The sequence below is a fragment of the Rhizobium sp. UGM030330-04 genome, assembly GCF_003208455.1.
Classification (GTDB): Bacteria; Pseudomonadota; Alphaproteobacteria; order Rhizobiales; family Rhizobiaceae; genus Agrobacterium; species Agrobacterium rhizogenes_A.
The window spans coordinates 1-47,182 of sequence record NZ_QKML01000022.1; the positions used below are offsets into that span (position 1 = coordinate 1).

The 47,182-nt window shown below is 59.6% G+C and carries 46 protein-coding genes; 19 read left to right on the top strand and 27 right to left on the bottom strand.

Translation table 11 applies throughout. The annotated features are described in order from the left end of the window. On the top strand, positions 1–168 hold a 168-nt coding region (locus tag N434_RS23950), incomplete at its 5' end, for an AGE family epimerase/isomerase (RefSeq protein WP_181424062.1). A 52-nt stretch (positions 169–220) separates the two neighbouring features. Here the strand turns inward: N434_RS23950 and N434_RS23955 are convergent. The 5 genes from N434_RS23955 to N434_RS23975 are packed head-to-tail and all read right to left on the bottom strand — an operon-like array spanning position 221 to position 5,648. Beyond that, positions 221–1,183 (bottom strand): glycoside hydrolase family 26 protein, encoded by a 963-nt coding sequence (locus tag N434_RS23955; RefSeq protein WP_110760602.1) that lies wholly within the window; start codon positions 1,181–1,183, stop codon positions 221–223. A 13-nt stretch (positions 1,184–1,196) separates the two neighbouring features. Then, on the bottom strand, positions 1,197–1,700 hold the full coding sequence (locus N434_RS23960; RefSeq protein WP_065117606.1) for a DUF995 domain-containing protein: 504 nt from the start codon (positions 1,698–1,700) through the stop codon (positions 1,197–1,199). A 15-nt stretch (positions 1,701–1,715) separates the two neighbouring features. Further along, positions 1,716–3,644, bottom strand: a complete 1,929-nt coding sequence (locus N434_RS23965; protein ID WP_110760603.1) for a glycosyltransferase family 2 protein — start codon at positions 3,642–3,644, stop codon at positions 1,716–1,718. After that, on the bottom strand, positions 3,641–4,624 hold the full coding sequence (gene galE, locus N434_RS23970) for a UDP-glucose 4-epimerase GalE (protein WP_110760604.1): 984 nt from the start codon (positions 4,622–4,624) through the stop codon (positions 3,641–3,643). Before galE ends, N434_RS23965 begins: the two co-directional genes overlap by 4 nt. Before the next feature lies 1 nt (position 4,625). Continuing rightward, on the bottom strand, positions 4,626–5,648 hold the full coding sequence (locus tag N434_RS23975; protein WP_110760605.1) for a UDP-glucuronic acid decarboxylase family protein: 1,023 nt from the start codon (positions 5,646–5,648) through the stop codon (positions 4,626–4,628). A gap of 393 nt (positions 5,649–6,041) precedes the next feature. Between N434_RS23975 and N434_RS23980 the strand changes: the two genes are divergently transcribed. Continuing rightward, positions 6,042–6,395: a hypothetical protein gene (locus tag N434_RS23980; RefSeq protein WP_110760606.1), complete on the top strand. Its 354-nt coding sequence runs from the start codon at positions 6,042–6,044 to the stop codon at positions 6,393–6,395. Between the two features lie 60 nt (positions 6,396–6,455). Here the strand turns inward: N434_RS23980 and N434_RS23985 are convergent, their stop codons facing one another. Continuing rightward, positions 6,456–7,226, bottom strand: coding sequence for a response regulator transcription factor (locus tag N434_RS23985; RefSeq protein ID WP_110760607.1), 771 nt, complete (start codon positions 7,224–7,226; stop codon positions 6,456–6,458). Positions 7,227–8,134: 908 nt separating this feature from the next. On the opposite strand from N434_RS23985, the gene N434_RS23990 reads away from it, so the two are divergent. From N434_RS23990 to N434_RS24010, 5 genes are all read left to right on the top strand, one after another. After that, positions 8,135–9,100 (top strand): fibrinogen-binding protein, encoded by a 966-nt coding sequence (locus N434_RS23990; protein ID WP_065117600.1) that lies wholly within the window; start codon positions 8,135–8,137, stop codon positions 9,098–9,100. Positions 9,101–9,253: 153 nt separating this feature from the next. Then, positions 9,254–11,275, top strand: coding sequence for a hypothetical protein (locus N434_RS23995; protein WP_110760608.1), 2,022 nt, complete (start codon positions 9,254–9,256; stop codon positions 11,273–11,275). An 80-nt stretch (positions 11,276–11,355) separates the two neighbouring features. Further along, complete coding sequence (locus tag N434_RS24000; protein ID WP_110760609.1) at positions 11,356–13,557, top strand: type I secretion system permease/ATPase; 2,202 nt, start codon at positions 11,356–11,358, stop codon at positions 13,555–13,557. 8 nt (positions 13,558–13,565) lie between these two features. Then, positions 13,566–14,924: an HlyD family type I secretion periplasmic adaptor subunit gene (locus N434_RS24005; RefSeq protein WP_065117597.1), complete on the top strand. Its 1,359-nt coding sequence runs from the start codon at positions 13,566–13,568 to the stop codon at positions 14,922–14,924. Positions 14,925–15,044: 120 nt separating this feature from the next. Then, complete coding sequence (locus N434_RS24010) at positions 15,045–15,539, top strand: hypothetical protein (RefSeq protein WP_065117596.1); 495 nt, start codon at positions 15,045–15,047, stop codon at positions 15,537–15,539. A 100-nt stretch (positions 15,540–15,639) separates the two neighbouring features. Here N434_RS24010 and N434_RS24015 read toward each other — a convergent pair whose 3' ends face one another. The 4 genes from N434_RS24015 to N434_RS24035 all read right to left on the bottom strand — a co-directional run bounded on the left by N434_RS24015 (position 15,640) and on the right by N434_RS24035 (position 20,215). Then, positions 15,640–16,908, bottom strand: a complete 1,269-nt coding sequence (locus N434_RS24015) for an O-antigen ligase family protein (RefSeq protein WP_110760610.1) — start codon at positions 16,906–16,908, stop codon at positions 15,640–15,642. 7 nt (positions 16,909–16,915) lie between these two features. Beyond that, complete coding sequence (locus tag N434_RS24020; RefSeq protein WP_110760611.1) at positions 16,916–18,175, bottom strand: polysaccharide biosynthesis/export family protein; 1,260 nt, start codon at positions 18,173–18,175, stop codon at positions 16,916–16,918. A gap of 192 nt (positions 18,176–18,367) precedes the next feature. After that, positions 18,368–19,048, bottom strand: coding sequence for a sugar transferase (locus N434_RS24025; protein ID WP_065117592.1), 681 nt, complete (start codon positions 19,046–19,048; stop codon positions 18,368–18,370). Between the two features lie 618 nt (positions 19,049–19,666). Further along, positions 19,667–20,215: a cupin domain-containing protein gene (locus N434_RS24035; protein ID WP_065117591.1), complete on the bottom strand. Its 549-nt coding sequence runs from the start codon at positions 20,213–20,215 to the stop codon at positions 19,667–19,669. A 146-nt stretch (positions 20,216–20,361) separates the two neighbouring features. On the opposite strand from N434_RS24035, the gene aptA reads away from it, so the two are divergent. Beyond that, positions 20,362–21,696: an omega-aminotransferase AptA gene (gene aptA / locus N434_RS24040; protein ID WP_110760623.1), complete on the top strand. Its 1,335-nt coding sequence runs from the start codon at positions 20,362–20,364 to the stop codon at positions 21,694–21,696. Positions 21,697–21,839: 143 nt separating this feature from the next. After that, positions 21,840–23,660, top strand: a complete 1,821-nt coding sequence (locus N434_RS24045; protein ID WP_110760612.1) for a methyl-accepting chemotaxis protein — start codon at positions 21,840–21,842, stop codon at positions 23,658–23,660. A 78-nt stretch (positions 23,661–23,738) separates the two neighbouring features. Here N434_RS24045 and N434_RS24050 read toward each other — a convergent pair whose 3' ends face one another. The 4 genes from N434_RS24050 to N434_RS25865 form a co-directional block, all read right to left on the bottom strand. After that, the gene (locus tag N434_RS24050) at positions 23,739–24,524 is read right to left on the bottom strand and encodes a L,D-transpeptidase (protein WP_065117588.1); all 786 of its coding nucleotides are present in this window, start codon (positions 24,522–24,524) and stop codon (positions 23,739–23,741) included. 19 nt (positions 24,525–24,543) lie between these two features. Beyond that, positions 24,544–25,599, bottom strand: coding sequence for a L,D-transpeptidase family protein (locus N434_RS24055; protein WP_065117587.1), 1,056 nt, complete (start codon positions 25,597–25,599; stop codon positions 24,544–24,546). A 181-nt stretch (positions 25,600–25,780) separates the two neighbouring features. Next, entirely contained in the window at positions 25,781–26,560 is a 780-nt protein-coding gene (locus N434_RS24060) for an SDR family oxidoreductase (protein ID WP_110760613.1), read from the bottom strand. A 3-nt stretch (positions 26,561–26,563) separates the two neighbouring features. Further along, entirely contained in the window at positions 26,564–26,947 is a 384-nt protein-coding gene (locus N434_RS25865) for a hypothetical protein (RefSeq protein WP_065117585.1), read from the bottom strand. 97 nt (positions 26,948–27,044) lie between these two features. Between N434_RS25865 and N434_RS24070 the strand changes: the two genes are divergently transcribed. Beyond that, a complete protein-coding gene (locus N434_RS24070) occupies positions 27,045–27,635 on the top strand; it encodes a DNA-3-methyladenine glycosylase (protein WP_110760614.1) in 591 nt (196 codons plus the stop codon). On the opposite strand, the gene N434_RS24075 is transcribed toward N434_RS24070, so the two are convergent. The 3 genes from N434_RS24075 to N434_RS24085 all read right to left on the bottom strand — a co-directional run bounded on the left by N434_RS24075 (position 27,623) and on the right by N434_RS24085 (position 29,407). Continuing rightward, positions 27,623–27,790, bottom strand: a complete 168-nt coding sequence (locus N434_RS24075) for a hypothetical protein (protein WP_110760624.1) — start codon at positions 27,788–27,790, stop codon at positions 27,623–27,625. The two genes, N434_RS24070 and N434_RS24075, sit on opposite strands and share 13 nt — an antisense overlap. Before the next feature lie 231 nt (positions 27,791–28,021). Next, a complete protein-coding gene (locus N434_RS24080) occupies positions 28,022–28,219 on the bottom strand; it encodes a hypothetical protein (RefSeq protein ID WP_065117582.1) in 198 nt (65 codons plus the stop codon). Positions 28,220–28,393: 174 nt separating this feature from the next. Further along, positions 28,394–29,407: a substrate-binding domain-containing protein gene (locus tag N434_RS24085; protein WP_065117581.1), complete on the bottom strand. Its 1,014-nt coding sequence runs from the start codon at positions 29,405–29,407 to the stop codon at positions 28,394–28,396. 269 nt (positions 29,408–29,676) lie between these two features. Between N434_RS24085 and N434_RS24090 the strand changes: the two genes are divergently transcribed. The 6 genes from N434_RS24090 to N434_RS24115 all read left to right on the top strand — a co-directional run bounded on the left by N434_RS24090 (position 29,677) and on the right by N434_RS24115 (position 35,749). After that, the gene (locus N434_RS24090) at positions 29,677–30,942 is read left to right on the top strand and encodes an ABC transporter substrate-binding protein (RefSeq protein WP_110760615.1); all 1,266 of its coding nucleotides are present in this window, start codon (positions 29,677–29,679) and stop codon (positions 30,940–30,942) included. A gap of 64 nt (positions 30,943–31,006) precedes the next feature. Beyond that, entirely contained in the window at positions 31,007–31,981 is a 975-nt protein-coding gene (locus tag N434_RS24095) for a carbohydrate ABC transporter permease (protein WP_110760616.1), read from the top strand. After that, on the top strand, positions 31,978–32,811 hold the full coding sequence (locus N434_RS24100; protein ID WP_003523786.1) for a carbohydrate ABC transporter permease: 834 nt from the start codon (positions 31,978–31,980) through the stop codon (positions 32,809–32,811). The genes N434_RS24095 and N434_RS24100 overlap by 4 nt, the downstream gene beginning before the upstream one ends. Before the next feature lie 10 nt (positions 32,812–32,821). Beyond that, a complete protein-coding gene (locus N434_RS24105) occupies positions 32,822–33,850 on the top strand; it encodes an ABC transporter ATP-binding protein (RefSeq protein WP_110760617.1) in 1,029 nt (342 codons plus the stop codon). Between the two features lie 57 nt (positions 33,851–33,907). After that, entirely contained in the window at positions 33,908–34,693 is a 786-nt protein-coding gene (locus tag N434_RS24110; protein ID WP_110760625.1) for a ThuA domain-containing protein, read from the top strand. A 6-nt stretch (positions 34,694–34,699) separates the two neighbouring features. Beyond that, on the top strand, positions 34,700–35,749 hold the full coding sequence (locus N434_RS24115; RefSeq protein WP_080819153.1) for a Gfo/Idh/MocA family protein: 1,050 nt from the start codon (positions 34,700–34,702) through the stop codon (positions 35,747–35,749). A gap of 213 nt (positions 35,750–35,962) precedes the next feature. On the opposite strand, the gene queE is transcribed toward N434_RS24115, so the two are convergent. The 3 genes from queE to queC are packed head-to-tail and all read right to left on the bottom strand — an operon-like array spanning position 35,963 to position 37,781. Beyond that, entirely contained in the window at positions 35,963–36,718 is a 756-nt protein-coding gene (queE, locus tag N434_RS24120; RefSeq protein ID WP_110760618.1) for a 7-carboxy-7-deazaguanine synthase QueE, read from the bottom strand. Then, entirely contained in the window at positions 36,715–37,071 is a 357-nt protein-coding gene (queD, locus tag N434_RS24125) for a 6-carboxytetrahydropterin synthase QueD (protein ID WP_110760619.1), read from the bottom strand. Before queD ends, queE begins: the two co-directional genes overlap by 4 nt. After that, positions 37,071–37,781 (bottom strand): 7-cyano-7-deazaguanine synthase QueC, encoded by a 711-nt coding sequence (gene queC / locus N434_RS24130; protein ID WP_065117573.1) that lies wholly within the window; start codon positions 37,779–37,781, stop codon positions 37,071–37,073. Before queC ends, queD begins: the two co-directional genes overlap by 1 nt. Before the next feature lie 224 nt (positions 37,782–38,005). Here queC and N434_RS25870 point away from each other — a divergent pair, with 224 nt between their 5' ends. Together N434_RS25870 and N434_RS25875 are read left to right on the top strand one after the other, a co-directional pair. After that, entirely contained in the window at positions 38,006–38,143 is a 138-nt protein-coding gene (locus N434_RS25870) for a hypothetical protein (RefSeq protein WP_181424063.1), read from the top strand. Further along, positions 38,136–38,306 carry a hypothetical protein gene (locus N434_RS25875; protein WP_162854468.1) on the top strand — a complete coding sequence of 57 codons (171 nt, stop codon included), beginning with the start codon at positions 38,136–38,138 and terminating at the stop codon, positions 38,304–38,306. The genes N434_RS25870 and N434_RS25875 overlap by 8 nt, the downstream gene beginning before the upstream one ends. 101 nt (positions 38,307–38,407) lie before the next feature. Here N434_RS25875 and N434_RS24135 read toward each other — a convergent pair whose 3' ends face one another. From N434_RS24135 to N434_RS24160, 6 genes are all read right to left on the bottom strand, one after another. Continuing rightward, positions 38,408–39,541, bottom strand: a complete 1,134-nt coding sequence (locus tag N434_RS24135; RefSeq protein WP_110760620.1) for a Gfo/Idh/MocA family protein — start codon at positions 39,539–39,541, stop codon at positions 38,408–38,410. A 23-nt stretch (positions 39,542–39,564) separates the two neighbouring features. Beyond that, on the bottom strand, positions 39,565–40,329 hold the full coding sequence (locus N434_RS24140) for a sugar phosphate isomerase/epimerase family protein (protein WP_110760626.1): 765 nt from the start codon (positions 40,327–40,329) through the stop codon (positions 39,565–39,567). Between the two features lie 57 nt (positions 40,330–40,386). After that, the gene (locus N434_RS24145) at positions 40,387–41,475 is read right to left on the bottom strand and encodes an ABC transporter ATP-binding protein (protein ID WP_065117699.1); all 1,089 of its coding nucleotides are present in this window, start codon (positions 41,473–41,475) and stop codon (positions 40,387–40,389) included. Between the two features lie 5 nt (positions 41,476–41,480). Then, positions 41,481–42,422, bottom strand: coding sequence for a carbohydrate ABC transporter permease (locus N434_RS24150; protein ID WP_065117570.1), 942 nt, complete (start codon positions 42,420–42,422; stop codon positions 41,481–41,483). After that, the gene (locus tag N434_RS24155) at positions 42,415–43,317 is read right to left on the bottom strand and encodes a carbohydrate ABC transporter permease (protein ID WP_003525111.1); all 903 of its coding nucleotides are present in this window, start codon (positions 43,315–43,317) and stop codon (positions 42,415–42,417) included. Before N434_RS24155 ends, N434_RS24150 begins: the two co-directional genes overlap by 8 nt. A 143-nt stretch (positions 43,318–43,460) precedes the next feature. Further along, positions 43,461–44,693: an ABC transporter substrate-binding protein gene (locus tag N434_RS24160; protein WP_110760621.1), complete on the bottom strand. Its 1,233-nt coding sequence runs from the start codon at positions 44,691–44,693 to the stop codon at positions 43,461–43,463. A 271-nt stretch (positions 44,694–44,964) separates the two neighbouring features. Between N434_RS24160 and N434_RS24165 the strand changes: the two genes are divergently transcribed. Beyond that, on the top strand, positions 44,965–45,666 hold the full coding sequence (locus N434_RS24165; RefSeq protein ID WP_286172393.1) for a CPBP family intramembrane glutamic endopeptidase: 702 nt from the start codon (positions 44,965–44,967) through the stop codon (positions 45,664–45,666). 69 nt (positions 45,667–45,735) lie between these two features. On the opposite strand, the gene N434_RS24170 is transcribed toward N434_RS24165, so the two are convergent. After that, the gene (locus N434_RS24170; RefSeq protein WP_110760622.1) at positions 45,736–47,166 is read right to left on the bottom strand and encodes a mannose-1-phosphate guanylyltransferase/mannose-6-phosphate isomerase; all 1,431 of its coding nucleotides are present in this window, start codon (positions 47,164–47,166) and stop codon (positions 45,736–45,738) included. Positions 47,167–47,182 lie beyond the last annotated feature (16 nt).

Consider the following 47,182-nt stretch of genomic DNA (forward strand, 5'->3'; position numbering starts at 1 on the left):
GCCATCGGCGCGCTGCAGCCGTTCCTCGATACGCCGGTTAAGGGTCTGTGGTTCGACAAATGGCCGGCCGACAGGCCGATGATCGACGAGCCGGCACCGGCCAGCACCTTTTATCACATCGTCTGCGCCATCTATGAGGCACAGGCCGTGCTGGCGGTCGGCAGATAATGTCCGGGCGGGCGAGCGGGCCGGGCGTCCGCTCGGCCCGCTCCGGCCTCAGTCAGGCCTTGGCCGGACGCACCACGCGCCAGTCGGGCCTGCCGAGATTGTGTGGCCAGGGATGAACATCCTTGTCATTGAAATAGACGACCTCTTCCAGCTTCGGAAAATCCGCCTGTTTCAGCGTCACGTCGTTCATCCACGGGCGAACATAGGAATCGCCACCCTCATAACCGAGTTCAGCAACCCAGACCGGCCGGTTGAAGTTTTCGACGAGGCCGTATCCCTTGCGCAGCAGATCGGAGAAGGTCTTCGGTCCGCCATATTCGATCTTGTCGTAGTCTTCGAGACCGAAGACCGACAGGCCGACAAGATCGGCATAGTTATCGCCGGGATAATACGCCCGCAGCCCATCGAGGCCTTTGGGAGACCACATCACCTTGACACCTGGAACCGCCCTGCGGGTCATGTCCACCACGCGTTTATAGGCCGTGATGTAATCCTGCGGGTTCCAGCCCGACCACGAAAAGCGACCGGACATGTCTTCCATTTCCTGTCCCCAACGCAGGATCAGCGGACTTTTCATCGCCGACATGCGGGCGGCAATCGCCTGCATGTTCTTGTCGTAGTCGCCGCCCAGCACCTTGCGACGCAACTCGTCGGACGAAAGCCGCCAGTTGACGTCCCACGACCAGGGCTCGACGGTGATCAGCACATTGCGCTTGCGCTCCAGAGCGTAGGCGTCGGCAAGCGCAAGGCTGTCGAGATCCACGTCTTCCCAGGGCAGGAACAGATGCTCCGTCGCCACCCCGGCCTGTCCGGTGAAATCGCCGTGCGGATCGTAGGCGCCGAAGCGGATGCCGTCCGCATGCAATGTCGGGCGTTTGTCGGCAAGCGTCTTCATGCCCGTGGAGCCCATGGGCGCGACACCCTGCGCGTCCAGTTTGAACATGGGGTACATGCTGCCTGAAAAAGCGACAGCAGCTCCACTTGCGAAGAGCAATCTTCTTCTGGTTATCTGCATGACACTTTCCTCCCTACCGCGTCGCCGTCATCGCCTTGTCATAGGCGGCGATCTGCGGGGTGACGTCGTCCTTGCGGACAAGTTTCAGGAATTCATCGCCAGGCCTCGGCGGGTTGTGCCGGAACACATACCATTGACCGCCCTGCTTGCGCTGGTAGAGCACCTTGCCGATGCGGCCGTGGTCGAAGCAGGTATCGGCCTTGCCGCTTCCCGCCCCGCTTTTCCATGTGGCGCGCATGCACAGCGTTCCGTTGGCATCGACAGTCCAGCGGCCTTCGCCGACGGACTTCCTGCCTTTTTCTTCCGTCGCGGCGATGAATTTGCGGCCGTCGGCAATGAAGCGGCCGCCGCCCGTATCCCATTTCCAGGTCTTGTCGAAGTACATGTCCACGACTTCGCTGGTTCTGAGCGGTTTCGGCGTCTTCGTGCCGCCTGCGGCGTGGACGGCACTGGGCGCGATCACCGCAAGACTGAGTACGAAAGCGGAGAATCCGCATTTGCTTATTGTTGTTCTCATCACAGCCTCCTCCTTCTATTGCCCGACCCTATTGTCGGCCAGCATGATTTCTCCGGTTGCCACCGCGGGCGATGGCACGACCGCCGGTTCCGCCTGCATCTCCTGATATCCGGGCAGACCCGGCAAGGTGATGCGCAGCTTCAGGCGCACCGATCTCGCGCCCTCCGCGCCTGCACCGGCAACCGTGAAGCGCGTTTCGGTGAAGGTGACGTAGGGCTGCCCGTGCGACAGGGCCTCCAGCCCGCCAATCGCATGGGAACTGAGTTCTACGGCACTGCCCGTGACAAGCAACAGTGAACAGGCAGCGGCAGTCGCGCCGCCGCGCAGGGCCGGCAGCCGTGGCAAACCGTTTTCGATCGTGTGGCGAACAAGCAGGAACACGGAGAGCCCCGCATAGATCGCCACATTGACCGCCCCGAAAATGAAGAAGCCCTCCGCCCCGCTGTCGCGCGGCGCCAGCACCATGGCAAGAAGGCTCACCGCCGCCAGCACCATATAGGGCGCGATGACCCGCAGCGGCAGCGGCGGTTTGGCCTGCGTGCCCTTGGGCGTGATACGAAAATCCACGAAATCGCCACGGATCGTGTCGCGTATCGCCGCCAGCACACCCATCAGCGACCATGGCCAGCGCAGAAACAGGAATACCATCGCTTCCCAGCTGAAGAGTTTCGCATCATGCGGGCGAAAAGCGCCCGTCGCCCGCCAGAAGAAGGCGAATACGATCATGATCAGCGAAATCGGCAGGAAATGCGCCAGAAACGCCGGATAGGAGGCGTTGACCAGCACATGGCCTCGCATCAGGGCGACGGCGGGAAGCACGAACATCAGCGCCATGAAGCCGGAAAACAGCGGATACCATAGCTGTGAAAACAGAAACTGGAATTTCAGGCGCGGTGTCAGCTTCGGCACGTAACGCCCGGAATATTGCAGCAGGATCGTCATCAGGCTGCGCGACCACTGGAATTCCTGCACGATGAGATCGGCAAAGGTCACGGGCCCGTCGCCATGGGCGATGGCGTTGACGGCATGAACGCCGCGCCAGCCACCGGCATTCATCAAAAGCGTGGTGGAGTGGTCCTCGGCAAGCTCCGGCCCCAGACCGCCCACTTCCCGCAGCGCTTGCGTGCGAACGGCGTAGTGCGAGCCGATGCAGAGCGGCGCCCAGCCATTGTTATAACCGAGCTGCAGCGCGCCGTGCAGGCTTGCCTCGGCATAAAGCCTGCCGCGCGCGGCCCAGCTTTCAGCGGCATTGGCATCGCAGAGGCTTGGCGCGGAAACATATCCAACCGAGGGATCGGCAAAAGGGCGGATGATTTCACGCAGATAATCCGGTTGCGGCACGTGATCCGCGTCGAACTGCGCGACGAAATCATAACGGTCATAGCCGTAATGATCGTAGAAATAGGCGAGATTGCCTTCCTTGCAACGCGTGCGGCGCGGCCAGGTCTTGCGGTGATAATCGGCGACACCCTTGCGGGTCGAGACGAAAACGCCATGTGCTCCGCACCAGGCCAGCGTTTGCGCATCCGGATCTTCATCCGCGAGCCAGACGTCGAATTCCAGCCCCTTCTGCTCCAGCATGGCCAGCAGCGTCTTGCGCACGACGGCGAAAGGTTCCGACGGCGCCTTGGTGACGACCATCGCCACCCGGCCCGCAGGCAAAGGAGACCGCCGGTCAACGACCCTGGCGTTCAGGAAGATGAAGATGAAATAGGATGGCAGAAGGGTGATCCAGGCCAGCGTCATCGTGACGATGACATAATAGGGCCAGTCGATTACCCGGTCGCGGTCGAGCCACCAGAGCCAGAAATAGGCAAGTGTCACCAGCCAGCCGCCGATGCCGAGACGATAGGCCATGCGGTTCCAGCCGGTAAAGACAGGTAGCATCCGCAGCGCGCCTGCGGCGCTTGGCGATGCGACCGAAGGGGTGGAGCGAGCCCTCATGACCGCACCTCCAGTCCGAAACCGGGACCGGCCGTGCGGATGATGGTGTCGATATCCGACCGCTTGGGTGCGAAGCCGAGCGCCTGCCTCGCCCTTTCAATATCGGCAAAGAGCGCCGGCGGATCGCCCGCGCGCCTTGCGCCGAAATGCACCGGCACATCCTGCCCCGTGATGCGGTGGATCGCCCGGATGATTTCACCGACAGAGGTGCCGTGGCCGGAGCCCAGATTGACACGCAGGGTCTCACCGCCGTCAATCAGATAGTTGACGGCAGCCACATGGGCATCGGCCAGGTCGCTGACATGGATGTAGTCGCGAACGCAGGTACCGTCACTGGTCGCGTAATCCGCACCGAAGACGTCGAGTTGCGGCAACCTTGCGGCAGCGGCCATCAGTGCCCGCGGGATGAGATGTGTCTCCGGTTCATGGCGTTCGCAAAGCTCGCCATCCGGGTCGGCACCGGCCGCATTGAAATAACGCAGCGCCACGAAACGCAGGCCATAGGCAGCGGCATAATCTTCCAGCGCCATTTCGAAGATCAGCTTGGTGCGTCCGTAAGGATTGACCGGCATCTGCGCCGTTTCCTCACGGATCGGCAATTGCGGCGGCACGCCATAGGTGGCGCAGCTGGAAGAAAACACCAGCCCGCCAATATTCCGGTCGAGACACGCATCGAGCAGTGAAAGACTGCCGCCGACATTGTTGCGGTAATATTTGCGCGGATCCTCCACGGATTCGCCCACATAGGCGTTGGCCGCGCAATGGATGACGAAGGCCGGCGAGAATTCCCGAAGCGTGGCTCTCAGTAGGGCGCCATCGAGAATGTCACCTTCGATGAAGGGCCCCCAGCGAACCGCATCCGCATGGCCGGTCGTAAGATTGTCGTAAGCGATGGGCTTGAAGCCGGATTGCGCCAGCGCCTTGCAGATGTGGCTGCCTATGAATCCGGCCCCGCCCGTGACGAGGATTGTGCGGGCCATCTCATACGGCCTCCGCCACTTTCCTGCCAGCGAGCAGCGCATCGAAATAGACGATGGTTTTTTCCAGCCCGATTTCGAGCGATACACGTGGTTGCCATCTGAGCTGCTCCTTCGCCCGTGAAATATCCGGACGGCGCTGTTGCGGGTCGTCGATGGCAGCCGGCAGATGCACGATGCGCGAGCGGGAACCCGTCATGCCGATGACGATATCGGCCAGCTGCCGCACCGGAATTTCGCTCGGATTACCGAGATTGATCGGCCCGGTGCAATCCTTCGGCTTGGCCGAAAAACGCAGGAAGCCGTCGATCAGGTCGTCGACATAGCAGAAGGAACGCGTCTGGCTGCCATCGCCATAAATGGTGATATCGGCACCCTTCAGCGCCTGCACGATGAAGTTGGAAACCACCCGCCCATCATCCGGGCGCATACGCGGCCCATAGGTGTTGAAGATGCGTCCCACCTTGATATCGACGCCATGACAGCGGTGATAATCAAAAAACAGCGTTTCGGCGCTGCGTTTGCCCTCATCGTAACAAGCTCGCGGCCCGATTGTATTTACATTGCCGAAATAGCTTTCCGGCTGCGGATTGACGAGCGGATCGCCATAGACTTCCGAAGTGGAGGATTGCACGACGGTTGCGCCGCATCTGCGCGCGACCTCAAGCACATTGACGGCACCGAGCACATTGGTGAGCAATGTGCCGACCGGATCGCGCTGGTAATCCGGCGGCGATGCCGGCGAGGCGAAGTTGAAGATCAGCGAGACGTCGATGTCATAGGGTTTGCGCACGTCGTGCTCGACCAGCAGAAACCGCTTATTGTCCCGTAAATGCTCCACATTCGCCGTTCGTCCCGTCGAAAGATCGTCGAGACAGATCACCTCGTGCCCGCAGGCCAGCAGGCGTTCGCAAAGATGGGAGCCAAGAAAACCAGCGCCGCCATTGACGAGAACGCGCTGACCAGGACGCCATTCCGAGTAGATCGTGACGCCATTGTCATGTTCGTTGGGAACGAAATTACGCATTACACACTCCTCCCCATGAGGAATCAGCCCGGCTGATTCACCTTGAACTGGATCAAACTCCCGATTGTACGGTATCTTTAATATCATCCTCCGGTTTTTATTTCTTCTGGAGGTTTTAATATTTCGATTCGATAGATTTCAACTTTTATGATAGGCGCAGCGAAAAACAGGTCAACTTGATTTTATCGAAATATTACAATTGATTACCCTTAACTACTCAAAATAGCTCCCGATTTAATACTTTTTAACTATGCCTCCATTATGCCTTTCTTATTGAGCATTAGCGCAAGCTTCGCTCAACCAGTCGGGACTATCCTGGTTTTTTAAGGCTCGGTCCACCGGGACAAAACCGCCCGGCGAGATACGACAGACAGTCGATTTCAGGGGACACACATGATGAATGAAATGCCTTATTCCCATAGCGGCAGAGCAACCAGACGCAATCATTTCGCGCTCGTTGCAGCAGCCCTTGCAGCACTTACTTTCGCGACGGCCTCCTGCGCCGTGGTCGAAGACGCCGTTCTCATCAAGACCGCATCTGCCGATGCAACGACGATGAAGACGCGGGTCGCTCCCACCAGGACCTCTTACGGTTACGACAAGACAGGCAATGCGGCTGTGACGCTTGTTGCCGACACGTCGTCCGGAACGCCGTCGATATCGCGGCAGTCCTATTCCGGCTCTTCTCCCTATATCTGCTCACCGAGCGGATTTGGCCAGAAGTCCCGCTGCTTCCTGCGGCCCTGAGCTTCTGGAGCGGAATACCGACGGAAACTGTCGCCGGGGCGGCCTCAGCCAGCCTGACGCTCAGTTCTTCCAGCCGGAAAACGCCTTGTCGTCGTCCTTGTTGAAGAAACGTGACGCCGCCTCCGTTCGGTTGCGCACGTTCATCTTCTTGTAGATGTTCCGGACATGCACCTTCACGGTGTTTTCGGACAGATGCAACCGGTCGGCGATGATCTTGTTTTGCGTGCCCTTGCAAAGCAGATCCAGGATTTGCACTTCCCGTGTCGTCAGCGTTGCCATCTCGCTTCTGCTGGCGGCAAGGGCGTCAGCGCGATTGGCGACCACCGCGCTCTCTTGAACGCTCTTGCCATTCACGGCAGCAGAATAGGGTGTGAGCTTGCCGAGAAGCGCGGCGGGAAAATGCTCTCCGCCCTTCATCAGCAGATCAACAGCCGCCATGAAGACATCGAGCCGCAGGTTGAGCGGCAGCACACCATCGATGATGCGCATTCCCACCAGCTGCTTCAACGGCTCCTCGAACTTGTCGATGGTTTCGACGACAAGTGCGATCGGTGCGTCCGGGTGCTTTTCCCTGATTGCCGAAAGAACGGCGTCAAGCTTCGCGCCCGTCATGCGATATGGCAGCACCAGGCGGACATTGGCGCCATAATCCTCGTCAATCGTCGCTGACGAGGCCAGGCTCACCACGGCGAATGTGGGGAACTTTTTGCCCAACGCCTCCACGAGGCACTCGGAAAACAGATCCGGATCCGCTATGATTAATAAAGTTCCATTTATAGGCGCAACTGCACCGCTTTTTTTTGACGTATAATCTGCAGTTCCCATGAACATTGACGCCTCCCTAAAGCGCTTACGCATTACATTCTTTTTGGTTGTGCCGTCTGTCGTCTGGAGGCTACCCCTGAAATCAGAGGGGGAATTTTCACCCTTAAGCCGTGTCAACTATCATTAATTACCCGTTAATTAAGGAGGCTAATACGAAAAGCTGTGTAAATAAATGGCCCAAACGGGTTATTTTTTACATTAGGCATACAAAATTGATTACCATGAGAGAGAATCCTTCACTTCGGAAATGCCGCGAAAACAAAGGCATCGGAAAAGCCTCCGCTCCGGTTTTGCAATCCGAGAAAATATAACTTTTAGTTGATATCCCTTTACATAGCTCCCCGGCGAACGATTGCCGAAGATGTGCCTTTTCGGCACGGCGCCTCTTTGCCGCCGGAATGGATCATGTTTTTTTGAGAGAAGCATTTTTTACTGAAAACGCTGCCGATATCTGCCGCCTCGGCAGCCAGAAGATGCCGCTGCACCGCCTTGCCGCATATATAATCGGGGTGACGGCACCAGGATGTTTAGCCCGAATTGATAGCTAGGAACCGCGATTTTTCTGCGGCACAGTCTGACCGTCGCTGAAACGGCGGCCGATGGAAAGACCAGCCCGGCCTTTGACGTGTGTTTGCAGACGCCGGTCCCTTTTCAAGAAACATGACAACGAAAAGACGAGGCCCACCACGCTTCCCATTGAAGCGAGGAACGGATTTGTGCGCCTTTATATCGAGTTGCGCACAGGGCTGAACGAAAAGAGCCCGGTTACGGGCCGATGCCGAACCGCAGATGAAACGTACCGAGTGCATCTGCAGAACATCAATCTTGTGCAACACGGAGCAAGCGCGAAAAAATCCCGTTTGAGATGAGAGGGATTTCGAAAGCTGCTCCGAGCTTTTTCGGAGGAAATAGAAATGGGTTATGATCCAAAGTCATCCGGCAGCGACGACGACATCACCAAGATCGGCGCGCTTTCCGATGGTTTCGCCAACACATCGACCAATGATGCCAAGGTGGAAGACAGCAATGTCGGCACCGCAAATGGTGAGAACCGCAACAACGACAACAGCGACCACAGCACCAATGTGGATGTTGACGCCAAGATCGATGTTTCCGCCAATAACGGTGACAACCGCGACAACGACTATGACTGGAGCTACGAAAGCAAGTCGTATAGCGACAACGACACCAATGTGAAGACGAGCACCGAAACCAATACCGACATCAAGACCGACTACGACTGGAGCTATGACAGCAAGTCCTATAGCGACAACGACACCAATGTGAAGACGGTTACGGATTCGGACAACAAAACGTTCACCTACTCCGACAACGACACCTCCACCAAGACCACGACGACCTCCGACAGCTTCAACTCCGCTGACAGTTTCTACAAGTCGGACGACGACTTCGGCAACATCACCGGCGTCAAGGATGTCGGCAATCTCGGCATCGCCGGCGGGGATCTCACCTTCAACCTGGGTGACGACTTCTCCTTCACGCTCGATGTCGACAATATCCTCAACAGCTCGCTCAATGGCGACGGCAATGACACCGGCTTCAGCATGGTGCAGGCCAACCATCTGGCTGACCAGGATCAGGCCTACGACATCAAGATGCAGAATGGCGGTGCGGAAAACCACCTGAGCGCCAATGCCGGCGACGCCTATGGCGCGGAAGGCATGGACGGCAAGGGATGGGACCTCAAGGCCGGCGACGATGCCGCAGGCACAAGCACCGCGGATGCATCGGCAATCCTTGCGAATTCCGGCTTCCATCTGGAACTGGTGCAGGGCGCCAACATGCTCTCCAATGCCGTTGATGTCACGATCACAGGCGGTAACTCTCATGTGTCTGACGTCGGTGAGGATCACTCCTGATAACCACCTCTTGACGAAAAGAGCTGCACCGGCATCCGCCGGTGCAGTTTGCGGTTTTAAAACCGGGTTCGGCAAAACGCAGCACGGCCTCTGGGGCACGCATGCCGGCTGCCACTCCCGGTCCCCGCCGCAATGATCAGGGAGGGACCTCCGATGCATATCGACAAGATTTCCGACATGATCGCGCATTTCATCGGCCTGTTCGACACGGTGGTCGAGGAAGCGCGTCTGAGAAACAACTATAGCGAAGGCCCGGCGCATTCCGATCCGGAGCGACTGCCGGACGATGAGGCGGCAAGGCTGCTCGACAAAAATTACGACGTCCCGCTTGAGGACTACGATCCCGGTGTCAAATACCGCGCCGGCTATTACGATTTCGATTATCTGAAACCGCATTTCGCCCGCATGGTCGAATATGACATGCAGCAGCTTGCAAATGCGATACCGACCGATATTTCCGCCGCCCATTTTCGTTTTCCCGGCCGCCTTTCCTTTGAGGACGAACGCGAACTGGTTGTTCATACCGGTCCCGGCTCCGTGGCGGCCCACGTCACGCAGGTCAACATTCTTCAGGACGATGATTATCTGAACATGACCGACGGCCCCAATGTAGCCCGAGACACGACCTTCGTTACCGAGCGCACCGTCGAATTCTACAATGAAGCGGCCGTCTTCACGCCCTTTTCCGCCTTCCAGCGCACAGACAGCTACGACGCGTTGCAGGCGCTCGCCAAATCGGCGCATGATTATATCGAACATGCCCGCGACAATGACGTCACCTCGCTCGGCACCGGTGCGGACCAGGATTTCGTTCTGGCCGGAAACGATATCAACGGGCTTTATATCAACGGCTCGATAGCCAGCGAAAAGCCGGTGCTCGACGACTTTCTGCCGGATCGTGGCATCGCCAAGCCGCCGGAAGAGCTGGAAAAGAGCGATGTTTCACTGCATGAGGATAGTCCCGCCGGCAACAGCCTTGATGTGGCGGCAGGCGCCAATATCGTCGCCAATGTCGCCACCCTGGTCAATACCGGCGTCATGACCTCCGTTACCGCGGTCATGGGCGACTATCACCAGATCGACGCCATCACCCAGGCCTATATCTATAGCGACCGGGACGAGATTTCATCGGTCTTCACCCGCTCCGAGGATCAGGCAGCGACAGCGGCCTATAATATCGCCAGCTTCGAGCGCACCATCTACCCCGGCGCGGAAAACGCCGCCGCAGACAGCCATGAGACAGGCGAGACGCCGATATTCCCGACGGCGTGGCGCGTCAGCGTGCTGGAGGGGGACGTATCCTTCGTCCACTGGATCGAGCAATACCAGTTCATCAGCGACAACGACACGATGACGGTCACCACTTCAGGCGCAAGCGTCAGCCTGCTGACGGGAGGCAATGCCGCCCTCAACATCGCCAATTTCCTCGGCATCGGCATGCAGTACGATCTGATCATCGTCGGCGGCAATGTGCTGGACATGAACCTCATCAGCCAGATTGCCGTGCTCTACGACAATGACTGGGCGCGCGCCAATCCCGATGCGCCTGATGGCGCCACCATTCAATCCGGCAATAACCTACTCTGGAACGATGCCGGCATTCACAATGTCGGCAGCAACGGCAGGTTCGAAACCATGCCTGATTACATGCATCAGACGGTGAACGCGATCAACGAGCGCGACCCGAACATGCCGGACGGCCTTGCCCACGACGCCAATTTTGCCGGCTATCAGGGACTGAATGTCCTTTACATCACCGGCAACCTTTATGATGTCAGCATCATCAAACAGGTGAGCGTGCTGGGCGATTCCGATGATGTGACCCAGGCCGCCGCCAAGGTTCTCGACAATAATGAAAACGCCACTGTCCATATCGACACCGGCAGCAACGCGGTCGTCAATCTCGCGCAGATCGTCGATTATGACAGTTTCGGCTCGACCACCTATGTCGCCGGCGGCGTCTATTCGGATGCCATACTGATACAGGGCGGCATCATCGAAAACGATACGTCACAGCCGGCGCAGCACGGCCAGCTGGCAAACGAGGTCATCGCATTTCTTCACGACGATCCCGCCACCACCCAGAACGAATCCGACGGCGTCATCAATGGCGGCCACGACCTCTCCTGGTCGAACGCCCACCCATCCGACGTCATGCAGACGGTCGTTGCATAATCCCGACAGGCGGGCGGCCAATGCCCCTGCCCCCGACCGAGCCGCAAACACCGCAAGATCACCGAGGGGACCAATATAAAATGGATCATATTTCAAGAAAAACCATTGCCGACGGACGCTCGCTGGATTTGCCGCTGGATCAGGACGCGGAAGACAGCAGGCTGACGGATGCCTGCATTTCGGCCATCAACGAAGCCGTCGAAAACCTGCGCCAATTGTCCGGTGCGGAACAGGCGGCTAAAACCGTTTCATCCCCCATGCGGACCGCTCCACACCCCCTTCCCCAACCGCACGCGAAGACAGAGCAGCCGGCGCAATTGCGGGACATCCCCCAGGAAAGGCCGGCGCCGCGACAGGCCCCGCAACCCGCCTCCCCGCCGGAACCAAAGGCCAAGATCGACAACAGCGACCTGCCCTTCGTCAAGACCATCGACAACAATGGCGGGCCGGTCCGCGAAAACGAGCGCCGGCCGGTGACAGGCGGCGGCGGCAAGGATCCGGTGGACAATGGCGGCGGCGGTGGTGGCGGGGGCGGCGGCGGAAGCCAGAGCGGCTTCCACAAACGCAGCGAGCCGATCAATTTCGCCGCAAGTCTTGCCAAGGGCATCGCAGCCGTTCGCCGCAACATGGTGGTGGTGATGCTGTTTACTGTCGCCATCAACATCCTGCTGCTGGCCATTCCGCTTTATCTGTTCCAGATTTCCGACCGGGTGCTGACCAGCCGCTCGATGGACACGCTTGTCATGCTGACGGTCGCCGTGCTCGGCGCGGTTCTGCTGCAGGCCTTCATGGATGCCATCCGTCGCTTCATCCTGATGCGGACCGCCGTTGAACTTGAAGTGCAGCTCGGCGCTCCGATCCTCTCGGCCGCCGCCCGCGCATCCCTGCATGGCAGCGGCAAGGATTATCAGATATTGCAGGATCTGCAGCAGCTGCGCTCCTTCCTGACATCGGGCACCCTTATTGCCTTCCTTGATGCGCCGCTGATGCCGCTCTTCATCGTGGTGGTCTATCTTGTCCATCCCCACCTCGGCATCATCATCATGGTCTGCTGCGCCGTGCTGTTCACCATCGCCTGGCTGAACCAGCGTTTCACCGCCAGACAATTCTCCGAGGCTTCCGGCTATCTGAGCCGCGCCAATTTCCACCTCGATTCCATGTCGCGCAATTCGCAGATCATCAACGCACTCGCCATGATCCCCGAAGCCGTGAAGATGTGGGGCCGGGAAACGGCCGGCTCTCTGAAATCGCACGTGGCGGCGCAGGATCGCAACATCATGTTCTCAGGCGTCTCCAAGGCTGCCCGCATGATCACCCAGGTGGCGCTGCTCGGCTGGGGCGCGCATCTGTCGCTTTCCGGTGAGCTGACCGGCGGCATGGTGATTGCAGCCTCGATCATTTCCGGCCGCGCGCTGGCGCCTATCGAAGGGGCGATCGAAGGCTGGCATCAATTCAACAAATCCGCCGCCTCCTATGGCCGTATCAAGCAGCTTCTCATCAGTTCGCCGCTGAATTTCCCGCGTCTTCGCCTGCCCAATCCGGAGGGGCGTCTCGATGTGGAACGCATCCTCTTCGTGCCGCCGCCACAGAAGAAAGTGATCCTGAACGGCATTTCCTTTTCGCTGAAAAAGGGGGAATCGCTCGCCATCATCGGCAATTCCGGCTCCGGCAAGACGACGCTCGGCAAGATGCTGGTCGGCTCCATCCTGCCGACGTCAGGCAATGTCCGCCTCGATCTCATGGATCTGCGCAACTGGGACCAGCGGCAATTCGGCGAAAGCATCGGTTACCTGCCGCAGGACGTGCAGCTTTTCCCCGGCACCATCAAGGCCAATATCTGCCGCATGCGCGACGACATCGAGGACCGGCAGATCTACGAGGCGGCAGTGCTGGCCGATGTGCACGAGCTGATCGCCGGTTTCCCGCAGGGTTATGAAACCGTGGTCGCCGCCGACGGTGCGCCGCTTTCCGGCGGCCAGAAACAGCGCATCGCACTTGCCCGCGCCTTCTTCGGCGACCCGAAATTCGTGGTGCTGGACGAGCCGAACTCCAACCTCGATACGCAGGGCGAGCAGGCGCTGGCCAAGGCGCTGCTGCACGCCAAGAAACAGGGCATCACAACCGTCACCATCACCCAGCGGCCGGCGCTCCTGCAATGCGTCGACAAGATCATGGTGCTGAAGGACGGCTCCGTCGCCATGTTCGGCGAGAGGATAGAGGTGCTGAAGGCACTTTCGGGCAACGGCCGTCCGGCCAGCCAGTCCCCGCAGATCGAGGGTTGAGGATCGTCATGTTCAGGAAAAAGAACGCCATCGCGGAAGTCAAACCACAGGGCCAGCTGGAATGGTACAGCGAGGTGCCGCGCTCTATCCGGCTGCACAGCTCCATCGGGCTTGCCGTTCTGCTCGCCTCCTTCGGCGGTTTCGGATATTGGGCCGGCACGGCGCCGCTTTCCTCCGCCATCATCGCCCAGGGCAGCTTTGTCGCCACCGGCAACAACAAGGTCGTCCAGCATCTGGAGGGCGGCATCATCAAGGACATGATGGTGAGCGAAGGCGACACGGTCAAGGAGGGCGATGTGCTGCTGACGCTCGACAAGACGACGGCGCTGGCCAATGAGCGCATGTTGCAGCTGCGGCGCCTCCGCCTCGAAACCATCGTCACGCGCCTGCGCGCGGAGGCACAGGGCGAAAAAAGCTTCAAGGTACCAGACATCGTCATGAAGGAGGCCGGCGATCCCGACATCAACGCCATTATCCAGAGCCAGAACGTCGTGTTCCACAGCAAGCTCGTCAAGCTCGAGGAACAGCTGAACCTGATCGAGAAGAACATCAGGTCACTGGAATTCCGTTATGCGGGTTATGACGGACAAAAGCAGTCCTTCGACCGGCAGCTGGCACTTCTGACACAGGAACGCGACTCCAAGGAAAAACTCGCCAAGGACGGCGTCATCCGCAAGACCGACATGCTGGCGCTGGAGCGCGCCATTGCCGACGCCATGGGCGACATTGCCCGCCTGAGCGGCGAGATGAACCAGAGCGAAGCCGAAATCGCCAAATTCAAGCAGGAAGCGATCATCGCCGTCAATGCCAACAAGCAGGCAGCACTCGATGCGCTGGAAACCGCGGAATCCGATCTCGACAGCGTTCGGGAACAGGTGCGCGGTGCTGCCGAGGTGCTGGAACGCACCGTCATCCGCTCCCCGGTCAACGGTACGGTGGTGCGGTCCTATTATCATACGCCGGGCGGCGTCATCACGACAGGCAAGCCGATCATGGAAATCCTGCCGGCGCATGTTCCCCTGATCCTTGAGGCGCAGGTTCTCAGAACCTCCATCGACCAGCTGCATGAGGGCCAGACCGCCGCAATCCGCCTCTCAGCGCTCAACCGCCGCACCACACCGGTTCTGAACGGCAAGGTCTTTTACGTTTCGGCCGACAGTATCGAGGAAAATGCCGGCCTGCAGGTGAAGGATGTCTATATCGTGCGCGTACAGGTGCCGGACGAGGAAATCGCCAAGGTCCATAATTTCCATCCCGTGCCCGGCATGCCGGCGGACGTTCTGATCCAGACCTCGGAACGTACCTTCTTCGAATATCTGACCAAGCCGATTTCCGACAGCATGTCGCGCGCCTTCAAGGAAAGATGAGGAAAGACCGCAGCGTTTTTTGGCCCGGAAAATGCGGAACGAAGAACAGGTCATACACTGTCAATCCGGGGCCGATCGGCCTATAATGACAGTCTGTTTTGTCGGGGCGGGAGAAGCGGCATGGCGGCGATGTCGGATGTATTGCTGCTGGTCGGCAGGCTGAACTACGTGTGGACCAACACCGAAAGCCTGATGATCTATCTGATCGTCCACCTCCTGAAAGTGGAGAAGGAAGCGGCCATCGTCGTGTTCCTGACACTCAACACCACGCGGGCGCGGATGGATCTCATCGAGCGTCTGGCAAAACTCCCCTCCACGCCGACACAGGACAGGAAGACCATTCTCTCCATCATGGCGCGGCTGAAAAAGGAGGCGAAGACGCGCAACAAATACAATCATTGCATCTATTCCTTCGACGAAAAGGGCGACATCGCCAGTACCCAGCTGATGCGTCTGGTGGAAGATGACAGCCAGGTCCGCTACGGCAAGGTCGAACGCATGGACGAGAAGGAAATCGGCCACCTGGAAAAATCGATCGCCGACATCGTCGATGTCAGCAAGGACATGTGGAACTTCATCCATGCCAGCCCGCATGTTTCTGCGGATTATCTCTAGAGCATTTCCAGTAAAAATGCGTGGCGGCTTTACGTCCGGAAAATCTCGGAAAACAAAGGGATAACGCTCGGCCGACGGTTTCGACCAGGCCGGACGCGCTCTAGGCGCGTGTCTGCAACCGCATGCCGATTGCCGGGTGAGTGTCACCGCCCTGCGCCACCTTCACCGGAAGGCAGAGTTTTCCGGCCGCGAAATAAAGCAGGAATGAACCGATCTGATAGGGGAAGATGATGTCGATCTCCACGAAGGAGCGCACCACGAACAGCGCGCAGATCGCAAACAGGATCACGCCCTGCGGATCGCTCTGACGCATCAGGACCGAGCGCAGATGCCCGATGAGCGTTCCGTAGAGCACCATGCCGAGCAGGAACATGCCGACAAAGCCGTTTTCCACCACCGTCTCGATATAGGTGTTGTGAAAATGGAAGCCGCTGCGCCCGGTAATGAAAAAATCGTTCCACAGGCGTTCGGCATCGGCAAAACCGGCGACCCAGAACCCCTGATAACCGACGCCGAGAATGGGCGTCTGTTTTGCCGCCTCGATACCCTGCTGCCAGAGATAGGTGCGGCCGGTCAGCGTCGAATCCTTGCCGAAAATACCGAGAATGGCGTCGAGAAGACCGAATTGCAGGGAAGCGACAGCCAGCAGCGCACCGAGGCCGCCAAGTACAAAAAACGTCATCTTGCGGTTGGCGGGAGACAACATGCCAATCGGAATGAAGCCGATGATAAGGGCGACCACCGCTGCCGTGGTGATGGCCGATGTCGCCGATTGCGACGCGACGAGACTATAGGCAGACAGCAGCCCGGTAACGCCGGCGACTGGCAGCCAGATACCCCTCTGCTTGAGGACCAGTACGGAGGCGGCAGCGAAAATAACCCCCAGAGAGGCATAAAAGCCGAGCTGGTTCTTCGACGAGAAAGCGCCGACGAAACTGTAGGTTCCATCAAGCGCATCGAAGAGGTAGATGCCGAACAGCAACGAATAGAGCAGAACGACGGCGATGCCGACCAACGCGCCGCGCGTCAATGTCCGGATGGAGATGACGCGCATGGCGATCAGTGCACAGACGATATGCGTCATATACTGGATGGAAGCGCGCATGGTGACCGAAACCGCTTCCGACCAGAAGCTCGACAGCACGGTGAGAATACCGAAGGCGAATATCCAGAGATAACGCGGATAATTGCCGAGCACGCGGCGGTAATCGACCACCACCAGCGGCAGCCACATGCCATAATAGGCAAGAACCGAAATCTGCCCGAAACGCGACGAATAGGCGAACACGAAGAATGACAGCGCAATCGCCGTCATTCCGTATATCTCGTTGCGTTCGGGATCGATCAGCGCCGATTTGGCAATCCGCATGCCAACCTCACTGCATCAGGATTTCGGACGAGACCTTGATGACATCACCGGGCTGAAGCAGGGTGTTTTCATCCACCTTCAGCTCTTTCGGCTTGCCGTTTTCCTCACGCACCACGACATAGCCGATCGTGGCGGATTTCCCCGAAGGATCGAAGCGGATCGCCTCGGCCGACTGGGCTAGCGCTTCCGACATCAATTCACGGCTGGTGGTCAGCTGCAGACCGAGCTTTTCCAGTTCCGCTTCCGTGTCCTGCAATTCCTTGGAGCGCTGGGCTTCCCAGTCATTGCGCAGGTTGATTTCATCCTGCGTCGCCTTGTTGATGTCCTGCTTGGCACGCAGCGACTGTGTATCGATGTCGAGAAGCGTGGACTCCACCTCCGCGGCCCGTTCTTCCGCGGAGATACGCCGTTGCGACAGCGCCAGCCCCTGCTCGTTCAGCCGGTTCACGCGGTCGCGGTCCTCATTGGCGAGTTCGAGCTGACGGTTCTGGGTTTCCGACTTTTTCTGCAGCGAAGCCACTTCGCTTTCAAGAAGCGCGCGCAGTTCGGTCAGCGCCTTCAGCTGCAGGGTATAGCGCTCGGTGCGCGATTTCATCAGCGCGCTTTCACTGGCCAGCAGCGCATCGATCTCGCTGATCTTTTCCATCTCCGGCGTCTTGGCGATGCTCGCATCACCCTTGACCTCGGCGATCAGCCGCGCCTGGCGGGCAAGCAGCCTGGCCCGCTGGTTGTCGTAAACGGCGGCATCGCCGCGCGCATTGATGAAGTCGCGGGCAAAACGCTGGCCGGCGTCGGAACGCCTGAGCCCGCCGGCAAGGCTGACCGCCTTCAGCACGGTGAGATTGGCGGCATAGGGGTATTCGCCCGGCGTCTGCACGTCACCGCTGAGGAAGATCGGCCGGAACTGCGCGATTTCGACGGAAGCCGAAGGCAGGTTACGAAGCGCGAACTTGCCCTGAAGTTGCGCACCGATCGCTTCACCAACCTCGGAGGGCGTTTTCCCCGCCACGTCCAGCTGTCCGATGAAAGGCAGCGACAGCGCGCCGGAAGGGCCAACCGAATAATCGCCGTTTATGACGTCCCAGTTGCGGATGCTGCCATCGGCAGGCTGCCATTCAGCAACGCGGATGCGCAGCTTGTCGGCGGTGCCGAGCTTGTATTGGGCGCCTTCTGCCGCCATGGCGGAAAGCGGCGCGGCAAAGGCGACGGAAGCGGCAAGCACAAGCGCGGTAAGCGGATGACGGGTGGCGGCAAAAAGGCCGTTCATCGGGAGACTCCCTGTTTTACTGATCGCCCTGCAGGCAATCAGGCGATAGCGCAACCGGACAAGGCCGGCTGCGCAGCGCCGCAGAAGCGGTCGCCATGATTAGCACCAATGACGCACCCGAAGACCGGACTTGGGACCCCGGTCGGGTGCGTGTCGAAACGAAAATCGATAAAGCCGAACTCAATATTGATTTCAGTAGCTGCCGCGCGACAGGCACACGGCGGGGATGGTCTTGACGATGATGAATACATCCTGCCGCATCGACCAGTTCTGCACATATTGCGTGTCGAAAGCGACGCGGGTCTTGTAGGAGACGTCGTTACGGCCGCTGATCTGCCACAGGCCGGTGAGGCCCGGACGGGTGCTGAGATAATAAGCGGCGGCACTTTCGTAGTAGCCAAGCTCCTCGTCGACGACGGGGCGCGGGCCAACAACGCTCATTTCACCACGGATGATGTTGATGAGCTGCGGCAGCTCGTCAAGGGAGAGCTTGCGCAATACGGCGCCGACGGCGGTGACGCGCGGATCGTTCTTGAGCTTGCGGGTGGCACGCCATTCCTCGGCGGCTTCCGGATTGGCGGCAAGATATTGCCGCAGCATCTCGTCGCCGTTCATCGCCATCGTCCTGAATTTCAGGCAATGGAAATAGCGGCCATTATGCCCCACCCGCCGGTGGCCATAAAAGATCGGGCCGGGATCGGAAACCTTCACCAGCAAGGCGATCAACAGGAAAATCGGGCTGAAGATGAGCAGCGCAAGCGCAGCCGACGTCATATCGAAGCTGCGTTTTGCGATGCCCCCGATAGGGAAACTGACCTCGAAATCTTCGGAGCTGCTGAGTGTCTGATCAGCCGATTGGGTCGCGGACTTCATAGAGAGAACTCCATTTATGTTTTGCGATTGGTCGGTGCCCGGAGGCGCGTCTTTCCGTCTAAAAGAGATAACAAGTCTGTGTTCGGAATTTGATGCTAATGGATTTTTTGTAAGGCACATTGCCCATGACCGTCTATGCGATTTCTTGCAGGAGCGGCCGATCAACGTCCGGGCAATATTAACGGTTGCATAAAAAAGCAACAAATGGGCCAGTGGCCATGTGCCCAGAGCATGGGTGGCGCCCCGGCATGTATTGTATTTTCGACGGTCGGCAGTCTTTTCTTATATGTTTCTTATGACTTAATCAGATGAGACAGGAACGCCAAGAACAGGCATGGGTGTAACAGACTATTAAATTTTTTTGCGGCGCAGCAAGATTGCGGCAATGCATATAAAATTTGACATATTAGCCGGGATTTTTTTACCCGGCACCCGGGTTTCGCCAAGAAAAAGCGATGGAAAAATTGCAACAGCGGCGCAAAAGCGGCAAAACAGTGGCAAAAACCCGCACCGAGGCAAAAGAATATCTTCAAAATCTTTCAGGCCGCCGCCGGATTCGCTGCGCCGGCGACGCGTGGAGCGCTTTCCGGGCGCCATACAGGTCAAAAGATTGCGGAATCAGAAGGTAGGCGGCGTGCAGGCGCTGATGACCTCACACGGCACGGGGCCGACGCAGCGGAAGCGATGCGGCCGTCGGCTTTCAAAATAATAGGCGTCTCCCGGTCCAAGCACCCGCCTCTCCTCTTCGACCGTTACCTCCAGACGCCCGGAGAGGATTATTCCCCCCTCTTCGCCGTCATGAACCAGCGGTACCTTGCCGGTATCGGCACCGGGCTGATAACATTCCTTCAGTATCTGCAGGCTGCGGCCGAAGACATTGTCGCCCACCTGGCGGAAGGAAATCGGCCCCTTGCCGATCTCCACCAGTTCGTCCGCACGGTAGAAGGCCTTGCGGCTCGTTTCCGGCTCGAAGGCAAAAAATTCAGCAAGGCCGATGGGGATGCCGTCAAGAATACGTTTCAGCGCGCCGACGGACGGGTTGGACGTATTGGATTCGATCAGGGAAATCGTTGAATTCGTAACACCGGCGCGTCTTGCCAGTTCACGCTGGGAAATATTGTGACGCAGCCGCAAATGGCGCAAACGCCCGCCTATATCCACCGACATGCCGATACCCCCGTTACCCTTGTTCGAAATATCGAAAACCTTGCCTTCCGATTATAGTATTTTCAATGGCTTGGCCACAAAGAGAAAAGGGCTTGTTCAGCCGCGAAAATAGCCTTCAATCATCGGCAGCGAACAGGAGAACCATGATGGACAACCCCAGCCGATCCAATTCCACCTCCCTCGACAGTTACTGGATGCCGTTTACCGCCAACCGGCAGTTCAAGGCCAATCCCCGTCTGCTGGCGAGTGCGGAAGGCATGTATTACACCAGCAATGACGGCCGCCAGGTTCTCGACGGCACGGCTGGCCTCTGGTGCGTCAATGCCGGCCACGGCCGCCAGCAGATCGCATCCGCCGTCAAGCACCAGCTTTCAACCATGGACTACGCGCCCTCTTTCCAGATGGGCCACCCCGTCGCCTTCGAATTTGCCGAGCGGCTGGCGGAAATCGCACCCGGGCCGGAAGGCGGCAAGCTCGACCGTGTGTTCTACACCGGCTCCGGTTCTGAATCGGTCGATACGGCGCTCAAGATCGCCATCGCCTATCAGCGCGCCATCGGCCAGGGCACCCGCAGCCGTCTGATCGGCCGCGAACGCGGATATCACGGCGTCGGTTTCGGCGGCATCTCGGTCGGCGGCCTCGTCAACAACCGCCGTGTTTTCCCGCAGATTCCCGCCGATCATCTGCGCCACACCCATGATCCTGCAAAGAACAGCTTCGTGAAGGGCCAACCCGAACACGGCGCCGAGCTTGCCGACGATCTGGAACGGCTGGTCGCCCTGCATGGTGCGGAAACCATCGCCGCCTGTATCGTCGAGCCGGTAGCGGGCTCCACCGGCGTTCTTGTGCCGCCGAAGGGTTATCTGGAACGCCTGCGTGCGATCTGCGACCGACACGGCATCCTGCTGATTTTCGATGAGGTCATTACCGGCTTCGGCCGCATGGGCACATCCTTCGCCAGCAACTATTTCGGCGTTACGCCTGACATCATCACCACCGCCAAGGGGCTGACCAATGGTGCGATTCCCATGGGCGCGGTCTTTACCAGCCGCAAGGTGCACGATGCGCTGATGCATGGCCCGGAAAGCCAGATCGAACTGTTCCATGGCTACACCTATTCCGGCCATCCCGTCGCCTGCGCCGCCGGCATCGCCACGCTCGACATCTACCGCGATGAAGGCCTCTTTACCCGCGCATCCGAATTGCAGGATGTATGGCACGACGCCATTCATTCGCTGAAAGGCCTGCCGAACGTCATCGACATCCGCACCATAGGCTTCATCGCCGGTATCGAGCTGCAATCACGCGATGGCGCCATCGGCGCGCGCGCCTATGATATCTTCGTGGATTGCTTCGAGCGCGGCCTGCTCATCCGCGTGACCGGCGACATCATCGCCCTTTCACCGCCGCTGATCGCCGAAAAATCCCATTTCGACGACATTGTTTCGATCCTCGGCGATGCGTTGAAAAGAGCAAGTTAAGAGTACGAAATCCTAATAAAGAAAAGGCTGCAATACAAACCGCAGCCTTTTCTACTTTTATCAAGAGCAAATAGAAAATAGATCATTTATTAAGCATATTCTATTATTTTCCCGCAGTATAACCAACAGCGCGGGAACATCCCATGGCGTCGATTCAGAAAAAGATAATACTGGCAAGCATTGCAATCTTTTCCATCACCGGCAGTGCCACGGGCGTTGGCATGTGGGCCACGGAGACGCTCAACCGCAACAGTGAATATGTGGCACTTTCGGCGGATGTGCTGCGCAATCACATGCAGGCGGACATGATGCACGACGCGCTGCGGTCCGACGTTCTTGCCGCCATCCTCTCTTCCGATAGGCGTATGGGCCTGGACCTGAACGCGGTAAAGGCCGACCTGGCCGACCATGAAACCACTTTCCGGGAAATGATCGAGGCAAACAGGTCCCTGTCGGCGGGTACAAACGTCAAAACCGTCATCGACGGCGTCGAAACACCGCTTCTTGCCTATATCGAAGCCGCCAATGCGGTTGTCGGACTTGCCGGCTCCCGACAGGAAGAGGCTCTCAAGCTGATGCCCGAATTCATGCGGCAATTTTCAGCGCTTGAAAAAGCGATGGAAACGGCCGGGGACCAGATCGAGGCCCTGTCCAACGCCGCCTCGGCCGAAAGCGAAAAGACCAAGGCGACCATCAACCTCGTCCTGAAAGGGCTGCTGGCTCTCGCAGCGCTTTTCTGCGCCGGACTTTTCCTGCTCACCCGCAGATCGGTCATCCGTCCCATTCTGGAATTGTCGAAGAACATGGAAATCCTGGCCGCTGGCGATACGTCGCAGTCGCCCGCCGGCGTTGACCGCAGGGACGAGATCGGCTCCATGTCCGGCGCGGTCGAGATATTCCGGCAGGCGGCCATTGCCAACCGGGCGCTCGAAGAACAGGCCGCGGCGGCCCGCCGGCAGGCGGAAGCCGATCAGGAAGCGGCACGGCGGCAGGCGGAGGAGGATGCTTCCGAGCGACTGCGCATCGCCACATCCGGCCTCGCTGCCGGCCTGAAGCGGCTGGCATCCGGCGACCTGGCCTTCCAGCTCGATGAGGCATTTGCCCCGCAATTCGAAACCCTGCGTCATGATTTCAACAGCTCGGTGCGGCAGCTCGCGGAAACCCTGTTTGCGATTTCCGACGGCATCGGAACAATCGACGGCAGCAGCCGCGAGATCGCCGCCGGCGCCGGTGATCTTTCCCGTCGGACGGAAAATCAGGCAGCATCCCTTGAGCAGACGGCGGCTGCGCTCGATGAGATCACCGTCAATGTCGCCAATGCCAACAAGCGCGCTGCCGAAGCGCGGCTTGCCGCCACCGATGCCAACCACAGCGCCCTGAAATCGGTCGAGGTGGTGAGCCATGCCGAAGAGGCGATGCGCCGCATCGAGACCTCCTCACACCAGATCACCGGCATCATCGGCGTCATCGATGAAATTGCCTTCCAGACCAATCTTCTCGCGCTGAATGCCGGGGTGGAAGCCGCCCGGGCCGGCGAGGCCGGCAAGGGCTTTGCCGTGGTCGCGCAGGAGGTACGCGATCTCGCCCAGCGCGCCGCAAGGGCCGCAAGCGAAATCCGCGATCATATTCGCCAATCATCCACGGAAGTGGAAAGCGGCGTGAAGCTGGTTCTCGATACAGGCACGGCGCTGAAGGATATCGGCGAGCGCATCGCCGGTATCGACCGCCACATGAACGCGATCGCCACATCGGCAGCCGAGCAATCCACCGGTCTTGCCGAGATCAACGCAGCCGTAAACTCCATGGATCACGCCACCCAGCAGAATGCGGCGATGGTGGAACAATCCACCGCCGCTTCGGCAACGCTTGCCGCGGAAACGGCGAGACTGCGTGCGCTGGTATCACGCTTCCGGCTGGATATGGAAAATGCGGGGGACCGCGACGTTATCCGTCAAGTGGCCTGAGGCGACAGCACCACGATTACCCTGGCGCTTGTCCATCGTTTCCAGCCACCATCTCCGGCGGCTGGAAATTTCTGCCTGTCAATAGGCCTGCGCCGGTTGCGACAGGCCATCCCCGATCACACCATTGCCATACTGCGCCACGGGAACGCCTTCCTGCCCGATCGGCACGCCCTGCTGCGCCGGGCCGAGCGCCGTCACCACGATCGGCGTGCCATCCGGCACACGGTTGTAGAGGTCGACAATGTCCTGGTTCAGCAGGCGCACGCAGCCGGACGAGACCGATTTGCCGATGGTCCACCATTCGGGAGAGCCGTGCAGGCGATAGATCGTGTCCTTGCCATCCTTGAAGATATAGAGCGCACGTGCGCCGAGCGGGTTCTTGAGCCCCGGCTCCATGCCGCCATTGCGGCTGCTGTAAGGCTCTAACTCCGGCTGGCGGGCGATCATTTCATCGGGCGGCGTCCAGCGCGGCCATTGGCGCTTGTACTGGATCACGCCGCGACCGGCCCATTCGAAACCGGCACGGCCAAGACCGACGCCATAACGCATGGCCTGCCCGTTTTCATAGGTCAGGTAAAGGAAATGGTTTGCGGTATCGACGACAATGACGCCGGGGCGCTCACCCGTCGGGTTTGCCACCATCTGCCGCAGGAACTGGCGCGGAATCCGCTTGTAGGGAATTTCCGGCAGCGGAAATTGCTCGTCCGGCTTGGGACCGTACATCAGGGCATACATCGGGTCTTCGGCAGGCGCTGCGGGCCGGGCAGCCTCACGCGCCGTGGTGTTGCAGCCTGCAAGGCCGGCAAGCGCCAGTCCGCCTGCTCCAAGCAGGAAACCCCGCCGGGTCGTTGTCGTCTCGTTCAATTGAAAAACCTCATTTACGTCATCTCACGCTGGCAAAGGGGTCTGCCAGCGCCGCCTCGGGGCGGCTGATAGGGTACTTCGTGCCGGAAACCTGCGATGCCATGGCCTTGGCACCGCTGGATTTCAGAATGGCCCGGAAGCTCGGATGCATGCCGCCGTCTACATACGCGCTGAGCGGGGCGGAAGTTCCCTCGTTCATCGCCGCAGCGAGCTTTTGTTGCTCTTCGACCAGTTTCGATGCCACCAGCGGGTCTGGCTGGTTGACGGCCGGCGGACAGGCGGCCAGCGGGTCGGCAGGCTCTCCGCCGGCAAATTCACTGTTGAAGACATATCGGCGGCCGCAGACGGAGACCTTCGGCTGCCGGCGCGTCACCTCGAAATAATCGTAACCTTCCTTCAGTGTCTTCCAGAAAGGCATGTTGGGGTCATCCCGATGCGCCACCATGTTGCGGGCGCTCATGCGGAAGGGATAGGCCTGCACCTGGAAACGGTCCTGCCCGCCCTGCAGCGCACGCGCAACGATGGCGTAGATCTCGCCGACCTGCTGGTCGGTCATGGCGTAGCAGCCGGAGGACGAGCAGGCGCCATGCACCATCAGCGCCTCTCCGGTATAACCGAGCGCCGATTCCAGCCGGTTGGGATAACCGAGATTGAAGGAAACGTAATATTGCGAGTTCGGGTTCAGCATGCCCGCCGAGACATGATAAAAACCTTCCGGCGCCTGCCGGTCACCCGTTTTCATCTTGGGTCCGAGTTTTCCGGACCAGCGACACATCGGATAGGACTTGAGGAGGGCATAGTTTCCGGTCTTGTCGACCTTCCAGACTTCAAGCTCGCTTTCCTGCTTGAAGATACGCACGAGGACCGGGCTTTCCGGACGCATGCTCTTGGCCGACATCTGCGCCATCATCCTGGATGACAGCTTCGGCGGATCCTTCTTGACGCTGTCGAGACCCATGGAGGTGCACGCGGCAAGACCACCGCCGATCGCGACGACCGCAGCCACTCTTGCCCCTGCCTTTACCCTTTGCCGCCACCCCGCAACCGCGAAATCCAGCAATGCCTTCATGCCCATGGATCGTTCTGCCCGCCTGATTTGCCCGCCTTTCCGGCAGACGCTTAACTATCGAAGGTGGCCACAACACGGCAACCTCGCACATGGACAAAGTCTCGTGAACAGACGTTACCCTTTCGTTAATCATACGGACACAAGGCCGTGAGGGGCCAGCGGACATTTGAAGGGTGACAGGGTCCCTCTATCGAAGCAGCCCCTGCCCGCCATCGATCCATATCGGCGTACCGGTGATATGGCGCGATGCGTCCGATGCCAGAAAACCGATCAGCTCGGCGACATCATTGCCCGACCCCGCCACACCGCCCGTCACGGGAATGTCCCCCGACGGAAACAGCACCGGCACCTCGGTCTTTTCGCGTCCGCGTATGTCGGTATTTTCATCGATCGCCGTCGTGATCTCGCCCGGACACACCGCGTTGACACGGATGCGGTGACGTCCAAGTTCCAGGCACAATTGCCGGGCCATGGCAAGCTGACCGGCCTTCGTCACCGAATAGGCCGTCGCGCCCGGCGACGTGAATGTGCGGGTGCCGTTGATTGAGGAGACGATGACGATGGAGCCGCCGCCGGCCGCCTTCAGATGCGGTACGCTGGTATGGACCGTGAGATAGGTGCCACGCAGATTAATGCGGATGGTGTCGTCCCATTCGGAGGGTTTCAACTCGTCGATAGGCGCCCAGACACCGTTGACGCCGGCATTGGCCACCACGACATCGAGACGGCCGAAAGCCTGTACCAGTGTTTTGACGGCATCATCCATGGCCGCCTCGTCCGCCACATCCGCAACAAGCACCTTTGCGGCGCCCAACGCGGAAACAATCTCATCCCTCACCGCCACAAGTTCGGATTCGGTACGGCCCAGCAGCCCGACCGAAAATCCATTCGCAGCCAGACGGAGGGCAGCGGCGCGACCGATGCCGGAGCCCGCACCGGTAACGAGAGCAACTTTAGCACAAGCCAATGATCACGCCCCTTTTCTGGATGCAATCGAGGTGACGGTTGCCGAAACCGGATCGCTGGCCGGAAAACTGTCTTCCAGCCCCTCGTCCAGTTCCTCCTCCAGAATATCGCGATCCTTCGCGGTGCGGGCGCTTGCCTGACCATGCGGCACATCGTCGGCCTGCGCGGTTCCCAGAGCGGAAAACTGCGACGGCGCATCGGCACCATGGCGGGTGCCGAAAGCGGTCAGCTGCACCATCACCGCACTGGCACGCCGGATGGCCTCCGCATCATCGATCCCCTCCAGTCCGTCGGCCAGACGAACGGAGACCTGGTCGCCATCGCTACCGACGAATTCGACGGAGATGACGCCGTTATTGCGTTTTACATAGGTCGTGGAAAGTTGCATGACATGCCCTCCGGTTTAAAGGCATCGGGACAAATCCGATGCCGGAAATAAGACTGGAACCTGAATTCACAACGATGGCAGAGCGAAGGGGTTCCCGATGGATCAGGCCTTTGGCCCGGAAATGCACGAGAATTTCTTCCTGCGCGACGCGGTCGACGTGGCACGCGCCCTCATCGGCGCGGAGTTCCGCATCGGCAACGCAGGCGGCATCATCGTGGAAACCGAAGCCTATCATCCGGACGACCCGGCCTCCCATAGTTTCAACGGGCTGACCCCGCGCAACAGGGCGATGTTCGGTCCGGCCGGCCATCTCTATGTCTACCGGTCCTACGGCATTCACTGGTGCGCCAATTTCGTCTGCGCGCCGGGTTCGGCCGTGCTTCTGCGCGCCATCGAGCCGCTGACCGGCATTGACATGATGAAACTGCGAAGGGGAACTGACAAGCCGAAACTCCTGTGTTCCGGCCCGGGAAGACTTTGCCAGGCGATGGCGATTACGGGGGATATGGACGGCGCCCCGCTGAATGCTCCGCCGTTTTTCCTGCGGCTGCCGGAAGAGGCGGCCACGGTTACCAGCGGCAGACGCATCGGCATCAGCCGCGCGATCGATTATCCATGGCGCTTCGGGCTGGAAGGTTCGGCTTTTGTCAGCAGGAAATTCGAACGGCAACCGGTTCAGAACCCCTGAAGGACCTTCGGCGGCTGGTCGTTTTCGTCGGGGTTGGGTGTGGGAATTTCGTCGGGCAAGCGGTCCGGCTCCGGCTCTTCCACCGGCGGAATATCCGGTTGCGGCGGCACCGGCATCGGCGGTTCCGTATAGGGTTCGACGGGAACGGTCGGCATTGCGGCCTCCTGATATGAGTGCGCCGATCCCATGCCGGTAGCGGCGGCACTTTCATCCATCGGGACAACGCATTTGCGCCGTCGCCATTCAGGCGGCGCAACACCCAATTCGCCCATCGGTCAAATGCCGGTCAGGTCCCTTCGGTCCGGTTGCGCCGCCCTGCGGGTCGTACAGGGAAAACGCGGGACCGGCCGGTCCGTTCCGTCTTTCAGGGAAGGTTTTGCACGGGCTCAGGCAAAACCGAGCGCGCTGCGGGAAATGTCACGGTTTTCGCAATAATCGCGGGAATGGGCCTCGTGGCCGTGCTCACGGGCTGTCGAACGGGTCAGTTCCGGGCTCGGGACGTTCAGCAGTGCATCGGCATAGGTACCTGTCGCCTCAACGTCGTCAATCACGGTCTGCGGTTGCGGTTTTAAAAATTCGAACATCCGTCGTCCTCCTTCGACACGTCCCCTCAACGCGTCGGCCCAAGTCCCGTTCCATAACGAACAAGACTGTTTTGATTATACATGAGATGGTGCCGACGTATAGATGACGAAAGGCGAACGTTATCAACTGATGTTCACAAAAAGGAGTGGAATCAGTGCGCTATGTCGACAAGCTCAGGCGGGACCGACCGATTCCCGCAAGATCAGCTCCACCGGCCACAATTCCTGGACCTCGCGCATCGGTCGGCCGCCGATGATCTGCAAAAGCAGGTCCGTTACCCGCATGCCCGCCATGCGCATGGGCGAACGGGTGGTGGAGAGCGGCGGCATCATGCTCTCCGGCGTGAGATAGGGAAACACGTCGTCATGGGCGATGACGGAGACGTCCCTGCCGATCACCAGCCCCATCTGCGTTGCGGCGCGATAGACACCCTGCGCCGTCATCATCGCACCCGCGACAAAGGCCGTCGGGCGCGGCGTCTGCTCCAGCAGAGAGCGGGCGAAGCGGAAAGCCGCTTCCTCGCTGAAGTGCTCACTCATCATGAAGCGTGGATCCGGCGTGATGCCGTGGGTCGCCAGCGCCTCGCGAAAACCCTGTTCACGATCCTGCACGAAGGTTCGACCGACAGGACCATTGATAAGGGCGATCTGCCGATGGCCGCGCTCCAGAAAATGGATCGTCGGGCGATAGGTCACATCATGATTGTCGATATCGAGCCAGGCATGTTCGAAAGGCGTCTTTGAACGGCCATGCACAATGAAAGGCACCCCCAGCCGATTGAGCAGCGCGATACGCTCGTCCTCCGGGCGCGGCGAATGCACGATGATGCCATCCACCCGGCCGCTCGCCGCCAGCCGGCTGAAAATCGCCAGTTCCTCATCGACATTGTTGTCGACGGTGACGCTGACGAGAATATCTGTCTCTTCGCGCTCCAGCCGGGTCGCCATGCCGCCCATGAATTCCGAAAAGAAGTGCCCGCCGCCCGAACGGCCCATGACGACGCCGATGGCGCCCGCCCTGCCCGTCGCCAGCCTGACAGCGTTTGCATTCGGCCGGTAGCCGTATTTCAGCGCAGCCTCCATCACCCGCCGGCGCGTTTCCTCGCGCACCTCGGGGTAGCCGCCCAGCGCCCGGCTGACGGTGGTGGGCGAGAGCCCGACTTTCTCTGCGAATTCCTTGAGCTTCATAATTTTTTGCCAATTTGCCCCTGCATGCGTCGCCGCCGCGGATTTTTCAAGCCGACAAAAATTGAAAACGATTTCAATTTTCCTCCATCTGAAACCTTACAGTTGATTATTCTCAAAGGCAAACGCCGAAAAATTGCAGGCGAAAACGGCCGATTTACGGGGAATTAGAAAGAGTATTGACAGATTGCTCGGCTTTTGAGAGCCTCGCGTCAGTCAAAAGCGCTTTCAATTTTGAGGACAATCGGAAGCGTCAACGGAGGAGTTTGACAATGAATATTTCCATGAAGACTTTGTTCCTGTGCGGAACCGTGTTTTCCGCCGCCGTTTCGGCTCAGGCGGCCGAGCTTTCCATCGCCGCCAATTCGACCGGCAAGAACGTCGCGTTCTTCCGCGAACGGATCGCGGCCTTCGAGAAAGAAACCGGTCACAAGGTCAATCTCGTCACCATGCCGTCATCATCCAGCGAGCAGTTCAGCCAGTACCGGCTGTGGCTTGCCGCCGGCAACAAGGATGTCGACGTCTACCAGACGGATGTGATCTGGGCGCCGCAGCTGGCCGACCAATTCGTGGATCTGACCGCAGCGACCAAGGATGTCATCGGCGATCACTTCCCCTCCATCGTCGCGTCGCAGACGGTTGACGGCAAGCTCGTCGCCATGCCGATGTTCACCGACGCGCCGGCGCTGTTCTACCGCAAGGACCTTCTGGAAAAATACGGCAAGCAGCCGCCGAAAACCTGGAAGGAACTGAGCGAGACCGCCAAGGAAATTCAGGACAAGGAACGCGCGGGCGGACAGAAGGATCTCTGGGGCTTCGTTTTCCAGGGCAGCGCCTATGAAGGCCTGACCTGCAACGCGCTGGAATGGATCGCATCGGCAGGCGGTGGCCATATCGTCGAAAGCAATGGCGATATCTCCGTCAACAATGAAAAGGCGGCAGCAGCCATTGAAACCGCCAAGGGTTGGGTCGGCACCATCGCGCCGCAGGGCGTGCTGGCCTACAAGGAAGAGGAAGCGCGCGGCGTCTGGCAGACCGGCAATTCCGTATTCATGCGCAACTGGCCCTATGCCTATGCGCTTGGAAACGGCGATGACAGCGCCATCAAGGGCAAGTTCGGCGTCACCCCGCTGCCGGCGGGCGCGGAAGGCGAAGCCCCTGCCTCGACACTCGGCGGCTGGAACCTCGCCGTTTCGAAATATTCCGACGATCAGGAAGCAGCCATTCAGCTGGTGAAATTCCTGGCATCGAAGGACACCCAGAAGCTGCGCGCGATCCAGCTCTCCAACATGCCGACGATCGCTTCGCTCTACGACGACAAGGATGTCGCCGAAGCACAGCCCTTCATGCCGACATGGAAGCCGATCTTCCAGACCGCCGTTCCGCGTCCTTCCGCCTCGGCCAAGGTGAAATATAACGAGGTTTCGGCCAAGTTCTGGGGTGCCGTGCACAACACGCTCTCCGGCAACGGCACGGCGGCGGAAAATCTCGAACTTCTCGAGGTTGAACTGACCGATCTCAAAGGCAACGGCTGGTAATCCGGCCCGCGCGGGAGATGGTCTCGCCTGATCGTTTCCCGCGCCCCAACCGCGAGATATCCCCATGAACGACATCGCCCTTCAAAGACCGGTCGCGGCAGCCGGCACCGGCTCCGATCTGCAGTCGGAACGTCTGAAATCCGCCTGGCTGTTTCTTGCCCCCACATTTCTGGTACTGGCGCTGGTGGCCGGCTGGCCGCTGGTGCGCACCGTCTGGTTCAGCCTCACCGATGCGTCGCTCACCAATCTCGAGGGTGCGCAGTTCGTCGGCCTCAAGAACTACCTCACCTGGATCACGCTCAGCAGCGGCCGCACAATCTATCGCGGCCTGCTTGCCGATCCCGCATGGTGGGGCGCGGTTCTCAACACGCTGAAATTCACCGCCGTCTCCGTCAGCCTCGAAACGGTACTCGGCCTCATCGTCGCGCTGGTGCTGAATGCCGAATTTAGGGGACGCGGCCTCGTGCGCGCCGCCATTCTCGTGCCCTGGGCCATTCCCACCATCGTCTCGGCGCAGATGTGGGCGTGGATGCTGAACGACCAGTTCGGCATATTGAACGACCTGTTCCTCAATCTCGGGCTGATCTCCAACAAGATCGCCTGGACCGCCAATCCTGAAACCGCGATGGTGGCCGTGCTGATCGTCGACATCTGGAAGACGACGCCCTTCATGGCGCTGCTCATCCTTGCCGGCCTGCAGATGGTGCCGAAGGACATGTATGAGGCGGCCAAGGTGGATGGCATTCATCCGGTCAAGGTGTTCTTCCGCGTCACCCTGCCGATGATCCGACCCGCGCTCATGGTCGCCGTCATCTTTCGCATGCTGGATGCGATGCGCGTATTCGACCTCATCTACATCCTGACGCCGAATAATGCCCAGACCCGCACCATGTCGGTGCTGGCGCGTGAGAACCTGTTCGATTTCGACAAGTTCTCCTATGGCGCCGCCGCCTCCACCATGCTGTTCCTCATCATCGCCTCGATCACGGTCATCTACATGTGGCTCGGGCGCGTCAACACCGATGGAGCCGCGCGATGACCCTGCCAAGCATCCTGAAAACCACCGCCTTCTACGCGCTGGTCGCCATCATCATGGTGATTTCGGTATTCCCGTTTTATTACGCGATCCTGACGAGCCTGAAATCCGGCTCGGCGCTGTTCCAGGTCAATTATTGGCCGCGTGACTTCTCGCTGACCAATTACAGCTTCGTCATCGGCAACGGCACGTTCCTGCGCAATCTTGGCAATTCGCTGTTTGTCGCATCTTCCGTCGTCATACTCTCGCTGTTCCTTGCGGTAACGGCGTCCTATGCTCTCGCCCGCGTCCGCTTCCGTGGCCGCGCGCTGCTGCTGCTCACCATCCTGTCGGTTTCGATGTTCCCGCAGATCGCCGTGCTCGCCGGCCTGTTCGAACTGATCCGCTGGGCGGGCATCTTCAACACGCCGCTGGCGCTGATCTTTTCCTACATGATCTTCACCCTGCCCTTCACGGTCTGGGTGCTGACAACCTTCATGCGCGACCTGCCGATCGAGATCGAGGAAGCGGCGATCGTCGATGGCGCGACGCCATGGGTCATCATCACCCAGGTGTTCATGCCGCTGATGTGGCCGGCGCTCGTCACCACAGGGCTTCTCGCCTTCATCGCGGCGTGGAACGAGTTCCTCTTCGCGCTCACCTTCACCTCATCGAACGAGCAGCGCACGGTGCCTGTCGCCATCGCGCTCCTGTCGGGCGGCTCGCAGTTCGAAATACCCTGGGGAACGATCATGGCGGCCTCCGTCATCGTCACCGCCCCGCTCGTCGTCCTCGTTCTGATCTTCCAGCGACGCATCATCTCCGGCCTCACCGCCGGCGGCGTCAAAGGCTAGGAGAAAACAAATGACCACCATTCAACTGCGCGATCTTCGCAAATCCTTCGGTGCCTTCGATGTCATCAAGGGCATCGACATGGACATCCGCTCCGGCGAGTTCATGGTCTTCGTCGGCCCCTCCGGCTGCGGCAAGTCCACGCTTTTGCGCCTCATCTGCGGGCTGGAGGAAATTACCAGTGGTACGCTTTCCTTCGATAGCGAGACGGTGAACCGCCTGCCGCCCGCCAAGCGCGGCGTCGCCATGGTCTTCCAGTCCTATGCGCTTTATCCGCATATGACTGTGTTCGAAAACATGGCTTTCGGCATGAAGCTCTCAGGCGCGGACAAGGAACAGCGTAGGAAGCGCGTCGAAGCGGCAGCCGAAATGCTGCAGCTCACGCCCTATCTAGAGCGCCTGCCAAAGCAGCTTTCCGGCGGCCAGCGCCAGCGTGTCGCCATCGGCCGCGCCATCGTGCGCGATCCGAAGGTATTCCTGTTCGACGAACCGCTTTCCAATCTCGATGCGGCATTGCGCGTTGCCACGCGTCTCGAAATCGCCAAGCTGCACCGCTCGATGCATGATACGACGATGATCTACGTCACCCACGACCAGGTGGAGGCAATGACGCTCGCCGACCGCATCTGCGTGCTGCGCGACGGCCGGGTCGAGCAGATCGGCACACCGCTGGAGCTTTACGAAAGCCCTGTCAACACCTTCGTCGCCGGCTTCATCGGCTCGCCGAAGATGAACTTCCTGTCAGGCAAATATGCCGAGACGGAAGGCGCAAAAACCATCGGCATCCGCCCGGAGCACATCACCATCACCGCCGACGGCAGCGGCTGGAGCGGTGAGATCGTGCATTCGGAAATGCTCGGGTCGGACAGCTACATCTATGTCGAGATCGGCGCCGGTGAACCCGTCGTCGTTCGCGAAGAGGGCGTGACCGACCGCAAAGCGGGCGAGCGTATCGCCCTCGTGGCGGATGCGACGCAGATCCATCGTTTTGACGCCGAAGGCCGGGCGCTTGCCCGTAACCCCGCCCGGGGCGCCGCCTGAATTTTTCACTTTCGCCGGGATCACCCAAGGTCCCGGCTTTCACCGAGGAGCATGAAAATGACCATCAACACCGTTGTATGGGGCGAAAATATCCACGAACACATCAATGAGACGGTGCGTTCGATCTATCCAAACGGCATGCACAACACCATCGCCGACGCGCTGAACCAGAACCCCGAGATCAACGCCACCACCGCCACCCTTCAGGAACCGGAACATGGCCTGTCACAGGAGCGCCTCGACAAGACCGACGTGCTGGTCTGGTGGGGTCACAAGGACCATGGCGCGGTGCAGGACGAAATCGTCGAGCGTGTTGCCAAACGCGTCTGGGAAGGCATGGGCCTCATCGTCTTGCATTCCGGCCACTTCTCCAAGCCGTTCAAGCGGCTGATGGGCACGCCCTGCGCGCTGAAATGGCGTGAGGCGGGCGAACGCGAGCGTCTGTGGACGATCAATCCGCGCCACCCGATTGCCGCCGGCCTGCCTGAGCATTTCGAGCTGGAAAACGAGGAAATGTACGGCGAGCAGTTCTCCGTGCCGGAGCCGCTGGAAACCGTGTTCATTTCCTGGTTCCAGGGCGGCGAAGTCTTCCGTTCCGGCCTCACCTGGCGTCGCGGCGCCGGCAATATCTTCTATTTCCGCCCCGGCCACGAGACCTACCCCACCTATCACGATGCCAATGTCCAGAAGGTCATCAGCAACTCGGTGAAATGGGCCTATAATCCGGTTGGCACACTGAAGAGCATTCACGATGCCCCCAATGTTCCCGTCGACAAGGCGCTGGAGCCGATCGAAGAACGCGGCCCCAAGCTGCACAAGGCAGGCGAAGCAGGTTACAGGTAAAAAGCCATGAGACTTCTCATTCTCGGAACCGGCGGCATGGCCAACAACCATGCCACCTATTTCTCGCAAATCCCCGGCGTCGAACTGGTCGCGGCGGTGGATGTGGACGATGTGGTGGTGCGCGGCTTTGCGCTCCGCCACAACATCCCGCTCTCCTTCACCTCGCTGGATGACGCCATTGCCTGGGGTGAATTCGACGCGGCAGCGAATGTCACGCCGGATGCCATCCACCATCCCACCAGCCTGAAACTGCTGGCGGCCGGCAAGCATGTCTTCTGCGAAAAGCCGCTGGCGGAAAACTACGCCAAGGCCGCCGAAATGGCCGACGCCGCCGAAAAAGCCGGCCTCGTCGCCATGGTCAACCTAACCTATCGCAACGTCGCCCCCTTGCAGGCGGCACGTGAGATGGTGCTGGCAGGCAAGATCGGCAAGGTGCGGCATCTGGAAGCCTCCTATCTCCAGAGCTGGCTCGTTTCCAAGGCCTGGGGCGACTGGATGACGGAGAGCAAGTGGCTGTGGCGGCTTTCCACCAAGCATGGCTCCAACGGCGTGCTGGGCGATGTCGGCATCCACATTCTCGACTTCGCCTCCTATGGCGCGGGCAGCGATGTGGAACGCATCTTCACGCGGCTGAAGACATTCGACAAATATGAAGGCAATAAAATAGGCGTCTACGACCTCGACGCCAATGACAGCTTCACCATGACCGCCGAACTGGAAAACGGCGCCATGGGCGTCATCCATGCCAGCCGCTGGGCGACGGGGCACTTGAACGAACTGCGTCTACGCATCCATGGCGACAAGGGTGCGCTGGAAGTCATCCACACGCCCGACTATTCCAGCCTGCGTGCCTGCATCGGCGAGGATGTGGAAAAGGCAATCTGGAAGACGATCGATGTCGACCCCGTGCCGACGAATTATGAAAAATTCGCCAAGGCCGTCATGGAAGGCGGCCCCGCCGATCCAGACTTCCGCCATGCCGCCAATCTGCAGAAGGTGCTCGATCTATCGATCATCGCGGATCGGGAACGGCGCGAGGTGGCTGTTTCGGCTTGATTTTCGAAAGTGCGGCGGCGCAAGCCGCCGCATGGATTGCCGCAAAGGGCGCTCCTCGCTCTCCGTCACCCCGGACTTGATCCGGGGTCCAGCGCGATCAAGCCTTTGATCGCAAAATACTCTTTTCCCGGAGCAGACGCGCCGTGACTGGATGCCGGATCATCCTCGGACTTGTTCCGGGGACCGGCATGACGGAGGGACCTTATAACTCCCTCAAACCCCGCGCTTGTTCCCCCACAACAGGACATGCAGCTGCGGCAGCACGCGGGCGGAAAACCAGCGGTCTTCGCTGACCTTGTCCACCAGCCATAACATCCGGTCCATCACCCCATCGATATCCACGCGCGCATCGTCATCATCGGGCGGCGGCGGGGTATGGTTGCCGGGCTGAAGATAAACCGGCAGATGCGGGAAACGCGCGGACGCTGCCTTGGCATAGGCATAATCCGCATCGTCGAACACCACGATCTTCAGCGCCACCTGCGGCCCCTCGCCGGCCGCGGCAAGACAGTCCTCGAAAGCCCGCCAGTCCGTTTCCATGCCGCTTGATGGCGGCTTGGGGCTTAAAACCAGATGATCGAGACCAGCAAACCAGTCTTTCGCGATGCTGCCCTGCGTTTCCAGCGCGAAGCGATACCCCTCGTCCTGTCCCCTGGCGATCAGAGCCGCGAGCGGCTGGATAGCCGGATTGCCGCCTGAAAGTGACACCGTCAGCGGCACACCACCGGAAAGCCGCCGTACCTCCTGCCAGATCGCCTCGACCGACAGCGGTTTCCACGTGTCGCGGTAATCACTGTCGACCGCATGCAACGTATCGCACCAGGAGCAGCGATAATCACAGCCGCCGGTACGCACGAAAACCGTTGGCAGACCGATCAGCAAACCCTCACCCTGAATGGTCGGGCCGAAGATTTCGCTGATGCGGATTGTGGTTTCCTTGGCTGCAATCTTGTGTGCAGCCACCGTCATGGCCGGTATTCCGCCCAGGTCTTGGCGGTTTCGCTCACCCGCACGGCGCTGGTTTCCGGCAGGCGATCCTTGCACCAGTCGTAAAAATGCTTCGCCAGATATTCCGCCGTCACCCGGTCATGGCCGAGAACGTCGTTCAGGTGGCGGTGGTCGAAATGATCGTCGATATAGCGCTTCAGTGGCGCAAGCTCGTGATAATCGCGCACGAAGCCATGCTCGTTCAGTGCTTCGCCTGATAATTCCACCTCGACAATGTAATTGTGCCCGTGCAGGCGGTTACACTGGTGATCTGAGGGCAGGCTTTTCAACTGATGCGAGGCGGAGAAGTGAAACTCCTTGGTGATGCGGAACATCAGCGCACCTCCTGTGCCGCAAAGGCATGGGTGGCCGCTACCCAGAAATCCGGGTCCTCATAGTCGGTCGGGTCGGTAACGCCGGCCAGATGAAAGGCCTCGCGCCGTTCGACGCAGGTGCCGCAACGGCCGCAGTGGCGCAAGCCGCCCTTGTAACAGGACCATGTTTCGCCAAACGGCGTGCCGTATTTCGCACCATCGGTCACAATCGCCGCCTTGGAAACGGTGACATAGGGCGCAAAGAGCTTGACGTCGGCATACCCCTCAAGCGCATGCGCCTGCATGGCATTGAAGCTGTCGATGAAGCCCGGCCGGCAATCGGGGTAGATGAAATGGTCGCCGCCATGCACGGCAATCGCCACCGCATCCGCCTGCTGCGCGGCGGCCAGCCCGAAAGCGATGGTGAGCATGATGGCGTTGCGGTTCGGCACCACGGTGGAGCGCATGGTCTCTTCCGCGTAGTGGCCATCAGGCACCTCCACGTCGTCGGTGAGCGCCGAGCCGGTGAGATGCGCGCCGATGGTTCTGATATCGATGACATGATGCGGCACGCCGAGACGCCTTGCGCAATCGGCCGCGTATTCCAGCTCCTTCCTGTGGCGCTGGCCATAATCGAAGGAGACGAGAGCGAGAAGTTCGTGTTCCGCCGCGATTTTATGCGCAAGCGAAACGGAGTCCAATCCGCCGGAGCAGATGACGATGGTTTTCATAATTTGGGATCCCTTGTTTTGACCGGGTGGGCTGCGACCGGATTACGGGGAGCGGCTTTAAACCAAACCGACAGGCTTGTGAAGGGCCTTGCGGATATGAGGCCAATCCGCGCCATCACAAAAATGCCCCGTCACAGCAACAAGATGAAACAAACGGGACATAAGCGGGAAACCGGCGCGATCTAGAACAATGCCGAATTTGCTGTTCTTGAAGGGTCCTGCCAATGGTGGCGGCTGATACATTTCTGTTTTCGCTGAGCAATCTCAGCTCTCTCGGCACCGGCCTGCTGATGGCGATGGCGGGCATGCTTCACGTCATGCTCACCATTCGCGGGCTGGTTGCCGCCATTCGCCATGGATAAGGCCCTCGACACAAAACGCCATCGGTTCAGGCGCAATCTCACCGCTGCGCTGGTTGTCGCCTCGGCGGCACTCGTCGCAGCGGTTGGCATAGCCCCGTTCGTGTTCCTGATCTGGATGATTAGAACCGTTGCACGGTGGCTGGGGCTTTTCATCGGCTTTTAAGGAGTTCAAGCGCGAACACGCGACGCTCGCCGCAACCGGCTGAGCGGGGAAGGCCCGGCGGACTGGCAGTACGCCGGGCCTTCTTTTTTGTAAACGGGGGCTTAGCGCAGCAGCGCCCGCGCCTCCTCGATGCCGAGTGCCGCCGGCTGGGTGCAGGTGGTCGTCATCTCGATGAAGCGGCCCTCTTCCCCTGATTTCAGGATCGAGGTCATCACGTCTATACCGTGCAGCGAGCGATCAAGCGAGCAACGAGCATCGCGGCCTTCAAGGATTGCAATCGCCATATCGGCAAGGCCTGCCGTGCGGTAATTGGCGCGCGGCCCGTTCGGGCTTTCCTGGTTGGCAATGCCGAAGGGATGCGCCCAGTTTTCCAGCGGCTGGATGTTCTTGTCGCGGCCGCTGGCTTCGACCACGCCGCCGAAGAAGTTCGGGTCCGGCACGTAGATCGAGCCTTCCGTGCCATAAAGCTCCATATTGGCGTGGCGATGCGACCAGACATCCCAGCTGGCCGAAAGCGTGATCGTCGCGCCGTTCACGAATTCCAGCAGCGCATGGATATTGGTCGGTGTTTCGACCGGAATGATCTCACCGTTGAGTGGCTGGCTGGTCACTGTGCGCGTGGGGTTCGCCATCGTGGTCAGCGCGCCGACACGTTTGACCGGGCCTATGAGGTTGATGAGATTGGCAACGTAATAGGGGCCGAGATCGAGGATCGGCCCGCCGCCCTTCAGGAAGAAGAAGCCCGGATTGGGGTGCCACATCTCCATGCCGGGGCTCATCACATGGCACGTGCCTGACGTGATGCGCCCGACCTTGCCGTCGTCGATGTATTGTCGGGCAAGCTGATGCGCACCGCCGAGGAACGTGTCCGGCGCGCAGCCGACGGAGAGGTTCTTCTCCCGGGCGATGCGCCGCAGCTCCTCGCCCTCCTCCAGTGACAGCACCAGCGGCTTTTCCGAATAGACATGCTTGCCCGCCTCGAGGGCTGCTTTCGACACCGGAAAATGCGCGGCTGGAATGGTGAGGTTCACCACCACGTCGATGTCCTTGTTGGCGAGCAGTTCCTCGATGGACTGCGCGACAACACCGAATTCTTCTGCCCTCAGCTCCGCCGCATTGCGGTTGAGGTCGGCGCAGGCGAGCACCTTGATACCCTTGAAGAGCGGTGCCAGCGAAAAATATGCAGACGAGATATTGCCGCATCCGATGATGCCGACGCCAAGATCCCTGGCCATGATGAAACTCCGAAATGTGAGACTTAGTAGGTTTTGAACGAGGCGATCGAGCGGGTGATCAGCCGGTCGATGTCTTTTGGATTGTCGTGTTCGACCACGAAATGTTTCGTCGCGGATTTCGCCTTCAGCGCCGCGACGAGGCCCTTCCAGTCCACCGTGCCATGGCCGACATCGGCCCAGCCGTCTTCATCCGCATTCTCGCCCGACGGTGCGATGTCCTTCACGTGCACGGCGGTGATGCGCTTGCCGTAACTCTCGATCCAGGCGAGCGGATCGGCATTGCCTCTGATAATCCAGGCGATATCCGCTTCCCACTTCAGGTCCGGTCCGCCGGCCAGAATCTGCTCCTGCGGGGTGGAGCCATCGGCAAGCGCCTTGAACTCGAAATCGTGGTTATGCCAGCCGAAAATCAGCCCGGCATCCACGAAAGGCTTGCCGGCTTCCTGCAGGCGCTTGCCGAAAGCGAACCAGCCTGCGGCATCCGCCGGGCGCTGGTCGGGCATCAGGTAAGGGCAATAGATCGCCTCCACGCCCAGAACCTTGGCAATATTGAGCGCCTTTTTCGGATCGCCCTCAAGAAGATCGAGGCCGAAATGACCCGTCGGCATGGAAAGGCCGTTGGCATCAAGTTCGGCGCGCAGGCCCTTCAAACCGGCATCATCCAGCGAGGCATACATGGCGCCATAACCTTCGACCTGTTTGTAACCCGCCGCCGAAAGCTTCTTCAGAATATTGGAAAACGGCTGGAAATTGCGGGCGCTGTAAAGCTGAAAACCGAGTTCTGTCATTGTCTCCTCCATAGAGATGTTGGTCTTGGGATTGTGTGTGGGGGAAAAGTAGGGCGCCTAAAGCCGTTCCTCGCTTTGCGCGTCGAACAGCGACGCCATGGCCATGTCGAGGCCGAGGCGCACCTTCGTGCCCGGCGAAAACCGCCTGTGGCCACCGACACGCACGGACATGGTATGCCCGGCATGTTTCAGCCAGATCAGATTGTCGGCGCCCATCGGCTCCTCGATATCGACAACGGCCTCATGCACTTCGCCACTGAGGATATCGGCATCGACACGGACATGTTCGGGGCGCACGCCGAGTACCACGGCACGGCCGGCGGCAAGCGGCGTTTCCGCATGATAGCCCTCAAGCGCGAAAGTCACGCCATTGGTGGTGAAGACCACCTTACCGTCCTTCTCGATCAACTCGCCACGCAGGAAATTCATCGACGGCGAACCGATGAAACCGGCAACGAAGAGGTTCCGCGGCTTGTTATAGATGGTGACGGGGTCAGCCAGCTGCTGGATGACGCCGCTTTTCATGATGGCGATGCGATCCGCCAGCGTCAGCGCCTCGATCTGATCGTGCGTCACATAGATCATGGTGTTCTTCAGCGACTGGTGTAGCCGCTTGATTTCCACGCGCAGCTCCGAGCGCAGCTTGGCGTCGAGGTTGGAAAGCGGTTCGTCAAACAGGAACACATCCACATCCCGCACCAGCGCCCGGCCAATGGCGACACGCTGGCGCTGGCCGCCGGAAAGCTCGGCCGGTTTGCGTTTCAGCAGCGGCTCGATCTGGAGGATGCCGGCCGCCCTTTTGACGCGGCGGTCGATTTCCTCTTTCGGCACCTTGGCGACCTGAAGGCCGAAGGACAGGTTCTTCTCCACCGTCATCTGCGGATAAAGCGCATAGGACTGGAACACCATGCCGATGCCGCGATCCTTCGGCTCCTCCCAGGTAACGTTGCGGTCCTTGATGAAGATTTGCCCGTCGGTCGGCTCCAGAAGCCCGGCGATGCAATTGAGAAGGGTCGACTTGCCGCAGCCGGAAGAGCCGAGCAGCACGAGGAACTCACCGTCGTAAATATCGAGATTGAGGTCTTTCAGCACGGTAACGGCACCGAAGGACAGGGAAAGATCGCGGATGGAAACGCTTTTGTTCATATAGCTCAACCTTTTACTGCGCCTGCGGCAATGCCGCGCACGAATAGCCTGCCGGAGACGAAATAAACGATCAGCGGCACGGCACCCGTCAGAAGGGTTGCGGCCATGTTGACGTTGTATTCCTTCACGCCCTGCACGGAGTTGACGATGTTATTGAGCTGCACCGTCATCGGGTAATATTCCGGCCGCGTGAACACCACGCCGAACAGGAAGTCGTTCCAGATGCCGGTCACCTGCAGGATCATCGCCACGACGAAGATCGGCAGCGACATGGGCAGCATGATGCGGAAATAGATCTGCCAGAAATTCGCGCCATCGATACGCGCCGCCTTGAACAATTCCTCCGGCAGCGAGGCGAAGTAATTGCGAAACAACAGCGTCAGGATCGGCATGCCGAAGATGGTGTGAACCATGACGAGGCCGGTCAGCGTGCCGTAGACACCCATTTCACGCAGCACGATGACGATCGGATAGATCATCACCTGATAGGGAATGAACGCACCGATGATGAGGATCGAGAAGAACAGTTCCGATCCCTTGAATTTCCAGTTGGCCATGGCGTAGCCGCTGACGGAAGCGACGATGATCGAGATCACCACCGATGGCACGAGGATACGCACCGAATTCCAGAAGCCACGCGAAAGCCCGTCGCAGTTCAAGCCGGTACAGGCATTGGCCCAGGCCTTCACCCAGGGCTCGAAGGTGATTTCCACCGGTGGCGCGAAAATGTTGCCGAGCCGGATTTCCGGCATACCCTTCAGAGAGGTGACCACCATCACGTAGAGCGGCAGCAGATAATAGGCGGCAGCCACGAACAGCGTGCCGTAGAGAATGATGTTGCGGCGGGAAAAAGCCTTCTTCGGCTTCTTGCCGCGCGGGCCGGAAAGCTCCTTGGAAACCGCATCATTTGCGGCAACAACCGTGTTCAATGTGCTGATATTAGCCACGCTTCTTGCCTCCGAATTCGAGGTAGGCCCATGGAATGATGATGATCGCGACCGTCAGAAGCATCATGGTGGAGGCTGCGAAGCCCTGCCCCAGATTTTGCGCCTGGAACATGTAGTCATAGACATATTTCGCCGGCACTTCCGAGGCGATACCCGGCCCGCCGCTGGTCTGCGCCACCACCAGATCGTAGACCTTGACGATGCCGCTGGCGATGATGACCAGCGTGGTGATGAAGACCGGCCGCATCATGGGAATGATGATGAGAATATAGGTCTTCCACATCGGAATGCCGTCGACGCGCGCCGCCTTCCAGATATCCTCATCGATACCACGAAGGCCCGCCAGCATCAGGCACATGACGAGCCCCGTGCCCTGCCAGAGCGCGGCAATCAGGATGCCGTAGATGACGATCTGGGAATTATAGAGCGGATCGAAGGTGAAGCTTTCCCAGCCCATCGAGCGGACCACGGACTGGATGCCGAATTCCGGGTTCAGCAGCCATTGCCAGACAAGGCCGGTGACGATGAAGGACAGGGCGAAGGGATAGAGGAAAATGGTGCGGAAGGTGTTTTCGAAACGGATTTTCTGATCCATGAGCGCCGCCAGCACAAAGCCGATGACAAGGCTGAAGATCAGCGACAGCACGCCGTAGATCGCCAGATTCTGGATGGATACGATCCAGCGCGGCGCGGCCCACAAACGCTCATATTGGTCGAAACCGATGAAACTCGCGCGCGGCAGAAGCTTGGAATTGGTGAAGGAATAAACCACCGTCCAGATCGTGCCGCCGAGAAAGATCACCATGGCGGTCAAGATCATGGGAATGGAGGCAATCTTGGAATTAAGATTGCGAAAGAGCTGATTGGGGCGCCCGGAGCGCGCTTGTCCTGCCATGTTACCTCCTCCTGTAACGTTACAGTTCGCAGCCAAGCAAAAAACCTCGCCGCATGAAACCTGGTCCGTGCCGGTAATTATCGCACAGACCGGACGTTGGATCGGGGAGCGGCGAACCACTCCCCGATCCGGAGAGATCACAATCAGTCAGCCGAGCTGATAATGCTCGCGAAACGCTTCTGCCCATCTTCCGCCGACATCGAGCCCGCGAAGAATTCCGCCATCAGGTCTTCCTTCTGTTTCTGCGTATCGGCAGAAACCAGCTGGTCGGTGCTGGTCAGCGCATTGCCCTTGGCCAGAATTTCCAGACCCTTCTTCATGCAGTCATTGGCGGCATTGAGATCGACGTCGCCACGGATCGGCAGCGAGCCCTTCTTCAGGTTGAAGACGACCTGCGTTTTCGGATCGACGATGGTTTCTGCCAGCACGTCCTGCGCCTTGGTTTTCGCCTCGTCCTTCAGCACCGGGAAATAAAAGGCGTCGCCGCCCGTGGTGATATAGTCGTTGAGGCCGAGACCCGGCAGGCAGGAATAATCCGTACCGGCCTTCTGGTTGGCCAGCTGGAATTCGCCCTGCGCCCAGTCACCCATGATCTGGCCGCCGGCCTTGCCTGTTATCACCATGTTGGTGGCCTGGTTCCAGTCCTGAACATTGGTGCCCTTGGCCATATCGCGGGCCTCGACGGCCGCCGCGAAAATCTTCGCCATCTCGGGGCCGGCTGCCGCTTCGGCATCCTTGTCGCCATAGACTTTCTGATAGAGGTCCTTGCCGCCAATCGAAAGCGTCAGCGTGTCGAACAGGCCGTTTGCCTGCCATGCCTGCCCGCCAAGGGCGAGCGGCTGGATGCCGGCCTTTTTCAGCGCCGGTCCGGCCGCGACGAATTCCGTCCAGTTCTTCGGAACCTCGACGCCCGCCTTCTTGAAGGCTTCGTTGGAAAGCCACAGCCATTGCCAGGAATGGATGTTGACCGGCGCGCAATAAATCTTGCCGTCGATCGTGCAGCTGTCGAGCAGGCTTGCCGGCTTGATGACCTCTTTCCACTTGCCCTTTTCGGCAACGTCGGAAAGGTCGCGCATCAGGCCGGCCTGCACCAGCTCTTCCGCCTGCCGGCCATGGTTGAACTGCGTGGCGCCCATCGGGTCGCCGCCGGTGATGCGGCTGATCATGATCGGACGGGCCGTGCCGCCCGAACCGGCAATCGCGCCATCCACCCATTTATTGCCGGTCGCATCGAAAGCCTTGGCAAGCTCGGCCACCGCTGCGGCTTCGCCGCCCGATGTCCACCAATGGGTCACCTCAAGATCGGTGGCCCCGGCCATGCCCGCCGGAATCATGACACTGGCCAAAAAGGCCGCAGAAATAACACGCATTCGCATGAGTCTCCTCCCTCACTGAAACGTTGCAGTTGGAACGTATGCGAAGATTTTTGATTAGGCAACCGCCTAAGATACGAATCTATTCAGGGTCATTTCGGGGCTTGTACAGGCCGGGAAACCGTGCGGGCCGGCGGCGGGAAAATCCTCATTTCATCGCGTAACTTACTGGCAATGCTGGCTCTTTAAAGTCTGAGGCTGTGGCCGTCTCCCGCATCGATACCGGGTCTGCGGATAAATGGGCAAAACGAAAATGAAAAACTGGCACATTCTTTTGATCATCGGCCTGATGGGGGTCGCCTCGCTATGGCTGGCAAGTTTCGCGCAGCTTGTGCCGGGAGAGCAACTTTCGCAGATGATGCGCGCGCTGATACTTGTGCAACCGACGATACTGACCGTGGCTGCCGTTGCGGTCGGTCAGGCTCTTGCGGCAAAGGTCGGGCTTGGTACACCGCTGATCGACGCGTTACTGCGGGGACATAACCAACGCCTCGTGCTGCAAAGACAGTTGCCGGCCGCGCTGCTCACCGGGCTTGCTGTCGGCCTCCTGATGATCGCCTATGCACGGATTATCCTGCCATCAGTGACAGATACGGCGACGGTGGCGGGCATGAGCGCTTTTCCCGTGCCGCTGGCAACCCGGATACTCTATGGCGGGATTACCGAGGAATTGCTGACCCGATGGGGCCTGATGTCATTTTTCGCGTGGGTGCTCTGGCGTCTGACAGGCAAGGGAGAAGTCCGTCCGCCGATTTTGTGGGCCGCCGTCATCATGGCAGCCGCCCTCTTCGCCGCCGGTCATCTGCCGTTTCTGTTCGCTATCGCCGCCCAGCCGCAACCGGCACTGATCGCCGTGATCCTGCTCACCAATTTCATACCCGGCCTGTTGTTCGGATGGCTGTTCTGGCGCCAGGGACTGGAGGCGGCGATGTTTTCCCATGCCTTTGCCCATTGTGTGAACGCATTGGCTTCGTGAACGGAAAAGGCGAGCCGGACAGCACTCCGGCTCGCCTTCGATCATACGGCTTCAATGCGGCCGGCGATATTATTGCCGCTTGTAATCATCCTCGATGCGGATGACATCATCCTCACCGATATAGGCCCCGGTCTGGATTTCGACCAGTTCGAGCGGGATCTGGCCCTCGTTTGCCAGACGGTGCGGCTGACCGATCGGGATATAGACCGACTGGTTTTCCGTCAGAAGCCGCGTTTCCTCGCCCATCGTCACCGTCGCCGTGCCCTTGACCACGATCCAGTGTTCCGAGCGATGATAATGTTTCTGGAACGAGATCCGATGGCCGGGATCGACCGTGATGTGGCCGACCCGGTAACGTTCGTCCACATACATGTGTTCGATATAACCCCAGGGACGATAAACACGCTTGTGGCTCTGCGTCCGCGGCGCATGTTCGCCGTCCTTCAGCGTCTCCACCAGACCCTTCACATCCTGCACCCGGTTCTTCGGCACCACCAGAACCGCATCCTTGGTGGCCACCACCACCAGATCCTTCGCCCCCACCACCGTCGTCAGCAGTTGCGTGGAGTGAATGAGGCAGCCTTCGGAATCGATGAAGACGCCATCGCCTTCCAGCGCATTGTCATTGCCGCGCTTGTCGGCGATCTCCCAGATCGCATCCCAGCTGCCGATATCCGACCAGCGGAAATGGCCATGCACCACCGCCATGCGTCTGGTTTTTTCGATCACCGCATAGTCGATGGAATTTTTCGGCGAGGCCTCGAAGCTTTCCTGATGCAGACGCACAAAACCGAGGTCGCTTTCATATTGCTCGACCGCCTGCGTCACCGCCGAAAGAATCTCCGGCGCGAAGGCCTTGAGTTCGGCGATCATCACATCGGAGCGGAACAGGAAGTTGCCGGAGTTCCAGAGATAGCCCTTTTCCAGATAGGAGATCGCCGTCTTCATGTCAGGCTTTTCCACGAAGGCGTCGACCGTGCTCAGGTCCTCCTCGCCGTCGATCGCCTCGCCCGGCTTGATATAGCCATAGGAGGTGCGCGGCTCGCTCGGCACCAGGCCGAAGACGACAATATTGCCCTGATCGGCAGCCTTGGCCCCGAGTTTCACGGCGTCGGAGAACTTGTCGGCATCGAGCACCACATGGTCGGCGGCAAGCGCCAGCACCAGACATCCCGGCTCGCGACGCTCCGCCAGCACGGCGGCAGCCGCCATGGCCGCAGCGCTGTCGCGGCGGGCGGGTTCAAGCACCACCGTTGCCGGCAGGCCGATCTCTTCCGCCTGACGGCGGGCGAAAAAACGGAAATCCTCGTTGGTGATGACGAGCGGCTCGGCATAAAGCCCCTTGTCGCCCACCCGCATCAGCGTCTGCTGATAGGTCGAAAGATTGCCGACCAGCGGCTGGAACTGCTTCGGCAGCTGATCACGCGAGACAGGCCAGAGACGCGAACCGGCACCGCCAGCAAGAAGAACCGGCGTGATCTTTCGGGTGTGTTCCTTCACGACAAAACCTTTCCAA

Bases quoted from the DNA above. Each gene is read 5' to 3' on its own strand.
- N434_RS23955 (WP_110760602.1), bottom strand. From the start codon at position 1,183: ATGCAGATAACCAGAAGAAGATTGCTCTTCGCAAGTGGAGCTGCTGTC.
- N434_RS23960 (WP_065117606.1), bottom strand. From the start codon at position 1,700: ATGAGAACAACAATAAGCAAATGCGGATTCTCCGCTTTCGTACTCAGT.
- N434_RS23965 (WP_110760603.1), bottom strand. From the start codon at position 3,644: ATGAGGGCTCGCTCCACCCCTTCGGTCGCATCGCCAAGCGCCGCAGGC.
- galE (WP_110760604.1), bottom strand. From the start codon at position 4,624: ATGGCCCGCACAATCCTCGTCACGGGCGGGGCCGGATTCATAGGCAGC.
- N434_RS23975 (WP_110760605.1), bottom strand. From the start codon at position 5,648: ATGCGTAATTTCGTTCCCAACGAACATGACAATGGCGTCACGATCTAC.
- N434_RS23980 (WP_110760606.1), top strand. From the start codon at position 6,042: ATGATGAATGAAATGCCTTATTCCCATAGCGGCAGAGCAACCAGACGC.
- N434_RS23985 (WP_110760607.1), bottom strand. From the start codon at position 7,226: ATGTTCATGGGAACTGCAGATTATACGTCAAAAAAAAGCGGTGCAGTT.
- N434_RS23990 (WP_065117600.1), top strand. From the start codon at position 8,135: ATGGGTTATGATCCAAAGTCATCCGGCAGCGACGACGACATCACCAAG.
- N434_RS23995 (WP_110760608.1), top strand. From the start codon at position 9,254: ATGCATATCGACAAGATTTCCGACATGATCGCGCATTTCATCGGCCTG.
- N434_RS24000 (WP_110760609.1), top strand. From the start codon at position 11,356: ATGGATCATATTTCAAGAAAAACCATTGCCGACGGACGCTCGCTGGAT.
- N434_RS24005 (WP_065117597.1), top strand. From the start codon at position 13,566: ATGTTCAGGAAAAAGAACGCCATCGCGGAAGTCAAACCACAGGGCCAG.
- N434_RS24010 (WP_065117596.1), top strand. From the start codon at position 15,045: ATGGCGGCGATGTCGGATGTATTGCTGCTGGTCGGCAGGCTGAACTAC.
- N434_RS24015 (WP_110760610.1), bottom strand. From the start codon at position 16,908: ATGCGGATTGCCAAATCGGCGCTGATCGATCCCGAACGCAACGAGATA.
- N434_RS24020 (WP_110760611.1), bottom strand. From the start codon at position 18,175: ATGAACGGCCTTTTTGCCGCCACCCGTCATCCGCTTACCGCGCTTGTG.
- N434_RS24025 (WP_065117592.1), bottom strand. From the start codon at position 19,048: ATGAAGTCCGCGACCCAATCGGCTGATCAGACACTCAGCAGCTCCGAA.
- N434_RS24035 (WP_065117591.1), bottom strand. From the start codon at position 20,215: ATGTCGGTGGATATAGGCGGGCGTTTGCGCCATTTGCGGCTGCGTCAC.
- aptA (WP_110760623.1), top strand. From the start codon at position 20,362: ATGGACAACCCCAGCCGATCCAATTCCACCTCCCTCGACAGTTACTGG.
- N434_RS24045 (WP_110760612.1), top strand. From the start codon at position 21,840: ATGGCGTCGATTCAGAAAAAGATAATACTGGCAAGCATTGCAATCTTT.
- N434_RS24055 (WP_065117587.1), bottom strand. From the start codon at position 25,599: ATGGGCATGAAGGCATTGCTGGATTTCGCGGTTGCGGGGTGGCGGCAA.
- N434_RS25865 (WP_065117585.1), bottom strand. From the start codon at position 26,947: ATGCAACTTTCCACGACCTATGTAAAACGCAATAACGGCGTCATCTCC.
- N434_RS24070 (WP_110760614.1), top strand. From the start codon at position 27,045: ATGGATCAGGCCTTTGGCCCGGAAATGCACGAGAATTTCTTCCTGCGC.
- N434_RS24075 (WP_110760624.1), bottom strand. From the start codon at position 27,790: ATGCCGACCGTTCCCGTCGAACCCTATACGGAACCGCCGATGCCGGTG.
- N434_RS24080 (WP_065117582.1), bottom strand. From the start codon at position 28,219: ATGTTCGAATTTTTAAAACCGCAACCGCAGACCGTGATTGACGACGTT.
- N434_RS24085 (WP_065117581.1), bottom strand. From the start codon at position 29,407: ATGAAGCTCAAGGAATTCGCAGAGAAAGTCGGGCTCTCGCCCACCACC.
- N434_RS24090 (WP_110760615.1), top strand. From the start codon at position 29,677: ATGAATATTTCCATGAAGACTTTGTTCCTGTGCGGAACCGTGTTTTCC.
- N434_RS24095 (WP_110760616.1), top strand. From the start codon at position 31,007: ATGAACGACATCGCCCTTCAAAGACCGGTCGCGGCAGCCGGCACCGGC.
- N434_RS24100 (WP_003523786.1), top strand. From the start codon at position 31,978: ATGACCCTGCCAAGCATCCTGAAAACCACCGCCTTCTACGCGCTGGTC.
- N434_RS24105 (WP_110760617.1), top strand. From the start codon at position 32,822: ATGACCACCATTCAACTGCGCGATCTTCGCAAATCCTTCGGTGCCTTC.
- N434_RS24110 (WP_110760625.1), top strand. From the start codon at position 33,908: ATGACCATCAACACCGTTGTATGGGGCGAAAATATCCACGAACACATC.
- N434_RS24115 (WP_080819153.1), top strand. From the start codon at position 34,700: ATGAGACTTCTCATTCTCGGAACCGGCGGCATGGCCAACAACCATGCC.
- queE (WP_110760618.1), bottom strand. From the start codon at position 36,718: ATGACGGTGGCTGCACACAAGATTGCAGCCAAGGAAACCACAATCCGC.
- queD (WP_110760619.1), bottom strand. From the start codon at position 37,071: ATGTTCCGCATCACCAAGGAGTTTCACTTCTCCGCCTCGCATCAGTTG.
- queC (WP_065117573.1), bottom strand. From the start codon at position 37,781: ATGAAAACCATCGTCATCTGCTCCGGCGGATTGGACTCCGTTTCGCTT.
- N434_RS25870 (WP_181424063.1), top strand. From the start codon at position 38,006: ATGGTGGCGGCTGATACATTTCTGTTTTCGCTGAGCAATCTCAGCTCT.
- N434_RS25875 (WP_162854468.1), top strand. From the start codon at position 38,136: ATGGATAAGGCCCTCGACACAAAACGCCATCGGTTCAGGCGCAATCTC.
- N434_RS24135 (WP_110760620.1), bottom strand. From the start codon at position 39,541: ATGGCCAGGGATCTTGGCGTCGGCATCATCGGATGCGGCAATATCTCG.
- N434_RS24140 (WP_110760626.1), bottom strand. From the start codon at position 40,329: ATGACAGAACTCGGTTTTCAGCTTTACAGCGCCCGCAATTTCCAGCCG.
- N434_RS24145 (WP_065117699.1), bottom strand. From the start codon at position 41,475: ATGAACAAAAGCGTTTCCATCCGCGATCTTTCCCTGTCCTTCGGTGCC.
- N434_RS24155 (WP_003525111.1), bottom strand. From the start codon at position 43,317: ATGGCAGGACAAGCGCGCTCCGGGCGCCCCAATCAGCTCTTTCGCAAT.
- N434_RS24160 (WP_110760621.1), bottom strand. From the start codon at position 44,693: ATGCGAATGCGTGTTATTTCTGCGGCCTTTTTGGCCAGTGTCATGATT.